Source organism: Saliphagus infecundisoli (assembly GCF_020177375.1).
Classification (GTDB): domain Archaea; phylum Halobacteriota; class Halobacteria; order Halobacteriales; family Natrialbaceae; genus Saliphagus; species Saliphagus infecundisoli.
In genome coordinates this window covers 57,672-114,511 of sequence record NZ_JAIWHV010000003.1, presented here as the reverse complement: position 1 = coordinate 114,511, position 56,840 = coordinate 57,672, and the positions used below count along the sequence as shown (strand labels likewise).

The 56,840-nt window shown below is 68.0% G+C and carries 49 protein-coding genes (2 of these 49 cut by a window edge); 25 read left to right on the top strand and 24 right to left on the bottom strand.

What is annotated here, in order from left to right; translation table 11 throughout:
• The 3 genes from LCF40_RS07695 to LCF40_RS07685 all read right to left on the bottom strand — a co-directional run.
• On the bottom strand, positions 1 to 63 hold the start of the coding sequence (locus tag LCF40_RS07695; RefSeq protein WP_224828010.1) for a hydroxypyruvate isomerase family protein. It extends 690 nt beyond the left edge of the window; 63 of the gene's 753 nt are visible here — the first part of the coding sequence; its start codon is at positions 61 to 63; its stop codon lies beyond the left edge, outside the window.
• Entirely contained in the window at positions 63 to 1,160 is a 1,098-nt protein-coding gene (locus LCF40_RS07690; protein WP_224828009.1) for a Gfo/Idh/MocA family protein, read from the bottom strand. Before LCF40_RS07690 ends, LCF40_RS07695 begins: the two co-directional genes overlap by 1 nt.
• Positions 1,161 to 1,278: 118 nt before the next feature.
• Complete coding sequence (locus LCF40_RS07685; protein ID WP_224828008.1) at positions 1,279 to 2,703, bottom strand: family 4 glycosyl hydrolase; 1,425 nt, start codon at positions 2,701 to 2,703, stop codon at positions 1,279 to 1,281.
• 96 nt (positions 2,704 to 2,799) lie between these two features.
• On the opposite strand from LCF40_RS07685, the gene LCF40_RS07680 reads away from it, so the two are divergent.
• Entirely contained in the window at positions 2,800 to 4,044 is a 1,245-nt protein-coding gene (locus LCF40_RS07680; RefSeq protein WP_224828007.1) for a mandelate racemase/muconate lactonizing enzyme family protein, read from the top strand.
• A 53-nt stretch (positions 4,045 to 4,097) separates the two neighbouring features.
• Complete coding sequence (locus tag LCF40_RS07675) at positions 4,098 to 7,325, top strand: family 78 glycoside hydrolase catalytic domain (protein ID WP_224828006.1); 3,228 nt, start codon at positions 4,098 to 4,100, stop codon at positions 7,323 to 7,325.
• Here the strand turns inward: LCF40_RS07675 and LCF40_RS07670 are convergent.
• Positions 7,322 to 9,313, bottom strand: a complete 1,992-nt coding sequence (locus LCF40_RS07670; protein ID WP_224828005.1) for a beta-galactosidase — start codon at positions 9,311 to 9,313, stop codon at positions 7,322 to 7,324. The genes LCF40_RS07675 and LCF40_RS07670 overlap by 4 nt on opposite strands.
• A gap of 85 nt (positions 9,314 to 9,398) precedes the next feature.
• On the opposite strand from LCF40_RS07670, the gene LCF40_RS07665 reads away from it, so the two are divergent.
• On the top strand, positions 9,399 to 9,971 hold the full coding sequence (locus tag LCF40_RS07665; RefSeq protein WP_224828004.1) for an LUD domain-containing protein: 573 nt from the start codon (positions 9,399 to 9,401) through the stop codon (positions 9,969 to 9,971).
• Positions 9,968 to 12,232 (top strand): LUD domain-containing protein, encoded by a 2,265-nt coding sequence (locus LCF40_RS07660; RefSeq protein WP_224828003.1) that lies wholly within the window; start codon positions 9,968 to 9,970, stop codon positions 12,230 to 12,232. Before LCF40_RS07665 ends, LCF40_RS07660 begins: the two co-directional genes overlap by 4 nt.
• Before the next feature lie 7 nt (positions 12,233 to 12,239).
• On the opposite strand, the gene LCF40_RS07655 is transcribed toward LCF40_RS07660, so the two are convergent.
• Positions 12,240 to 12,545, bottom strand: a complete 306-nt coding sequence (locus LCF40_RS07655; protein ID WP_224828002.1) for an L-rhamnose mutarotase — start codon at positions 12,543 to 12,545, stop codon at positions 12,240 to 12,242.
• A gap of 307 nt (positions 12,546 to 12,852) precedes the next feature.
• Here LCF40_RS07655 and LCF40_RS07650 point away from each other — a divergent pair, with 307 nt between their 5' ends.
• Both LCF40_RS07650 and LCF40_RS07645 read left to right on the top strand, forming a co-directional pair.
• Complete coding sequence (locus LCF40_RS07650) at positions 12,853 to 14,214, top strand: glycerate kinase type-2 family protein (RefSeq protein WP_224828001.1); 1,362 nt, start codon at positions 12,853 to 12,855, stop codon at positions 14,212 to 14,214.
• Between the two features lie 28 nt (positions 14,215 to 14,242).
• Entirely contained in the window at positions 14,243 to 15,019 is a 777-nt protein-coding gene (locus LCF40_RS07645; RefSeq protein WP_224828000.1) for an SDR family NAD(P)-dependent oxidoreductase, read from the top strand.
• On the opposite strand, the gene LCF40_RS07640 is transcribed toward LCF40_RS07645, so the two are convergent.
• A complete protein-coding gene (locus LCF40_RS07640) occupies positions 15,016 to 15,948 on the bottom strand; it encodes a nucleoside hydrolase (RefSeq protein ID WP_224827999.1) in 933 nt (310 codons plus the stop codon). The genes LCF40_RS07645 and LCF40_RS07640 overlap by 4 nt on opposite strands.
• Positions 15,949 to 16,360: 412 nt before the next feature.
• On the opposite strand from LCF40_RS07640, the gene LCF40_RS07635 reads away from it, so the two are divergent.
• A complete protein-coding gene (locus tag LCF40_RS07635; protein WP_224827998.1) occupies positions 16,361 to 17,128 on the top strand; it encodes a carboxypeptidase regulatory-like domain-containing protein in 768 nt (255 codons plus the stop codon).
• 121 nt (positions 17,129 to 17,249) lie between these two features.
• Positions 17,250 to 17,624: a RidA family protein gene (locus tag LCF40_RS07630; RefSeq protein WP_114576392.1), complete on the top strand. Its 375-nt coding sequence runs from the start codon at positions 17,250 to 17,252 to the stop codon at positions 17,622 to 17,624.
• Here LCF40_RS07630 and LCF40_RS07625 read toward each other — a convergent pair.
• Complete coding sequence (locus LCF40_RS07625) at positions 17,621 to 18,469, bottom strand: GNAT family N-acetyltransferase (RefSeq protein WP_224827997.1); 849 nt, start codon at positions 18,467 to 18,469, stop codon at positions 17,621 to 17,623. The two genes, LCF40_RS07630 and LCF40_RS07625, sit on opposite strands and share 4 nt — an antisense overlap.
• 80 nt (positions 18,470 to 18,549) lie before the next feature.
• Here LCF40_RS07625 and LCF40_RS07620 point away from each other — a divergent pair, with 80 nt between their 5' ends.
• A complete protein-coding gene (locus LCF40_RS07620) occupies positions 18,550 to 19,314 on the top strand; it encodes an AAC(3) family N-acetyltransferase (protein ID WP_224827996.1) in 765 nt (254 codons plus the stop codon).
• A 253-nt stretch (positions 19,315 to 19,567) separates the two neighbouring features.
• On the opposite strand, the gene LCF40_RS07615 is transcribed toward LCF40_RS07620, so the two are convergent.
• A complete protein-coding gene (locus LCF40_RS07615) occupies positions 19,568 to 20,329 on the bottom strand; it encodes an IclR family transcriptional regulator (RefSeq protein WP_224827995.1) in 762 nt (253 codons plus the stop codon).
• A gap of 118 nt (positions 20,330 to 20,447) precedes the next feature.
• Here LCF40_RS07615 and ilvA point away from each other — a divergent pair, with 118 nt between their 5' ends.
• Positions 20,448 to 21,662, top strand: a complete 1,215-nt coding sequence (gene ilvA / locus LCF40_RS07610; protein WP_224827994.1) for a threonine ammonia-lyase — start codon at positions 20,448 to 20,450, stop codon at positions 21,660 to 21,662.
• A 47-nt stretch (positions 21,663 to 21,709) separates the two neighbouring features.
• Positions 21,710 to 23,059 carry a hypothetical protein gene (locus LCF40_RS07605; protein WP_224827993.1) on the top strand — a complete coding sequence of 450 codons (1,350 nt, stop codon included), beginning with the start codon at positions 21,710 to 21,712 and terminating at the stop codon, positions 23,057 to 23,059.
• Here LCF40_RS07605 and LCF40_RS07600 read toward each other — a convergent pair.
• The gene (locus LCF40_RS07600) at positions 23,056 to 23,322 is read right to left on the bottom strand and encodes a hypothetical protein (RefSeq protein ID WP_224827992.1); all 267 of its coding nucleotides are present in this window, start codon (positions 23,320 to 23,322) and stop codon (positions 23,056 to 23,058) included. The genes LCF40_RS07605 and LCF40_RS07600 overlap by 4 nt on opposite strands.
• 82 nt (positions 23,323 to 23,404) lie before the next feature.
• On the opposite strand from LCF40_RS07600, the gene LCF40_RS07595 reads away from it, so the two are divergent.
• The 6 genes from LCF40_RS07595 (at position 23,405) to LCF40_RS23685 (ending at position 29,818) form a co-directional block, all read left to right on the top strand.
• Complete coding sequence (locus tag LCF40_RS07595; RefSeq protein WP_224827991.1) at positions 23,405 to 24,361, top strand: Gfo/Idh/MocA family protein; 957 nt, start codon at positions 23,405 to 23,407, stop codon at positions 24,359 to 24,361.
• Complete coding sequence (locus LCF40_RS07590; protein WP_224827990.1) at positions 24,358 to 25,332, top strand: Gfo/Idh/MocA family protein; 975 nt, start codon at positions 24,358 to 24,360, stop codon at positions 25,330 to 25,332. The genes LCF40_RS07595 and LCF40_RS07590 overlap by 4 nt, the downstream gene beginning before the upstream one ends.
• Positions 25,333 to 25,378: 46 nt before the next feature.
• A complete protein-coding gene (locus LCF40_RS07585) occupies positions 25,379 to 27,802 on the top strand; it encodes an alpha/beta fold hydrolase (protein ID WP_224827989.1) in 2,424 nt (807 codons plus the stop codon).
• Between the two features lie 59 nt (positions 27,803 to 27,861).
• Positions 27,862 to 28,584, top strand: coding sequence for a sugar phosphate isomerase/epimerase family protein (locus LCF40_RS07580; RefSeq protein ID WP_224827988.1), 723 nt, complete (start codon positions 27,862 to 27,864; stop codon positions 28,582 to 28,584).
• Positions 28,585 to 28,622: 38 nt separating this feature from the next.
• Entirely contained in the window at positions 28,623 to 29,453 is an 831-nt protein-coding gene (locus LCF40_RS07575; protein WP_224827987.1) for a PIG-L deacetylase family protein, read from the top strand.
• Between the two features lie 257 nt (positions 29,454 to 29,710).
• The gene (locus LCF40_RS23685; protein ID WP_380682422.1) at positions 29,711 to 29,818 is read left to right on the top strand and encodes a rubredoxin-like domain-containing protein; all 108 of its coding nucleotides are present in this window, start codon (positions 29,711 to 29,713) and stop codon (positions 29,816 to 29,818) included.
• 38 nt (positions 29,819 to 29,856) lie between these two features.
• Here the strand turns inward: LCF40_RS23685 and LCF40_RS07570 are convergent, their stop codons facing one another.
• The 3 genes from LCF40_RS07570 to LCF40_RS07560 all read right to left on the bottom strand — a co-directional run bounded on the left by LCF40_RS07570 (position 29,857) and on the right by LCF40_RS07560 (position 33,454).
• Positions 29,857 to 31,062 carry an aminotransferase class V-fold PLP-dependent enzyme gene (locus LCF40_RS07570; protein ID WP_224827986.1) on the bottom strand — a complete coding sequence of 402 codons (1,206 nt, stop codon included), beginning with the start codon at positions 31,060 to 31,062 and terminating at the stop codon, positions 29,857 to 29,859.
• A gap of 2 nt (positions 31,063 to 31,064) precedes the next feature.
• Positions 31,065 to 31,799: a fumarylacetoacetate hydrolase family protein gene (locus LCF40_RS07565; protein WP_224827985.1), complete on the bottom strand. Its 735-nt coding sequence runs from the start codon at positions 31,797 to 31,799 to the stop codon at positions 31,065 to 31,067.
• 62 nt (positions 31,800 to 31,861) lie between these two features.
• Positions 31,862 to 33,454 carry an N-acyl-D-amino-acid deacylase family protein gene (locus LCF40_RS07560; protein ID WP_224827984.1) on the bottom strand — a complete coding sequence of 531 codons (1,593 nt, stop codon included), beginning with the start codon at positions 33,452 to 33,454 and terminating at the stop codon, positions 31,862 to 31,864.
• Positions 33,455 to 33,547: 93 nt separating this feature from the next.
• On the opposite strand from LCF40_RS07560, the gene LCF40_RS07555 reads away from it, so the two are divergent.
• A complete protein-coding gene (locus tag LCF40_RS07555; protein WP_224827983.1) occupies positions 33,548 to 34,870 on the top strand; it encodes a CapA family protein in 1,323 nt (440 codons plus the stop codon).
• Here LCF40_RS07555 and LCF40_RS07550 read toward each other — a convergent pair.
• The 8 genes from LCF40_RS07550 to LCF40_RS07515 all read right to left on the bottom strand — a co-directional run bounded on the left by LCF40_RS07550 (position 34,852) and on the right by LCF40_RS07515 (position 44,273).
• Positions 34,852 to 35,616 carry a sugar phosphate isomerase/epimerase family protein gene (locus tag LCF40_RS07550; protein ID WP_224827982.1) on the bottom strand — a complete coding sequence of 255 codons (765 nt, stop codon included), beginning with the start codon at positions 35,614 to 35,616 and terminating at the stop codon, positions 34,852 to 34,854. The genes LCF40_RS07555 and LCF40_RS07550 overlap by 19 nt on opposite strands.
• Positions 35,613 to 36,617 carry a Gfo/Idh/MocA family protein gene (locus tag LCF40_RS07545; protein WP_224827981.1) on the bottom strand — a complete coding sequence of 335 codons (1,005 nt, stop codon included), beginning with the start codon at positions 36,615 to 36,617 and terminating at the stop codon, positions 35,613 to 35,615. The genes LCF40_RS07550 and LCF40_RS07545 overlap by 4 nt, the downstream gene beginning before the upstream one ends.
• 95 nt (positions 36,618 to 36,712) lie before the next feature.
• Positions 36,713 to 37,987: a DegT/DnrJ/EryC1/StrS family aminotransferase gene (locus LCF40_RS07540; protein ID WP_224827980.1), complete on the bottom strand. Its 1,275-nt coding sequence runs from the start codon at positions 37,985 to 37,987 to the stop codon at positions 36,713 to 36,715.
• Positions 37,988 to 38,107: 120 nt separating this feature from the next.
• Complete coding sequence (locus tag LCF40_RS07535; RefSeq protein ID WP_224827979.1) at positions 38,108 to 39,097, bottom strand: Gfo/Idh/MocA family protein; 990 nt, start codon at positions 39,095 to 39,097, stop codon at positions 38,108 to 38,110.
• Positions 39,094 to 40,080 carry a Gfo/Idh/MocA family protein gene (locus LCF40_RS07530; RefSeq protein WP_224827978.1) on the bottom strand — a complete coding sequence of 329 codons (987 nt, stop codon included), beginning with the start codon at positions 40,078 to 40,080 and terminating at the stop codon, positions 39,094 to 39,096. Before LCF40_RS07530 ends, LCF40_RS07535 begins: the two co-directional genes overlap by 4 nt.
• 39 nt (positions 40,081 to 40,119) lie before the next feature.
• On the bottom strand, positions 40,120 to 41,340 hold the full coding sequence (locus tag LCF40_RS07525) for an aminotransferase-like domain-containing protein (RefSeq protein WP_224827977.1): 1,221 nt from the start codon (positions 41,338 to 41,340) through the stop codon (positions 40,120 to 40,122).
• A 54-nt stretch (positions 41,341 to 41,394) separates the two neighbouring features.
• The gene (locus LCF40_RS07520) at positions 41,395 to 42,747 is read right to left on the bottom strand and encodes a neutral/alkaline non-lysosomal ceramidase N-terminal domain-containing protein (protein ID WP_224827976.1); all 1,353 of its coding nucleotides are present in this window, start codon (positions 42,745 to 42,747) and stop codon (positions 41,395 to 41,397) included.
• Between the two features lie 80 nt (positions 42,748 to 42,827).
• Positions 42,828 to 44,273 (bottom strand): amidase, encoded by a 1,446-nt coding sequence (locus tag LCF40_RS07515; RefSeq protein WP_224827975.1) that lies wholly within the window; start codon positions 44,271 to 44,273, stop codon positions 42,828 to 42,830.
• Positions 44,274 to 44,366: 93 nt separating this feature from the next.
• Here LCF40_RS07515 and LCF40_RS07510 point away from each other — a divergent pair, with 93 nt between their 5' ends.
• Positions 44,367 to 45,812, top strand: coding sequence for an enolase C-terminal domain-like protein (locus LCF40_RS07510; protein ID WP_224827974.1), 1,446 nt, complete (start codon positions 44,367 to 44,369; stop codon positions 45,810 to 45,812).
• 21 nt (positions 45,813 to 45,833) lie between these two features.
• On the opposite strand, the gene LCF40_RS07505 is transcribed toward LCF40_RS07510, so the two are convergent.
• The gene (locus LCF40_RS07505; RefSeq protein ID WP_224827973.1) at positions 45,834 to 47,291 is read right to left on the bottom strand and encodes an amidase; all 1,458 of its coding nucleotides are present in this window, start codon (positions 47,289 to 47,291) and stop codon (positions 45,834 to 45,836) included.
• A 541-nt stretch (positions 47,292 to 47,832) separates the two neighbouring features.
• Between LCF40_RS07505 and LCF40_RS07500 the strand changes: the two genes are divergently transcribed.
• Positions 47,833 to 48,726: a Gfo/Idh/MocA family oxidoreductase gene (locus LCF40_RS07500; protein WP_224827972.1), complete on the top strand. Its 894-nt coding sequence runs from the start codon at positions 47,833 to 47,835 to the stop codon at positions 48,724 to 48,726.
• On the opposite strand, the gene LCF40_RS07495 is transcribed toward LCF40_RS07500, so the two are convergent.
• A complete protein-coding gene (locus LCF40_RS07495; RefSeq protein ID WP_224827971.1) occupies positions 48,723 to 49,757 on the bottom strand; it encodes a Gfo/Idh/MocA family protein in 1,035 nt (344 codons plus the stop codon). The two genes, LCF40_RS07500 and LCF40_RS07495, sit on opposite strands and share 4 nt — an antisense overlap.
• A 44-nt stretch (positions 49,758 to 49,801) precedes the next feature.
• Complete coding sequence (locus tag LCF40_RS07490; protein WP_224827970.1) at positions 49,802 to 50,653, bottom strand: sugar phosphate isomerase/epimerase family protein; 852 nt, start codon at positions 50,651 to 50,653, stop codon at positions 49,802 to 49,804.
• Between the two features lie 177 nt (positions 50,654 to 50,830).
• Here LCF40_RS07490 and LCF40_RS07485 point away from each other — a divergent pair, with 177 nt between their 5' ends.
• The 3 genes from LCF40_RS07485 (at position 50,831) to LCF40_RS23390 (ending at position 55,253) form a co-directional block, all read left to right on the top strand.
• A complete protein-coding gene (locus LCF40_RS07485; RefSeq protein WP_224827969.1) occupies positions 50,831 to 52,843 on the top strand; it encodes an ABC transporter substrate-binding protein in 2,013 nt (670 codons plus the stop codon).
• A 261-nt stretch (positions 52,844 to 53,104) separates the two neighbouring features.
• Complete coding sequence (locus tag LCF40_RS23395; protein ID WP_318247893.1) at positions 53,105 to 54,187, top strand: ABC transporter ATP-binding protein; 1,083 nt, start codon at positions 53,105 to 53,107, stop codon at positions 54,185 to 54,187.
• Positions 54,174 to 55,253 carry an oligopeptide/dipeptide ABC transporter ATP-binding protein gene (locus tag LCF40_RS23390; RefSeq protein WP_114576422.1) on the top strand — a complete coding sequence of 360 codons (1,080 nt, stop codon included), beginning with the start codon at positions 54,174 to 54,176 and terminating at the stop codon, positions 55,251 to 55,253. Before LCF40_RS23395 ends, LCF40_RS23390 begins: the two co-directional genes overlap by 14 nt.
• 22 nt (positions 55,254 to 55,275) lie before the next feature.
• On the opposite strand, the gene LCF40_RS07475 is transcribed toward LCF40_RS23390, so the two are convergent.
• Positions 55,276 to 55,509 (bottom strand): hypothetical protein, encoded by a 234-nt coding sequence (locus LCF40_RS07475; RefSeq protein ID WP_224827968.1) that lies wholly within the window; start codon positions 55,507 to 55,509, stop codon positions 55,276 to 55,278.
• A 140-nt stretch (positions 55,510 to 55,649) separates the two neighbouring features.
• On the opposite strand from LCF40_RS07475, the gene LCF40_RS07470 reads away from it, so the two are divergent.
• A complete protein-coding gene (locus LCF40_RS07470) occupies positions 55,650 to 56,669 on the top strand; it encodes an ABC transporter permease (protein WP_114576424.1) in 1,020 nt (339 codons plus the stop codon).
• 9 nt (positions 56,670 to 56,678) lie between these two features.
• Positions 56,679 to 56,840, top strand: the 5' end (the start) of a protein-coding gene (locus LCF40_RS07465) for an ABC transporter permease (protein WP_224827966.1). 861 nt of this gene lie beyond the right edge of the window; only the first 162 of its 1,023 coding nucleotides appear in the window; it begins with the start codon at positions 56,679 to 56,681; its stop codon lies beyond the right edge, outside the window.

Here is a 56,840-nt window from a genome sequence, read left to right as displayed (position 1 = left end):
GATCCGTGCTTCGAATGGCTCGTCGTCGTACACCATCTCGACGCAGACCGACAGCGAGACCATTACTCGTCCTCCGCCATCGGCGCGGGGGTGAGGTCGCCGGACTCGACCATCGCCTCGAGGGGATGGTCGTCGATGTCGAGCGGAAGATCGACCCGGCCGCGCTGTCGCGCGGACTCGTAGGCCCCGAAGATGAGCTCGGTCGCGTTCAGGGCGTTTTCGGCGCCGAGTTCGGGCTCCTCTCCCGTCTCGAGACAGCGGACGTTCTCGGCGATCGAGCGGTCGACGAACTCCCAGCCGTGCATCCCGTCTTCCGTTTCCACCGCTTCCCACTCGGCGTCGCCGGCCCGGCGGATCCGGAGGGCGCTCTCGCCGTCCTCGGGGCCGACCTCGATCGTTCCCCGGGTTCCGATCAGACGGTTGTGGCACTCGACGGCGGCGTTGGGGCCGCCCTCGCCCGTGCTGTCGCTGGTTCCGAGGCCGTGGACGCCGTTCTCGTACTCCCAGAGGACGACCGCCTGGTTCTCGTTGTGGGTGCCAAAGAGGACGTTTTCCTCGCGGTAGTCCATCTGGGCCATGACCCACTCGCCGCCGACCTCGTCGTTGAAGTAGTTACAGAGGTCGAACGAGTGGCTGCCGTAGTCGAAGATGCCGACGGGCGCGGAGAACTCGATCCGCTCTAACTCGCCGATCTCGCCGGCGTCGAGAAGTTCTTTCGCGGTCCGGACCGCGTCGCTGAATCGGCGCTGGTGGTTGAAGGTGAGCTGGACGTCGTGACGGGCGGCCTCCTGGGTCATCATCCGGGCGCCGCCGTAGGTGTCGTCCATCGGCTTCTCGCAGTGGATTCCCTCGACCGACGGCGATCGAACGCAGTCGAGGACGATCCGGTCGTGGATCGCCGGCGGGACACAGACCGAGACGATATCGGGTTCGGCCTCGCTCAACATCTCGCCGTAGTCCTCGTAGATTCCCTCCTCGCGTATCTCGAACTCGTCGGCGAACGCCTCGGCGTTCTCCCGGACGATGTCCGCACACGCGACGAGTTCGCACTCCTCGTGGTTCTCGTAGCCCGCGGCGTGGTGGTAGGCCATCGCGTAGCCGTCCCTGCCGGGGTTTTCGGGTTCGGCTCCTGTCCCGATCACGGCGACCGTATATGCCATGAGAACGCCTTCCGAGGAAGGGACTATAATAGTTGTCAATCCTTCCCCGAACCACCGGTATCGGGTCCAGCGCGGTCCGGTGGCACCACGCCGTGGGCCGACCCGCCACCACTGGCTCTCACTCGGCGAGGACGCTCGCCCCCTCCAGGTCGTAGTCGGCGAAGTACTCACGTTCGGTCTCGATCAGCCGGGCGAACAGCTCTCGGGCCTCGTCGCGTTCGATCGTCACGAGCGCGTCGTTGAGAAACGCTCGGAACGCGAGATCGAGATCCCCCTCCATTCCCGCCTCGACGATCGTCTCCTGGTTCGTGACGTGGCGCTGTACCATGCTCCGGATCTGGGGCGGGAGCTGGCCGGCGGTGATCGGCGAGACGCCGCTCCCGGTGATCATCACGTTGGTTTCGACGACCGCGTCCTCCGGAAGGTCTGGACACTGGCCGACGTTGGGGTGGTTGACGTTCGTCTTGACGGGCTCGAGCCCGAGCAGCGCACGCATGATGTCCACTGCTTCCTCGCCCGACCGGGTGAACTCGAACTCGTCGTCGCCCGAGAGGTAGCGCTCCATCTTCGCGGGGCCCTCGTCGGCGTCGACGCGGGCCGAACTCGGCGTCAGCCGGACGCCCCACCGGTGGAACTCTTCGGGCTCTTCGACCGCGAGATACCAGGGGACGAACTCCGCGAGGTGGCGGTCGCCCGCCGCGGCGAGCAGCCCGAAGCGGTCGTAGAGGTCCAGTGCGATCCGGTGGTTGTTGATCCAGTAGCCCGCGTCGGAGAACTCGCCGGCCTCGAAACCCGCGAGCGGCCGGCGGGCCTCGACTTCCGCGTCCAGATACTGGAAGACGTCGTGGTCGCGCCAGTGGGCCTCGTCGATCCAGGTGAAGTGGTTGATCCCCGTGACGGTGATATCGATCTCGCTTCCCGAAACGTCCTCGGCGCCCTCGACGTGGTCCTCGGCGACCTCCGCGAGGAACTCCTGAACGTGAAACACCTCGTGGCAGAGCCCGACGGCGTTGATTTCGGGATACTCGGCGTACAGCGCGCGAGTACAGACCGTCATCGGATTGGTGTAGTTGATGACCCAGGCGTCGGGACACTCCTCCCGTACGGTGCGTGCGATCTCGCGGTACTGGGGCACGGCCCGCAGCGCGCGGACGGTGCCGCCCGGCCCGACGGTGTCGGCGACGGGCTGGTAGATACCGTACTCCTTCGGGAGGTCGATGTCGTGGACGAACGTCTCCTCGGGCGGATCCTGGATCGAACAGATCACGAAGTCCGCGTCCGCGAGCGCGTCCTCTATCTCGCGGTGAGCCTCGAACGTCCAGTCGCCGACGGCCTCCTTGCGGGTGCGGAGTTCGTTGCCCAGTTTCGCGTTTTTCGCCGCCCCCTCGTAGTCTATATCGTACAGTGCGACCCGGCCCGAGACCTCCGCACACTGGAGCAGGTCGTTGATGAGGGTGTGGGCCCAGCCGTCGCTGCCGCCGCCGACGTAGCCGATCTTCACGCCCGTAGCAGTCGCTTCCGCCCGCTCGCCCAGGGTATGCATACGGACAGCAACCCGCACCGGGAAAAAGGGCTGTCGAAGGGGGCGCGACTCGCCGGAACCCGCGCCCTATGTGTCCCTTCGGACTCGACGACCGGTATGCGACTCACCGACGTCACCGGCTACGCGCTCTCCTCGCCGATCGATCCCCCGCAGGAACGGGCGTTCCACGGCGGCACGCGGACGCTGCACAAGCGCGACGTCGTACTCGTCGTCGTCGAGACCGCGGACGGCCTCCGCGGGGCGGCGACCGCGGGCGCGACGAGTTCGGCGATGCGGGAGTACTTCGAGGGCGACTCCCAGGGCACCTTCGCGGACGTGATCGACGGCGCGGTCGCGGACGCGGTCGAAGGAAAACGGCTCGAGGAACCCCGAGAAGTCCACGACCTCGTCGCGGGCGCCGACCTCCCCGACCGACTCGAGACCCAGGCGATCTCGGCGCTCGACGTCGCCTGCTACGACGTCCTGGGGAAGGAACTGGGCGCGCCGGTGTACGAACTGCTCGCCGAGGAGTACGACGATGCCCCTGACCCCACTACGGACCTCCCCCTCTATGCGAGCGCGGGGATGTACATGGAGCCCGAGGCGTTCGCCGACCAGGCCGCCCTGATCGAGGAGGCCGGGTTCATGGGCTACAAGTACCGGCCCGGGATCGGCCCGGAGGGCGACCGACGGACGATCGAGCTGGTGAGCGACGCACTCGACGAGGCCGAGATGATGCTGGATTCTCACACCTGGTGGAAACTCGAGGAGCCCTACGGCGAGGAGACGGTCCGCGAGATCGTTTCCTACGCCGACGAGATGGGCGCCTACTGGGTCGAGGAACCCGTCGCGCCCGACGACCGCGAGGGGTATCAGCGACTCGCGGAAACCGGCGCCGACCTCGCGGGCGGCGAGAGCGAGGAATCCCCCGAGGGCCTGATCGAGTTGGCGGAAACGGGCGCCATCGCCTACCTCCAGGGCGACGTCCGCCACCACCGCGGCTTTACGGGCTGTCGGCGCGCGATCGAGCACTGTCGCGGGACCGACATCGAGTTCGTCCCCCACAACTTCGGGACCTGGCTCGGCCTGATGGCCAACGCCCACCTCGTCGCCGCCGCTCCGGAGGTGGGTCTCGTCGAGTACCCCGTCTTCGAGGACGACCCGCTCGTGGAGGCCTCGGGCGACCCCGGGATGTATCCCTTCGACCTCGCGTTCGACCTCGTGGAGGGCGAGCCGCCGGTCGCAAACGGCCGCCTGGAACTTCCCAACGACCCCGGACTGGGGATCGAGGTCGATCTCGACGTCGTCGAGGAGTATCCGTTCCGCGAGGGCGCCTGGACGGAGTTCGAGTACGACGAGTAGCCCACCTTCTCCGGGCCGAACCTATATGCGACCCCGCCGGGAACCGCCCGGGCATGGAGCAAGCCGACAGCGGAGTCGCGGCCACTGACCTCCGCGTCGAACACGAGGCCGAACCGATCGACGTCCCACCCGACGAGCCGCGCTTTTCGTGGCGCGGCGAGGAAGGGGGACGGGGTGCGGGCCAGACCGCGTATCGAGTTCTCGTCGCCCGTTCGGCGGCGGCCATCGAGGACAGGCGCGGCGAACTGTGGGACTCCGGAAAGCGCTCGACCCCGGACTCGACCGACGTCTTCTACGACGGCCTGCCCCTCGAGTCCGGCACCGACTACTACTGGTCGGTACGGCTCTGGGACGAGGAAGGTGAGCCCTCCGCGTGGGCCGACGTCGCCCGCTTTTCGACCGCCCTCGAGGCCGGCGAGTTCGACGGCGAGTGGATCGGCTACCGGCCGGAGGGCGGCGACAGCAACGGCTACCGGAGCCGGTGGCGACGACCCGAAGAGGAGTCGACCGAGCGGATCGAAATTGATCTGGGAGACGTCCACGGAGTCGAGCGGGTCGAACTCCATCCCGCGACCCCTATCGGCGCCGTCGAGACGCCCGACGGGGCGACGATCGCACCCGAGACGGGGTTCGGGTTTCCCGAAGGGGTCCGGCTCGAGGTCGCCGGCGAGGCAGGAGAGTGGGAGACGGTTGTCGACTGGGAGGTCGGAGACGGCGAGGACGACGACGGCGCCGTGACCATCGACGTGGGACGGGAGGCTCGCCAGGTCAGAGTCGTCGCGACCGCCCTCGATACGGTCGAGCCCGGCGCGGACGGCTCGAAACCGGAGTTCGTCCGCGAGGAGCGTGCGGTCTGGGGCGTCCTCGCGCTCGCGGCGATCGCGGTCCGCGACGGCGAAGGCCGGGACCTCGCGGTCGGCCGTCCGATCACTGCCTCCTCGAGCGTCGAATCCGAGAGCTGGAGTCAGGAGTCTCTGACCGATGGGAGCTACCGATCGACGACGGGGCCGGGATCGGCGCTGTTGCGGGCCGACCTCTCCCTTTCGGGCGAGATCGCTCGGGCGCGGGCCCACGTCTGCGGGCTCGGCTACGGCGAACTCTCGATCAACGGCGAGCGCGTCGGCGATCGGGTGCTCGATCCCGCCTGGACACAGTACGACGAGCGGGCGCTCTACAGCACGTACGACGTGACCGACGCCCTCCACGAGGGCGAGAACATTCTCGGGATTCAGGTCGGACGGGGCTGGTTCGGCAAGCGGGCCCAGGACTGGCCCGGATTCGGCTCGCCGCGGGCGATCTGCCAGGTGGAGATCGAGTACGAGGACGGGCGCAGCCGAACGCTCTCGACGGACGGCTCCTGGCGCGCAACCCGGGGTCCGATCGTCGAAAACGATATCTACGACGGCGAGGCCTACGACGCGCGCCGGGCGAGATCGGGATGGGACGAGCCGGGGTTCGACGACGGCGACTGGGACGACGCCCGGCTGGTCGAGGGACCGGGGGGCGACCTCCGGCCCCAGCGGACGCCGCCGATCCGGGTCACCGAGACTCTGGCTCCGACCGACGTCCGGGAGGGAGACGACGGTCCGATAATCGACTTCGGTCAGAACCTCGTTGGATGGGTCGAACTCGCCATCAAGGGACCCTGCCGGGGCGAGGAAGTCGAGATCCGCCATGCCGAGACCCTCCTCCCCTCCGGCGAGCTCGCACGCGAGGACCTCCGGAGCGCGGAAGCGACCGACCGCTACGTCTCCAATGGGAAGCCCGCGACCTACGAGCCCCGATTCACCTACCACGGCTTCCGGTACGCCCAGGTGGTCGGCTGTGAGGTTGATCCGGAGGATATCCGGGCGAAGGTCGTCCACACCGACGTCGATTCCGTGGGGAGCTTCGACTGCTCGAACGAGGACCTCGCGCAGGTCCAGGAAAACGCCCGGTGGGGCCTGCGCGGGAACCTCCATGGCGTGCTCACGGACTGCCCCCAGCGCGACGAGCGCTTCGGCTGGACCGGCGACAACCAGATCGCCTCCCGTGCGCTGTGTTACAACTTCGACTCGCGGGGCTTCTACGAAAAGTGGATGCGCGATCACGCCGACGCACGTTCGGAACACGGCTACGTTGCCGACACGATCCCCTACGGCTACGGCTCGATCCCGGAGGACCCGACGTGGGGAGTGACCCAGGTAACCGTCCCCTGGCACCTCTACTGTCTGTACGGCGACCGGGGGGTTCTCCGGGACCACTACGAGGGGATGCGCCGGTACGTGGACTACTGGCACTCGGTGAGCGAGGAGGGGATCGTCCCGGGCGAGTACGGCAACTACGGCGACTGGCTGGCCTTCGAGAACGCTGACGGCCGGCGCGGACTCCCCTTCGACCTGTTCAACACCGCCTTCCAGTACCACACGACCGATCTCTTCGCGAAGATCGCTGGCGTCGTCGGCAGCGACGCCGACGCCGACCGCTACCGCGAGCGTGCCGACGACGTCGCCCGCGCGTTCACCGACGAGTTCTTCGACCCCGACACGGGGACCTACGGCCCCGGAACCCAGTCGTCGTACGCCGTTCCGCTGTATTTCGGGCTGGTTCCCGACGAGCACGAGGAGAGCGTCGCCGCTGGCCTCGCCGAGAAGGTTCGGGAGGACGACGGAAAACTCCGAACCGGATTCCTGGGGACGCGCCCCCTCCTGGGCGCGCTGGTCGATCACGGCTACCCGGATTTCGCCTACGAGGTCGCGAGCCAGCCCGAGCGTCCGGGCTGGGTGTACATGATCCGCCAGGGCGCGACGACGATGTGGGAGCGCTGGGATTCCGACGACCGGATCGGCGACGGGATGAACTCCTTCAACCACTCCCCCTTCAACTTCGTCTCCGAGTGGTTCTACGAGTCGCTGGCGGGCCTTCGATTCGAGGGTGCGCCCCGGCGGCTCGCAATCGACCCCGCGATCCCTGAGGGGCTCGAGTGGGCCGACGGCGAGATCGAAACGCCCGACGGCCGCTTTGGCTCCCGATGGGAGAAAGTCGAGGGAGGAATCGACCTCGCGGTCGAGATCCCCTGGAACACGGAGGCAACGGTTCGATTGCCCTGCAAAACGGAGGCGGCCGTCAGCGAAACGGGCGACGGAGCCGGTGGCGGCGAGACGCTCCGCGAGAACGGGCAGTGGACCGACTCGCTTCCCGACGGGCTCGAGCCGGCCGAGGAAAGCGAGGGCGGGCAAAATCGAAACACTGGACTCGCCCTGGTCGCGAGCGCCGGAACGTACCGCTTAGAGATCCGCTAATCCAGCGAGAGACCGGAGAGCCGGTTGGTTTCCGCGACCGCGACGTCGAACGGCTCTACTCGAGGTTCGCCCAGCACCCACTCGCCGTCGTCCAGAACGACGTCGACCGGCTCGCTCGTGAAGTTACAGAGCCAGACGTGGCCGTCGCGGACCGAGACCCGAACCCCGTCGGGGAACCGTTCCGTGTGGTCGATTCCCGCGCGCTCGAGCATCGATCCGACGAGTTCGTCGGCCAGATCAGGCTCCGGCCAGAGGCCCGCGTAGGTCGCCTGGCCATCACCGACGGGATTCGAGACGACCGCAGGCCGGCCGCCGGTGACGTCCTCTCCCGTGTAGATATATTCGGCCGCCGCCTCATCGCGTGCGAGCCACTCGGCCCAGATCCGAATGGGGTAGCGGTCGCCGTCTTCGGACTCGACCGACCGCGGGAGTTCCGGGGGAACCGTCTCGAAGCCCTCGACGGTCGCGCCGACGAGGTCGGCGAGGGGACCGGGCTGGGCGCTGCGGAGCTTGTTGTACTCGTCGGCGACTCCCGATCGGGGGCCAAGGAGTAGCTGGCCGCCCTCCCTCACGAACTCCTCCAGCCGATCGGCAGTCTCCTCGCTCGCGGTGTACAGCGCGGGCGCGATCACGGCGTCGTACGCGAGGTCGTCCTCGGGGGAGACGACGTCGACGGCGACCCCGCGGGCCCGCAGGGCGTCGTAGAACGCCCCCAGAAGGGTCCAGTAGTCGAAGTCGGGGGCGTGTTCACGGCCGTCGAGCGCCCAGAGGGTCTCGTAGTCGTGGACGATCGCGACGGGGGCCTCGGGAAGGTCGAGATCGGGGAGAGTCTCGAACTCCTCGGCCGCCTCCGTAGCGTCGTCGTAGCCCCGGTCGGGCGACCCGTCGGCCTTCCGGAGGCCGGCGTGGTACTGTTCTTGCCCTTCGAGACACCGGCGCCACCGGAAGTAGACGACGCTGTCGGCGCCGTGGGCGACGGCCTGGTGGGCCCACAGCCGCATGGCGCCCTCCCCGGGCTGGGGCGAGTGGGGCGGCCAGTTGACGTCGCCCGGCTGTTGTTCCATTACCCAGAAGGGCGCACCGCCAACGCTCCGGTAGAGGTCGTGGTTGAGCGAGAGGAGGTCGGGATCACCGGCACGGAGTTCGTCGGCGCTCGCCTCTCCTTCGCCCTCCTGGACGTGGCCCGTCGGATACGAGTCCCACGAGAGGAAGTCGAGGTCCGCACTCGCCTCGTGGAGGTCGATGGCGGGATAGAGGTGCATGAAGTTGTGGGTGACGAACGGGGCGCCGTGTTCCCGGAGGATCTCGGTCTGGAGCCGGTTGTAGTCGAGGATGGCGTCGCTCGTGAACCGGGCGAACGCGAGCGTGAGCGCGGGGTGGTCCTGGGCGGGCGTGGGTCGGGGGACGTCCACGTCCGACAGCGAATCGTATTGCTGGCTCCAGAAGGTCGTTCCCCAGGCCTCGTTGAGGTCCGCCGCGTCCTCGAAGCGATCCGAAACCCACTCGCCGAAGGCGTCGGCGCAGTCGTCGCAGTAGCAGTAGGCGGTGCCGTGGCAGCCGTACTCGTTGTCCGTCTGCCAGCCCGCTACTCGCGAATCGTCGGCGTACCGTTCGGCCAGCTTTCGGACGACCCGCTCGGTCTCCTCGCGGTAGGCCGGCGAGCTGAAACAGTAGTGGCGGCGGCTGCCGGCCTCGCGGACGGTGCCGTCGCGCTCTTGCTGGAGGATCTCGGGGCGTTCGTCGACGAGCCACCGCGGCGGCGCGGCCGTCGGGGTACAGAGCACCGCCTGCATGCCCCGATCGTCGATCAGGTCGAGGGCGCGGTCGAGCCACTCGAACTCGAAGCTGCCGCGTTCGGGTTCGAGGACGCCCCACGAGAACTCGGCCATTCGGACGTAGTCGAGACCGGCGTCGGCCATCGCCACCACGTCGCGCTCCCAGTCCTCGTCGGGCCAGTGTTCGGGGAAGTAACAGACGCCGATCGGCATGGATCGACGTCGCTCGACGGAGCCGTAAACGTTGCCATCCCGGAGAGCGCAACGCCTAATCCGCTGGGGGCAAATCTTGGGATAGATGCACGCGGACCAGACAGCCGAAGCCGAGGGCGGGTCGGCGATCGAACGGTTCTGCGAGCGGAGCCGCGAGGTCGGCGTCCCCGTCGCGCGCGTTTCCCGCGAGGAGGCGACGGACGTCATCGGGGAGCTCGCCGATCCGCCGGTCGTCGCGACACCGCTGCCCTGGGAGGGAATCGACTCTCCCGAGGACGCGACGACCGAGCCGACGCCCGACGACCTCGAGCGGGCGACGACCGGCGTCACCCCCGCGGTCGGCGCCGTCGCCGACTACGGGAGCGTCCTCCTGCGCTCGGATCGAGCGGGCAGCGAGCCGACGAGCCTCTTCGTCGATCGCCATATCGCGGTCCTCGACGCCGCCGACGTTGTTCCCGACATGGGAACAGCCCTTGCCGACCACGGCGACGCGTTCCGCGAGGAGAGCGCGAGCATCGTCGTCGCGACGGGACCGAGCGCGACCGCCGACATGGGCGAACTCGTGGTCGGCGCCCACGGCCCGCGCGGGGTCGACGTGGTCCTGATCGACGACGACGCGGACGTCGGAGAGACGATCGACGGAGGTAGCGACGAATGAGTTCCAGGAGCGAGTCCCGACGGGTCAAGGCGGCGAAGATCCGCGCGCTGATGGAATCCGAGGGCGACGCCGTCCGGGCGAACACCGAGGGGTTCAATCAGGGGCGCTACGAGTCCGTCGCCCGTCTGGAGGACTACGAGGGGCTGAAAGACGAGGCGCGGGCGATCAAGGAAGAGGCCATCGAGCGCCTTCCCGAGCTGATCGACGCGGTTCGGGAGACCATCGAGGCCCGCGGCGGGACGGTCTACATCGCGGAGGACGCCGCCGACGCGAACCGCTACATCGCCGAGCTCTGTGCGGAGCAGGAGACCGAGACGGTCGTCAAATCCAAATCGATGACGACCGAGGAGATCGACGTCAACGACCACCTCGCCGAGCAGGGAGTGAACGCGGTCGAGACCGACCTCGGGGAGTGGGTTCTACAAGTTGCGGATGAAGCCCCGTCCCACCTCGTCGCGCCCGCACTCCACAAGTCGAAGGAGGGGATCGCCGAGCTCTTCAACGGCGTTTTCGATCCCGACGAGTCACTTGAGACGGCCCAGGAGCTCACCGCGTTCGCCCGCGATCGCCTGGGCGAGGAGATCGCCGACGCGGACGTGGGAATGACCGGCGCGAACTTCATCACCGCGGACTCGGGAACCCTCGCCTTGGTGACGAGCGAGGGCAACGCCCGGAAGTGCGTCGCCGCCACCGATACGCACGTCGCCGTCGCGGGCGTCGAGAAGATCGTTCCCTCCGTCGAGGACCTCCAGCCGTTCGTCGAACTCATCGGCCGGTCGGGCACCGGTCAGGACCTCACGAGCTACGTCTCCCTGCTGACGCCGCCCGTCGAGTCGCCGGTGGTCGATCACGCCTCGCCCGAAGAGCCGATCGACTCGGAGAGTGCCGACGACCGCGAGTTCCACCTCGTGCTCATCGACAACGGGCGGATGGCGATGCGGGAGGACCCCGAACTGAAGGAGACGCTGTACTGCATCCGGTGTTCGGCGTGTGCGAACACGTGTGCGAACTTCCAGCACGTCGGGGGCCACGCCTTCGGCGGCGAGACCTACACCGGCGGGATCGCCACTGGCTGGGAGGCCGGCGTCCACGGCCAGGAGTCCGCCGCGGAGTTCAACGACCTCTGTACGGGCTGCTCGCGCTGCGTCGAGGCCTGCCCCGTGAAGATCGACATCCCGTGGATCAATACGGTCGTCCGCGATCGGATCAACCGGGGCGACGACGGCGAGTTCGACTGGCTTGTCGAGGGGCTGACTCCCGACGCCGACCCCGGAGGGGTGTCCCTCCAGAAACGCCTGTTCGGAAACTTCGAGACCCTCGCGAGGCTCGGGAGCGCCACCGCGCCGGTCTCGAACTGGCTCGCCGGTCTCGGCCCGACTCGAGAGGCGATGGAGCGGCTCTTCGGCGTCGATAGCCGCCGGGAGCTGCCGGCGTTCCGGCGGGAGACGCTCGTGGACTGGTTCGAGAAGCGAGGTGGCGTGGCCACCTCGGAAAAACGAGCGCAACGAGGAAAATCCGGCGAGGTGGAGTCCACCAGAGAGGTCGTCCTCTACCCCGACCTCTACACGAACCACGTGCTCGTCGATCGGGGGAAGGCCGCCGTTCGGACGCTGGAGGCCCTCGGCGTTCCGGTCCGAATCCCCGAAATCCCGTCGTCCGGGCGAGCACCGCTCTCCCAGGGGATGATCGCCACCGCTCGAGAGAAAGCGGAGGCGGTCGCCGACGCGCTCGCGCCCCACCTGATCGAGGAGCGCGACGTCGTCATCATCGAGCCCAGCGACCTCGCGATGTTCCGCGGGGAGTACGAGAAGCTGCTTCCCGAGCGGACCGCCGACGCGATCTCGGCCGGGAGCTACGAACTCCTCGAGTACGTCTACGGACTGCTCGAGGAGGGAGTCGACGCGGGGGTTCTTTCGGGGCCGCGAGGCGATGGAGACGTCGCCTACCACAGCCACTGCCAGCAGCGGACGATGGGCCTGGAGGCTCACACCGTCGCCGTCCTCGATCGCGCGGGCTACGACGTGACGACCAGCGAGGCCGAGTGCTGTGGGATGGCCGGTTCGTTCGGCTACAAGTCCCAGTACTACGAGCTCGCGGTCGATATCGGCGAGGAGCTATCGGGCCAACTCGAGGGGAGCGGTCGGGTTCTCACCAGCGGCACCTCTTGTACCGAACAGCTCGGCTCGCTGGGCGACGAGCCGGTCCACCCGATCGAACTGCTCGCACCCGGACGGCCGGCCGGCGGCGACGACGGCTCCTAGACCCGCCTCAGCACATCCGGTAGACCTCGTCCATCCAGGAGTCGCCGTCGTCGGCCTCCAGAATTCCGTCCATCACGACCTCCCACTCCGCCTGGGCGTCGCTTTCGGCCATGACCTCCCGGATCCGCTCTTCGTCCTCGACCTCCATGAACCCGAAGACGTGGCCGTCGGCCTCGAACACCGAGTAGGTCTCGAGGCCGGCACCCGATTCGAGGTACGCCTCCTCCAGAGCGTCGGGAACGTCCTCGTGTTCCTCGCGGTAGGCGTCGCGTTCTCCGTCCTCGACCCGTCGGTGGAAGGCGATCCGTGCCATGGCGATGCGCTACGTCCGGGAGGGCATAACGCTTCGGGCGGCGAGGATCCCGGCGGGCTCGGCCCGCGTACAGACGGGAGGCCGGCCCGGCGTCCGATGATGTCGTACGGGTCTCCGGGGTCGGTCGGCTCGTCGGTCGGTCGCGGGCCGCATCGGTCGAATCCACGCGCCGGTCGGTCCGATTGGTGGCAGTTGTCCGGAATTACCGGATGAAATCCGCCGATTCCACCGATACCATTGAAGCCATCGACGCCGTGAGTTCCTCCATGACGGATCGGTCGAACCACGGGAGCGGAGGGGAAACGGCATGACGGCGCCCGACCGGGTATCGCACGTCGAAATCGAGAACCGGGAGCGTCTCGAGCGAACGCCCGCACACGAGGTTGCCCTCGACTGCCTCGCGGCCGGTATCGACGCCGCCCATCCGAGGAGGATCGTCGGCGACGCGCTCTCGCTTTCGGGAACCGAGTTGTGGGTCACCGACGTCGGTGGCGAGACGACTGCGTACGACCTTTCGGGGTTCGAGCGGGTCGTCGTCGCCGGCGGCGGCAACGCTGCGGGTCACCTCGCGGGCGCGCTCTCGGACCTGCTGGGCGACCGGATCGCGGGGGGCGCGGTCGTCACCGACGATCCCACGGACGCGGGTCCGATCGAGGTCCTGCCGGGGGATCATCCCTATCCCAGCGAGCGCGGCGTCGAAAGCACCCGACGGGTGCTCGAGGTCGCCGAGCGCGCGGGCCCCGAGGACCTTGTGATCGCGCCGATCACCGGCGGCGGGAGCGCACTGCTCGTCGCGCCCGCGGGCGCCCTTACGGTCGCGGACCTCCAGGAACTCACCGAAAAGCTGCTCGAAAGCGGCGCGGCGATCGACGAGATAAACGCCGTCCGGAAGCGGTGTTCGGCGGTCAAAGGCGGGGGACTCGCGGCGGCCGCGGCACCTGCCCGGGTCCTCGGAGTCGTGATGAGCGACGTCGTCGGCGACGATCCGGGCACCATCGCGAGCGGTCCGGTGTCGCCGGACGAGATATCCGATGACGAGGCTTTGGGAGTCCTCGATCGGTACGGTATCGAGGCGCCGGCCGTCCGGGAGCACTTGATCGAGAAACGGGGGGACCCTGGGGGAGCCGGCGCCGACGTTGAGCGGACCGACATGTGTCTGATCGCGAGTTCGCGGACCGCTCTCGACGCCGCCCGCTCGGCGGCCGGAAAGCGAGGATACGAACCTCTGGTACTCTCCTCGCGCGTTCGGGGGGAGGCGAGCGAGGCCGGACGCTTCCACGCCGCGATCGCAGAGGAGAGCCGGGAATCGGGCGACCCCGTCCCGACGCCCGCGGTCTTTCTCTCCGCCGGGGAGACGACCGTCACCGTCGCGGGCGAAGCCGGGATCGGGGGACCGAACGGAGAGTTCGCGCTCGCGGCGGCGATCGACCTCGCCGGCAGGGAGGGGGTGGTCGTCGGGAGCGTCGATACCGACGGGATCGACGGCGCGACCGACGCCGCGGGCGCGATCGTGGACGGGGAGACGGTCACCGACCGCGAGCGGGCGCGGGAGGCCCTCGAGCGAAACGACGTCCAGACACTTCTCGCGGAGGCCGGCGCAGTGATCCGGACGGGACCGACGGGGACGAACGTCAACGACCTGCGGGTGGTCGTGGTGGAGCCGAACTGATTTGGTTCGGGCCGGCTAACTACGGAGTATGCCAGCGTACGACTACGACGGCGCGACGGCGATCGTGACCGGGGCCTCCTCGGGGATCGGGCGGGCGGTCGCCCGCCGGTTCGGCGAGGCGGGCGCGACGGTGATCAACGGCGACATCGATCGCGAGCCCAAAGACGGCGACGTTCCGACCGACGCACTGATCCGCGAGGAGGGCGGCGAGGCCGAATACGTCGAGACCGACGTCGCCGACGCCGACGACCTCGCGACCCTCGTCGAGAGCGCCCACGAGTACGGCGGCGTCGACGTCATGGTCAACAACGCGGGCCTCCAGATCCCGAAGCCGATGCTCGAGACGACCCCCGAGGAGTTCGACCGGATCCACGCGGTCAACGCCCGGGGGGTCTTCTTCGGGACCAAGGTCGCGGCCGCCGACATGCTCGAGCGGGGCGAACCCGGCGCGATCGTCAACACGGCCTCGATCAGTTCGACCCTGGCCCAGCACGGCCAGGTCGGCTATGACTCGACGAAGGGCGCGGTCCGGATGATCACCCGCGGGGCGGCCCTCGAGCTCGCCGAGGAGGGGATCCGAGTCAACGGGATCGCACCCGGCCAGATCGCGACCGAGTTCACCGAGGGCTGGAGCGAGCAGGCCCGCGAGCGCGTCGCGAGCGACGAGCTACTCAAGCCGGTACCTCTGGGGCGGGCGGGAACGCCCGAGGACGTCGCCGGCGCCTACCTCTTTCTCGCGAGCGACGACGCACGGTACATCACGGGGGACCTGATCCACGTCGACGGCGGCTGGCAGATCTGTTAGATTAGCCCGTCGACGGTCTCCGTCATCAGTTCGCGGTAGCGGTCGATATCGGCGTCGACGGCGACGCGGCCATTCGGTCCCCCGCCGGTGACGCCGTAGGGATCACAGACGAGTGCGCCCCGGTCGAGTTCGGAGTCGGTTCCGACCTCCATGTGGTGGGGCTCGGTCTCAAGCACCCTCCCATCGACGAGGCCGGCGATCACGAGCGCGTCGTGGATCGCGGCGGTCTCCATTCCATACCGCTCGAGGACGTCCTCGTCGTAGTAGGTCAGCCATGCCCGAAGCGACCGAGCCAGCGGGATCTCCCGGGAAAGCGAGTTGATCCAGTCGGCGGGCAACGTCGCCCGACGGGTGACGTCGAGACCGACCACCGTCGGCTCCGCGTCCCGGACGACCCGTCGGGCGGCTTCGGGATCCGAATGGAAGTTCGCTTCCGCGAGCGGGGTGACGTTTCCGGGGACGAACGCCGCCCCGCCCATGACCAGCAGGTCGTCGAGCAGTTCGGGGAGGCGGGGCTCCAACGCGAGCGCGAGCGCGACGTTCGTCAGCGGCCCGATCGCGGCGAGCGCGAGCTCTCCCTCGTGGCGCCGTGCGGCCTCGACGATCCGCCGGGCGGCGTGGACTCCCTCGAGTTCGGTTTCGGACGTCGGCTCCGGCAACTCGCCCCGGATGCCGCCCTCGCCGTGGATGTGTTCTGCGGTCTCGAGGTCGGCGAGCAGCGGCCGGTCGGCACCCGCCGCGATCGGGACGTCGGTCCGCCCGAGCACCTCGAGGAGCGCGCGAGCGTTGTGGGTCGTCGCCTCGACGGTCGTGTTGCCGTGGACCGTCGTCAGCCCGACGACCTCCAGGGTCGGGTCCTCGAGAGCCAGCGCGAGCGCGAGCGCGTCGTCGCAGCCGGGGTCCGTATCGATCAGTAGCGGGCGGGTCATGCCCGGCTATCGACGCCGGGAGGGATAAAAACACGGAGTCCGGGCGCGATCCGAACGGCGTTACAGGCGTATCCGTGTAATCCAGCCGCCGAACTTCCTTGTTCGACGGAAATACATATATTTTCAGTTCATCTTCCCTGATTAGTATTATTTGACCATCGTAGGCCACGTTCATCACAACCGTTCGAATCCGTCCCACTATAAACCGTTACCTCGTCTTAGATCTCCGAGAGTATTATAGAATTAGTTGAAAGATACCAAAATAGACTAGTAACTATATCGTTTTCTCTCGTGATAGGAGATGGGGTGATTATTCCCGAACATCCGGAAAACACGATCGTTTTTCGTTTTATTTTCCAGATGTCATCGGTGTGTTTAAGAGAGGCGGGAGGCGAGGGCCGAACTGGAGACCATGACACGACACACGAAGCGGTTCGACCGACGGCAATTTCTCGGGATCGCCGGTACGGCGACGGCTCTCGGGATCGCGGGGTGTATGGGCGACGACGGCGACGGAAACGGCGATGACGGGGCCGACGACGAAAACGACACTGAAGCGGAAAACGGGACCAACGACACGGAAAGTACCGATACTGAAGCGGAAAACGATACCGAGGCGGAAAACGAAACCACCGAGGCTGGCAACGAAAGCGGGAACCAAACCGACGGCGAGGAAAACGAAACCGCAAACGAGAGCGAGGGCACGCCGGGGGAGTCGGGAACTACCGGGATCAGGCTGATCGTCGAGAACGAGAACGGCGATCCGGTCGCCCAGGGGGTGAGCATCACGATCGTTCCGGTCGAGGAGAGCGAAAACGGTGCGAGGCGATACACCGTCGAGAGCGAGGAGGCCCTCGAGGGCGGCGAGTACGAACTGCCGCTTACTGAGACCGGCGATTACAACATCACCGCCGAGGGCGACGCCTTCGAGACCGTCGAGGAGGAAGTAACCGTCGAGGAGGGGGAGATGACCGAGGTCACGCTGACCCTCGAGGGGGCGACCGCCGAAGGCGAGGAGTCCGGGAACGAAACCGAAGCGGAGGGCGACGGCGGTAACGAAACCGGGAACGCGACGGCAAACGACACCGAGGGCGCCGACAACGAGACGGCCAACGAGAGCACGGGGACCGAAAACGAGACGGCAAACGGGACCGAGGAAAACGACAGCGACGCCGCGTAGACGGCGAGAAGTTGTGGCCCACCGACTTCCTTTCGGCGGGTCGACCCGGTTCGGTCGAGCGTCGGATCCGACCGAGCGCGAAAGCGGATGGTTTTATGTTCCGGGTCGTCGACCCGCTCGCATGGAAGAGATCAGCACCGACGAGGCTCCCGAGAGCATCGGCCCCTACTCCCAGGCGATCCGCCACGGCGAGACGATCCACGTCTCCGGGCAGGGACCGGCGAACCCCGAGACCCGCGAGGTCGAGACCGACGACATCAGAGAGCAGACCGCCCGGACCCTGGAGAACGTCGCGGCGATCCTCGAGGCCGCCGACAGCTCTCTCGAAAACGTGCTCAAGGCGAACGTCTACGTCACGGACATGGACGACTACGAGGCCGTCAACGAGGTGTACGCCGAGTACATGTCCGAGCCGTTCCCCGCGCGGTGTGCCGTCGAGGTCTCCGAACTTCCGATCGACATCGGCGTCGAGATCGAGGTCGTCGCGGCAGTTTAGCCGAACGCGAAGCACGTAAACGCCCGAACCGACCCGCCAAGCAGGGCGGGTTCCGCCTCGGGATGGGTCATCCGGACGAGTTCGCGGTCGCGCTCGAGTCCCGTCGCCGCGAGATGGCCGGCGACGGGGTCGTCCGCGGGCGCATCGACTATGACCTGTTGGCTCCCCACGTCGACCCCGACCGCCGAGAGGAGCGGTGCGATCCCCTCGCGGTCGGCGACGAGCGGCCCGATCTGGCGGCTCGTTCGCCCTGGGCGAACGACCGCGTAGCCCGCGAGGGCCCCGTCGGGCCCGTCCAGGCCATACCCCCGAACGCCCTCCTCGCCGAGGAGTTCGCGGAGCAACTCGCTCCGGTCGACTCCGACCCGGTGCCGGTCGAAGGTCGCGAGGTCGTCGGCGTCCGTAGAGGAGAGTTGCCGGACCCGATCCGGGTCGACTCCCGTTCCGCCGGAAGCGAGCTCTCCCTGCCACCGGAAGACGGTCGCGACAGTCTCGAAGCCGTATTTCCCGTAGATCGGTTCGCCGAGATGGGTCGCGTCGAGGCCGATGATCCGGTCGCCCGCCTCGCGGGCGTACTCGAGCCCGCGTTCGAAGATCCGGCTCCCGTAGCCCCGGCTGCGGTGGTCCTCGTCGACGAGGACCATCCCGATCCAGGCCACGTCGCCGTAGGTGACGACCGTCGCGGTCGCGACGAGTTCTCCCTCGACTGTCCCCGCGAAACAGCCCTCGGGAGCGAGCGAGAGCAGGCGCTCCCAGTCTGCGGGAACCTGGTTCCAGCCGGCCTGCGTCGAGAGCGCCATCGCGTCGTCGACGTCCGCGGGGCGAAGCGAACGGAGTTCGAGCATCGACGTGGCGGTTTTGCGGGCGGAGTAATAGGTGTGCTGGTCACCCCAAGACCTATTCTCGGGCGCGACCGAACGCCGCCATGGCGCTTTCGCGCGCGGAGATCAGGGGCGGATTCAGGGGACTCGGCATCGAGGACGGCGACGCTCTCGTCGTCCACGGCTCGCTGTCGAGCCTCGGGCGCGTCGAGGACGGCGCGGAAGCAGTGGTCGACGCGCTGTTCGATGCCGTTGGCGAGCGGGGAACGGTCGCGATGCCGACGTTCACCCGGTACGACGAGCCCTACGACCACGAGGGCTCGCCCTCGACCGTCGGGGCGATCACCGAGGCGTTCCGGACCCGTCCCGACGTCGTCCGGAGTTCCCACCCGACGAAGTCGGTCGCCGTGCGGGGACCGGAGGCCGATCGTTACGTCGCCGGCCACGAGCCCGGCAACTCGCTGGGTCCGGGGAGCCCGATCCACCGCGTCGTCGCCGACGGCGCTTCGATCCTCCTCTGTGGCGTCGATCACACCGCGAACTCGACGCTCCACGTCGCCGAACGGCTCGCGGGGCTGCCCTACCGGGACCAGACCGCGGAGACGACCCACCGAACGGACGGCGCGACGGAGACCGTCGAGGTCAACCGGGTCCACTGCTCGCGGGGGTTCGAGAGCGCCGGCGCGGTCGCCTCCCGCCTCGGCCTCGAGTCGGTCGGCAGGGTCGGCGCGGGGACGGTTCGCCTCGTCGACGGCCCGGCACTGCTCTCGCTCGTCGCCGATCTCCTCGAGGCCGATCCCGGACTTCTGCTCTGTGACCTGCCCGACTGCGAGCGGTGTGCGTACGCCCGACGCCGCCTCGCCGAGTGATCAGTCCTCGCCGGAACCGCGTCGGGTCCGGGTCGGAGGTCGGCGGGCCGACCGTCGAATGTTTCGTTGCTTCAAACGAGCCGCAGGGTACCGTCGCCGTGCCCGCGTGGGCGGCCGTTTCGACCGGAGCTGGCGTCTCGAGACGAAGTCGATTACAGTCGTACGCTCGTAATCCGAACGCTCGATTTCCCCCGTTCGTGGCCGGGCCGGGCGAGCCCGTGTTTCCCGTTTCCAAACAGGAAGCCGGCCGCGGTCACAGCGAGGTAATGTTGATCTCGATGATGTTGACCGCCCGCCGGATCATCTCGGGGATCTCGCCCTCAAGGCGCTCCTCGCCCATCCGCCTGACGGGGCCGATGATGCTGACGGCGCCGTAGACCGTGCCGTCCTGGTCGCGGATCGGCGCGCCGGCGCCGACCAGTCCCTGGATCGTCTCGCCGTGGTTGTAGGCGATCCCCTCCTCGCGGATCGCCTCGAGTTCCTCGCGGAGGACGTACTCGTCGGTGATCGTCCGCGGGGTGAGTTGCTCGAACTCCATGTGGGCGATGAGCCGGTCGCGTTTCTCCTCGGCCATGTGGGCGAGCATCGCCTTCCCGACGGCGGTGTGATAGAGGTTGTTGCGGTAGCCGACGTAGATCTCCGTCCGGACCGCGTTCTCGCCCTCGGCGGTGTAGAGACAGATCCCCTCGCCTTCCTCCTCGACGGTGAAAAGCGCCAGCTCGCCCGACTCCTCGGCGAGGGTATCGACCTCCGAGGTCGTGACGTCGAAGATCCCGATCCGATCCTTCGCGTGGTGTGCGAGGTCGATAAAGCGTAGGCCGAGCTTGTACTCGTTGCCCTCCTTGATCACGTAGCCGTTCTCCTCTAAGGTCGCCAGGTGACAGTGGACCGTCCCCTTCGAGACGCCGACCTCCCTCGCGACCTCGGTGACGCGGGCGCCGCCCGTCGCCCGCAACACGTCGAGGACGTCGAGGGTCCGCTGGACCGCCTGAACCGGATTCTTTGCTTCGGTCATCCTTACCGGAGTATGGGACCACGACCCGGATAAATGTTTGGTAGGGCAAAACGATCGTGGGGTTCCGGCTCCGGAGTCGACGGATACTACTAAGTCGGTTCCGCCCCACTCGGATGGTATGCCGGCGATCAGTGGCAGGGACGTCGCCGCCGCGCGCGAACGGTTCGCGGACACCGACGTCGTCCAGCCGACCCCGATCGAGTACAGCCGATCGCTCTCGACGATGACCGGCGCCGAGGTCCACCTCAAGATGGAACACCTCCAGCGGACGGGCTCGTTCAAGACCCGCGGGGCCTACACCAAACTCGCCGACGTCGCCGACCGCGAGGGAGTCGAGCAGGTCGTCGCCGCCAGTGCGGGCAACCACGCACAAGGAGTGGCGCTGGCGGCGACCGAAACCGGCGTTCCCTCGACCATCGTGATGCCGACGACCGCCCCCCAGAGCAAGATCGACGCGACCCGCTCCTACGGCGCGGAGGTCGTCCTCGAGGGCGTGAACTTCGGGGCCGCCATGGATCACGCACGGACGCTCGCCGACCGGCCAGGAACCGAGTTCGTCCACGCCTTCGACGACCCCGCGATCGTCGCCGGTCAGGGCACGCTGGGGCTCGAGCTTCTCGAGAACGTTCCCGACGTCGATACCGTCGTCGTCCCGATCGGCGGCGGCGGACTGATCGGCGGGATCGGGGCCGCCCTCGCCGATCGGGACGTTCGGACCGTCGGCGTCCAGGCCGAAGCGGCCGCGACGGTCCCCGAGAGTCTGGCGAAGGGCGGGCCGGTGCCGACCGACGACGTGGGAACGATCGCCGACGGGATCGCCACGGGCGCCATCTCCGAACTCACCTTCTCGCTGATTGAGGAACACGTCGACTCCGTCGTGACGGTCTCGGAGGGCGAACTCGCGACCGGAATCGTCGTCCTCCTCGAGCGGGCGAAACAGTTGGTCGAGGGCGCGGGCGCGGCGCCGGTCGCCGCCCTGCTCTCGGATCGACTCGACGTGGCCGGCGAGACGGTCGTCCCGGTGCTCTCGGGAGGTAACATGGACATGTCGATGCTCCAGACGATGTTGACCCACGAGCTGACCGCGCGCCGACAGCTGATCCGCCTCCAGGTCCGGATCGACGACGGGCCCGGGAAGATGGCTGAGATATCCGAACGGATCGCCGACCTGGGCGCGAACATCCGGACGGTCCATCACTACCGGGCCGACGGCGAACTCTCGGTGGGCGAGGCGTTCCTGATCTTCCTGGTCGAGACCAGCGGCGAGGGCCACGCCGCCCGGATCGTCGCCGACGTCGAGGCCCAGGGGTACGAAGTGACCCAGATCAATTAGCGGGCGGGACAGACTTATCGGGATCGGCGCCGAACCCGTGGAAAACCATGACACGGGCAGCGAACGGTGGCGAGAAGTGGCACGTGGGAACCGCGACCCGGACGATCACCCCCGAAGAGCCGATGTGGATGGCGGGCTTCGCCAAACGCGACGAGCCAGCGGACGGGCAGGTCCACGACCTCTCTGCGCGGGCCGTGGCGATCGACGACGGCGAGCGGGTCGCGGTGGTCGCCAGCGTCGAACTCCTCTTCGTCACCCGGGAGATCCGTGAACGGGTCGCTCGGAGGTGTACGGAGGCGTACGGCCTCGAGCCTGACGCCTTACTGCTCGCGGCGACCCACACCCACTGCGGGCCCGAGTTCCGCGAGTTCAAACTCGACATGTACGCCGACGAGGGACCCTACCACGAGCGCGCGGCCGACTATCGCGAACGGCTGATCGACGACCTCGTGGGAGTCGTCGGCGAGGCCCTCGACGACCGGGAACCGGCGACGCTCTCCTACAGCCACGCTCGGTGTGGGTTCGGGACGAACAGGCGACTGCCCGTCCCCGAGGGAGTTGCCCACGTCCCGAACCCCGACGGACCGGTCGATACGGAGGTGCCGGTGCTGGTCGCCGAGAGCGAGGAGAGAGACGAAAACGAAGGAAGCGAGGAGGAGACGAGGATCCGGGCGATCCTCTTTGGCTACGCCTGTCACACCACCACGGTCATGATCGAGCGCTACTGTGGCGACTGGGCCGGCTTCGCCCGCCGGGAGATCGAATCCGAGTATCCGGAGGCGACCGCCCTCTTCCTCCAAGGTGCTGCCGGCGACCAGAACCCCTACCCGCGCCGGGAACTCGCCCTCGCGAGACGTCACGGCGAGACGGCGGCGACCGCGGTCCGGGCCGCCGTCGAGTCCCGTCGGAAGCCCGTCCGGGGACCCCTGCAGGCGCTGCTGGTCGAACGGCCGATCGCCTTCGAGGACCCTCCCGAGAGGGCCGAACTCGAGGAGATGGCCGAGAGCGACCGACGATACCTCCGGGTGCGCGCGGAGGCGCTGCTCGCCGAACTCGACGAGCACGGCGAGATCCGAACCGAACACCCCTACCCGATCCAGGGGCTCGGCTTCGACGACGACCTCACGCTCCTGGGACTGGGCGGCGAGGTCCTCGTCGGCTATTCCCTGAAGCTCAAAGAGCGGCTTCCGGGGCCGGTCTGGGTCGCGGGCTACACGAACGCGGAATTCACCTACGTGCCGACCGCACAGGCGATCCACGAAGGGGGGTACGAGGGCGGCGAGGTCGTTCGGCGAACGGCCTTCCCGGGCCCGCTCCGGCCCGACGTCGAGGAGCGAGTGCTGGGTGGAGCGACGGCGGTCGCCGACCGGGTTCGGTGCGACCGCCGGGAGTACTAATCCAAGACCGCGGCGAGCCCCTCGACGAAGCTCGCGCCCGCTCGGCGGTAGCGTTCCATCGGCGGCGAGCCGTGGGGCGTCGCCTCGACGGTGAGCCCGGTCGCGCCCAGGGTCTCGCGGGCCCACCGCGTCGAGGTCTTCCGGTCGGAGCCGGAGCCGCCGACACAGTCGGTGCCGACGAGCCCGCCGTCTCCCCGGTCGTCGGCCCCGGAGACGGCCTCGACGAGTTCGCGAACGGCGGGGTCGTCGTCGGCGTAGAACATGAACCGGTCGTACTCGGGCGAGCGTCACCGCAGGCTCGCCGGCCACCGAACCGTTCATAACCCCGCCGGCTGTGGGTCCGGTATGCGAGTCGGTATCGCGGGCGCCGGATTCATGGCCCGCACCCACGCGGAGGCGTACGACGGGATGGACTGTGAGATCGCTGGGGTCGCCTCGCCGAGCGGTTTCGAGGGTTTTCTCGACGACCTGGGCCTCGAGAGCGCGGCCTACACCGGCGTCGAGGCCCTCTGCGATCGGGAGGAGATCGACTACCTCGATATCTGCACCCCGACCCACACCCATCTCGAGATCGTTCGAACCGCGGCCGACCGCGGGCTCGACATCTTCCTCGAGAAGCCGATCGCGGGCTCGATCGAGGAGGCCCAGGAGATCCGGGCGGTCGCCGAGGCCGCGGGGGTGGCTCTCGGCGTCGGCCACGTCGTCCGCTTTCTGCCCGCATACCGGAAAGCGGCCGGACTCGAGATCGGAGAGCCGGGGGTCGCCCGCGCGCGGCGGCTCTCGCCGTTTCCCGACTGGGGCGAGTGGTTCGGAGACCGGGAGAAGAGCGGCGGGCTGTTCGTCGATCTGGCGATCCACGACCTGGACTACCTCCGGTGGGTGTGGGGCGAGGTCGAGCGGGTCTTCGCCCGCCGGACGCGAGCGGAGCACGCCGAACACGGGTTCGTGACCCTCCGTTTTGCGAACGGCGCGGTCGGCTACGTCGAAGGGTCGTGGGCCCAGCCCGAGAGCCGGACCCTCACGACGGAACTCGAGCTCGCCGGTTCGGACGGGATGGTCGAGTTCGCGAGCGACGAGGAGTCGCCGTACTGCGAGTGGACCGCCGACGGCGAGACCGTCGATCGGGCCTTCGAGCGGGACGGCTACCGGCGAGAACTCGAGGCGTTCGCGGATACGCTCCGGGCGGGCGAAGAACCTCCTGTCGGCCCCGACGAGGCGATCGAGGCGCTCCGACTGGCGCTGGCCGCCGAGCGCTCGGCCGACCTCGGAGAACCCGTCGCGCCCGAGGAGGTGGTCGCGTGATCCGCGTCGGGATCCTCTCGGCGGCGCACTCCCACACCGACGCCTACGCCGGCCTGCTCGCCGGCCGCGAGGACTGCGGACTCGTGGGCGTCGCCGACCGCGACGAGGAGCGAGGTCGAGAGGCCGCCGACCGTTACGGGACCGACTATCTCCCCGCGGACCGGCTCCTCAAGTCGATCGACGCGGGCGTGATCTGTGCGGCAAACGCCTCCCACCTCGAGTGGTTCGAGCGGGCCGCGATGGCGGGCGTGGACGTCCTCTGTGAGAAGCCGCTGGCGCCCACCGTTGCCGAGGCCCGCGCCATCGTCGACTGTTGGGAGGAGACGGAGATCGTCGCGGGCGTGGCGATGCCCCTGCGGTTCTGTGGCCCTGCCGTACGCGCCCGCGAACGCCTTGCCGAGGACCCGATCGGGTCGCTTCGGGCGCTGTCGGGGACCAACCGGGGGAAGATGCCCGGCGGCTGGTTCGCCGACCCCGACCGCGCGGGCGGGGGCGCCGTGATGGACCACTCGGTCCACATCGTCGATCTGGCGACCCACCTCACCGGCCGGCGGGTCGCGGAGGTCTACGCCGAGGTCGATACCCGATTCCACGACATCGCGGTCGACGACGTCAACGTGCTCTCGATGGAACTCGCAGACGGCACTCCCTTCCTCCTGGACGGCTCCTGGAGCAAGCCCGACGCCTGGCACACCTGGGGCGACGCGACCCTCGAACTCGTCGGCGAGGAGGGGACGGTCGCCATCGACTACACCGACCAGTCGGTCGTCCATACCACCGAGTCGGGCGTCGGAACGGCGTTCTACGGCCCCGACGCCGACGCCGGCCTGATCGCCGACTTCGTCGAGAGCGTTCGTGAGGGCCGCGACCCCGAGATCACGCCCGACGAGGGCCTCGCCGCGGTCGCGGTCGTCGAAGCCGCCTACGAGTCCGCCGAGACCGGAGAGGCCGTCGCCGTCGCCGAGCGCTGACGGCGACCGGCGAAACGACTTTACTCCTGCCCCCGAGCCTCCCCGTATGTATCCGACCCCCGAGGACTACCCGCTGCACCCCGATCGGGTCGCTGGCGAGCCCGATTCGCCCGACGAACGCGCCCGCCGGGAGGCGTATCTCGAGGAGCTCCGCCCGTTGCTCGCGCTTGAGGCCGACGAACACGGATCGGATCCCCGGGTTTCCCATCGGGACGCGAGTTGGCAGGAATGGCAGGCGCGTACCGGAGAGCTGCCGCCCGATTTCGAGGCCCTGCCCGCTACGGCCGCGCTTCCCGACCCCCTCGAGAACCTCGCCGACGGCTCGCGGATCACCTCCCGGGAAGAGTGGGCCGATCAGCGCGAACGGATCGGCCACCAGCTCCAGCACTGGCTCTACGGACGGATGCCCCCCGCTCCCGGCGAGGTCGAGGCGACCGAACTCGACCGCCGGAGGGCGGAAAGCGCAACCGTCCGGGACGTCCGTCTCTCCTTTGGTCCCGATGGGGAGGAACTCACGCTCGACCTCCGGCTCCTGGTGCCCGACGGCGAGGGCCCGTTTCCCGTCTTCATGACGCAGTGGACCCACCGCGACTGGGCCGCGATGGCCGTCCGCAGGGGGTTTCTCGCCGTCGTCTACGCCGCGGCCGACGGCCGCGACGACGCCGCCGACTACGGCGAGCAGTACGAGGAATACGACTTCCAACTGCTCGCCCGCCGCGCGTGGGCCGCGAGCCGCGCGGTGGACTATCTCGAGGACCTTCCCGACGCGGACGACGACCGGATCGCGCTCACCGGAGCGTCCCGAAACGGCAAGCAGTCGCTGCTCGCCGCCGCCTTCGACGAGCGGATCGATGCGGTCGCGCCCTGTTCGGCCGGCAGCGGCGCGACCGTCCCCGCCCGCTTCGACCGGGACGACTTCTACGCGGGCGACATGGCGCTTCACGCCCGCCTTCGGCGAAGCTGGTTTCATCCCCGGTGGCGCTTCTTCGTCGGCCGGGAGAACCGATTACTCGTGGACGCCAACTCCCTGGTCTCGCTCGTCGCTCCCAGAGCGTGCCTGCTCCAGACCGCGAAAAACGAGCGGACGACGAGCGGGTGGGCCGTCGAGAAGGTCTACGAGTCTGCGAAGACGGCGTACGACCTTTTCGGGGCCGGCGACGGCCTCGCGCTTCAGTACCGGGAGGGCAGACATGCGAGAACGACCCGCGACGTCCAGGCGATCCTCGACTTCTTCGATCGCGCGTTCGACCGCGGCGAGTACGACGACCCGACGCGGCTCTATCACGAGTTCTCCTTCGAGGAGTGGGCCGACTCCCATCCCCTTGACACCAGCGAGTTCCCCGAACGCGGACCCGAGGACCTCCTTCTCGCTGGATCGGACGAGGGTGGAGACGACGGCCCCATCGAGAGCGTCGCGGGGTGGGAGCGAAAAGAAGCGGCGGTCCGCGAGCGCCTCCAGTGGAGCCTCGGCGAGGCACCGCCGCGGGCGCCGATGGTGCCCGAAGACGACACCGGAACCGTCCTTCGGGGGTGGGGGAGTCCCGACTATCGCCACGACGTGATCGGTCGACCGGAATCCACGGACGAGATCGGCAAGTGCTGGCTGTCGCCGTCCCATACTTTTGGGGAACGGTTCTCGGCCGATCTCTACTACCCTCGAGACGGAGGCGACGAGGGCCCCGCGGAGAGCGGCCCCCACCCGGTCGTCGTCTGGCTCCATCCCTACTCGTACAACGTCGGCTACGGCGCCGCGGGGCGGGGACAGGTCCCGATCGAGGAGGCGATCGATCGCGGGTTCGCCCTGTGCTGTTTCGACCTGCCGGGATTCGGCACCCGGATCACGGAGGCCGAGGGGTTCTACGAGCGCCACCCCGACTGGTCGAAGATGGGTGCGTTCGTCGAGGACGCGCTCGCGGCCGTCGAGAGCCTCGCCGCCCTCGAGTTCGTCGACGCCGAACGGATCTCGCTTCTGGGTTACTCGCTCGGCGGGACGGTCTCCCTCTACGCCGCCGCCCTCGACGACCGGATCCGGAGCGTCGCCTCGGTCTGTGGGCTCCCCCACTTCCGGGGGAGCGACGCCGAGACCGAACGCGAGAACGCGGTCATCGGGAGGTTCTCGCACCTCCACGGGCTCCAGCCCCGCCTCGGCCACTTCCGGGACGCCCCCCGAAGAACCCCGATCGACTTCGATGAGGTCCTGGGTTCGATCGCACCCCGTCCCGCGCTCGCGGTCGCGCCCTCGATGGACTGGACCCACCCTCAAGCGGACGTCCTCCGGTGTACCGAAGCCGCACGGGAGGTGTACGACCTCTACGACGCCGGGGGGAATTTCGACGTGTGGGCGCCCGAGGACCTCCTCTCGTTCGACTACCACGAGGCACGCCTCCACAACGAGACTATCCCCGAACACGCCGCGATCGAACCCCAGCGACGGGCCCGGGTGTTCGACTGGCTCGCCCGAAACGGGTGATCGCGACTCGGTGGCGGATCGGGTGAACGCTTTAGACGGTTCCTCCCGTCGGCTCCGTCATGCACACGGCAGTCCAACTGTACACGCTGCGCGGGGAGGGGCTCGAGCCCGCCATCTCCCGGGTCGGCGGGGCCGGCTTCGACGGCGTCGAGTTCGCGGGACTCGATGGTCACGCGCCGGCCGAGGTCGCGAAACTGCTCGACCTCCACGACCTCGCGGTCGCCGGCGCCCACGTCTCCATCGACGACCTCGAGTCCGATCCCGAGGGCGTCCTCGAGAGCTACGGCGACCTCGGCTGTGACCGCTTCGTCGTTCCCTCCCACGACCCGGAGGCCTTCGAGAGCCGCGAGGGCGTCGAGGAGGTCGCGAATCGCCTCTCAGCGCTCGCCGACCGCCTCGAGAGCGAGGGCGCGACGGTCCACTACCACAACCACACCTTCGAGTTCGACCGTCTCGAGGGGAAGAGCGCGTTCGACCTGCTCGCGGAGGCGACCGACGACCGGGTCGGTCTCGAGATCGACACCGGGCTCGCGGCCCACGCGGGCGTCGATCCCCTCTCCCTGATCGAACGGTACGCCGACCGCCTCTCGCTCCTTCACCTCACCGACACCCGCGCGGGCTCGCCCGACACCCACCACGTCGAGTACGGCACCGGAGAGGTCGATCTCGACGCCTGCCTCGAGGCGGGCCGTGAAGCGGGTGCGGAGTGGGTCGTCGCCGAACACGGCACCAGCGCGGACCCGCCGGCGACCGTCGATCGGTTCGCCGAGGTGCTGGTCTAACCGCAAGGTTTTCGGTCGGGTCCCGCCACCGTTCGGGCATGAAGAGGACGGTACTCGTTATCGGAGCCCATCCCGACGACGCCGACATCCGCGCCGGCGGCTTCGCCTGTCGCTCGGCGGCGGCGGGCCACGACGTCACCTTCGTCTCGACGACCGACGGGCGCGCGGGCCACCACGAACAGGGCGGGATCGAACTCGTCGAACGCCGGAAAGCCGAGGCTGCCGCGGCGGCCGAGATCGCCGGCATCGACTATCAGGTGCTCGACGCGCCCGACGGTCGGCTCCGGCCGACCCTCGAGCGCCGCGAGCGGCTGATCCGGCTGATCCGCCGGCTGTCGCCCGACCTCGTTCTGACACACCGGCCCAACGACTACCACCCCGACCACCGCTACACCTCACAGCTCGTCCGGGACGCCGCCTACATGGTCACCGTCCCGAACGTCTGTCCGGGGACGCCCGCCCTCGACACCAATCCGGTGTTCGCGTACCTGCTCGACACCTTCGAGCGACCCTATCCCTTCGACCCGGACGTCGCAGTTCGGATCCCCTCCGAGATGGTCGACCGGAAGTACGCGATGCTCGACTGCCACGAGTCCCAGGTGTACGAGTGGCTCCCCTACAACACGGGTCGACTCGGCGAGGTCCCCGACGACCCCGACCGCCGGCGCGCGTGGCTCGAGACCGATCCCCTCGCCTCGCTCGCGGAGATGCGGGAGGCGGCCGATCGCTTCGGGGACCTGCTCTCCGGGGAGGTCGAGTACGCCGAGGCCTTCGAGGTCTCGGAGTACGGCGGCGCCCTCGACGACGACCTCGCTGGGGACCTGTTCGACGGCGCGAACGCCCGTCCGGGAACCGATCGCGACGGCTGACGACTCGGGTCGAATCTGGATCGAGAGATGTGGCAACATGCCCCGGTAAGGGGAGAGCTATTATTCGGTTCCTCGTAGGCTCCGCCGTCCTCAGGATACGTACCGCGGCTGGGGAGCCGTACACTGGGGACCGTATCGTGTGACGACCACCACCTGCCGTGACCGGGAACCTGTCGGCCGTACCGTCGCGGGGCCAAGGACCAGCAATAATCCCCGGCTCCCACACCGTCTTCAGGACGACCAGTGTACGCCATATCATGCCAGATTCTGACGATCGCACGGTCTGGAGGTGCTTTAACTGCGAATACACACACGTAACTGACGAAGAGCCGGACGTCTGTCTCATCTGTCGGGAGCCGATGTAGCCCCGGCAGCGTCCGTCGGGTCGACGACCGAGAGACCGTTAGCCCTCGAGACGGGCCACGATCCGGTCGACGACCGTCTCGACTTCGTCGTCGGCGAGACATCGGGGATTGACCGTGAATCCCCCGTCGTGGAGATCGTCGGCGCCGACGAAGATCCGGGGGTTCTCCCCGCGCAGTCCCGCGACCACGTCGGCAGCCGTGGTCGGCGCTCCCTCCTCGACGGTCGCGACGACCGTCGTCACCGCCTCGGTCTTCTCGCCGCCGGCGAGTTCGACCGAGAGTCCCGCGATCCCCGCAAGGCCGTCGGCGACCCGTTGGGCGCGGTCGTGCCATTCACCGAGGACCGCCTCGTCGTCCTCCGCCTGGAACGCCTCGAGGGCGGCGATCAGGCCGGCGATCTCTTCCTTGCCGACCTTCATCGACCGGCCGATCCCCTGGCGAGGGACGCCGGGGAGGTCGTCGGCTCCGACCAACTCCTCGGGCGGGTCGTATGCCGGGCCCGCGGCATGCATATCGAGGTGCTGGCGGGCGACCGATCGGATCAGATCCCCGCGACCGGCGAGGATGCCCGACGACTGGGGGCCCCGGATCGCCTTCCCGCCGCTGAAGGCGACGAGGTCGGCGCCCTCCTCGATAAACCGCGAGAGGTTCCTCGTGGGGGGCAGTTCGGCCGCGGCGTCGACGATCACCGGGACCCCCTCTTCGTTGGCCAGATCGACGACCTCCGGGAGCGGCGGGCGGGTGAACGGCTTCGCCATGTAGGCGACCGCGACGGTGTCCTCGCCGATCGCGTCTGCGATCTCCCAGAGTTCGGTGTTCTCCGAGCCGGTTCCCAGGTCGTAGTCGCTGCCCCCGACGTCGGTGATCTCGGCGCCCGCGAGACGGAGCGCGTGGTCGTAACCATTCCTATGGCTCCGGGGCATCACGATCTCGTCGGCGACGCCTTCCGTGTCGGGTAGCCGGGCCATCGTCCCGAGGTCGTCGCCCGCGATACAGGCCGCGGCGGCGAGCGTCAGGGCCGAGCTCGCGCCGTCGGTGACGTAACCCGCCTCGGCGCCGGTCGCGTCGGCGATCCGCTCGGAAGCGGCTTGCTGAAGGTCCGAAATGCGGACGAACGCCTCCGCCGCTCGGTTCATGGCTTCGAGGGACTCCTCCCTGATGAGGGTCCCGCCGATCCGGGTCTTCGTCCCGGTCGCGTTGATTACTGGGGGAACGCCCCACTCGTCGTAGATCGTCTCCGACATGGTTATCGTTCGATCACCGGGTTCTCCAGGGTTCCGACGCCCTCGAACTCGACTTCCACCGTGTCGCCGTCGCTGAGTTCGTCGGGTCCGTAGGGGGTACCCGTCGCGATGACGTCGCCCGGCTCCAGGGTGAGCAGCTCGGAGACATCGGCGACGAGTTCGGGGACCGAGAAGATCATGTGCTCGCGGGTGGTCTCCTGGCGGGTCTCGCCGTTGAGCCGGAGTGTGAGGGAGGCGTCTTCCGGAACTTCGTCGGGGGTCGCGACGACCGGCCCCATCGGGAGGGAGGCGTCGAAGGCCTTCCCGCGGACCCAGTTTCGCTCCTCGCCCTGGTCGTCGCGATTCGAGACGTCGTTGACGCAGGTGTAGCCCGCGACCACGTCCATCGCCGCCTCCTCGCTGACGCCCCGACACTGGGCGCCGATGACGATGCCGAACTCGGCCTCGAACTCCACGGAGTCGCGTCCGGGCGGCAACTCGATCGGGTCACCGGGGCCGAGGACGCAGTTGGGCGTCTTCAGGAACAGTTCCGGTCTCTCGGGGCGATCCTCGAAGCCGGACTCCTCGCGGTGGTCCATGTAGCCCCCGGCCTGGCAGATGATCTTCGTGGGCTCGGTCGGGGCGAGGAGGTCGACGTCCTCGCGGTCGTAGGTCCGACCGGTCGTCTCGATGCCGTCGTCGGTCAGGATGCCGGATCGGGTGTAGCCGGTCGGATCGGTGAATCGGGCCGTGCGCATGGGCCAGGATTCGCGCGGGCCGTTAACGTTCTTTCGGTCGGGACGGCCGACTTTCGCCCGTCTTACGCACGGATCGCGCTCCCCGGGAGCGCACTGGTGACCTCGCCGTCGCGGACGACCGCCTCGCCGTCCACGAAGACGTGTTCGATTCCGAGGGGATGGGTCGCGGGCTCCTCGAAGGTCGCCCGGTCGTCGACGACGGCGGGATCGAAGACGACGAGGTCGGCATCGAGTCCGGGCCGGATCAGGCCCTTCGATTCTAGCCCCATCGCGCGGGCCGGGAGGGCGGTCATCTTGAAAACCGCCTCCTCTAGCCCCAGCAGGTCATCCTCGCGGACGTACCGCGAGAGCACGCGGGGGAAAGTGCCATAGACCCGCGGGTGCGGGCGGGCGCCGAAGAGGCCGTCGGTGCCGACGGCGACCCGGTCGCTTCCCATGATCTCCCGGACGTCGTCCTCGGCCAGCCCGTGTGCGATCATCGCGGCCTCCCCCTCTTCGGCGAGGATCGCCTCGCAGAGGACGTCGACCGGGCGCTCACCCCGGTCGGTCGCGACCGCTTCGATCGACCGGCCCTCTTCCTCGGCGAACGCGACGGAGGCGAGGTTCGTCAGCTCGACCGCGTCCCAGCCGGTCTTCCCGGCGACGTTCTCCCAGCCGACGATCCGCCACTCCTCGATGTCCCGTCTGATCTCCTCCCGTTGGTCGGGATCCGAGAGGGTCTCGCGCAGGGCCTCGAAGTCGCTCGAGGGAACCCACGGCGGGAGCAGCGAGGTCAGCATGCTCGAACCCGCAGTATACGGATACTGGTCGGCAGTGATATCGACGCCGCGCTCGCGGGCGCTCTCGACGTGGCCGAGCAGCCGGTCGGCCTTCCCCTGCTGGGCCGCGCCGGTGAGTTTGAAATGCGAAACGTGGAGGGGAACGCCGAGGTCGGCGCCGATATCGACGAACTCGTCCATCGCCTCCCAGATCCACCGCCCTTCACTGCGGATGTGGGCGACGAACGGCCGACCGTAGGGTGCGAGTTCGCCCGCGAGCCGGGAGACTTCCTCGGTATCGGCGTGGACCTGCGGGGTGTAGACGAGTCCGGTCGAAAAGCCGACCGCGCCCGCCTCCAGGCCCTCGCGGACGAGGGAAGCCATCTCCTCGAGTTCGCCCTCGTCCGGCGCGCGGTCGTCCATTCCGAGCACATCGTAGCGGACGGTGCCGTGACCGACGAGGGTCGCGACGTCGGGCGCGAGCCCCGACTCTTCGATCGCCTCCAGGTACTCCCCCATCGACTCCCAGGACCACTCGCCGTCGAGGCGTCCCGCGAGCCCGCTCAGGTACTCCCGGAAGGGGGCCGTTTCGCCATACAGGGGCGCCATCGAGAATCCGTCCTGGCCCAGAATTTCGGTCGTGATCCCCTGGCGGGTCTTGGGCGCGAGCGTCGGATCGGAAAAGAGTTCGAGGTCCGAGTGGGAGTGGGCGTCGATGAACCCGGGCGCGAGGACGCTCCCGTCGGCGTCGATCCGGTTTCCGGCTTCCAGGTCGGGGTCGGGTTCGCGGACGATCCGGTCGATCCGGCCGTCGGCGACGCCGACGGCCCCGCGGAACCAGGGGGCGCCGGTACCGTCGACGATCCGTGCGTTCTCGACTGCGAGATCGAGGCTCATGACGGATGCTACGTTCCGGCCCTCCTAAATCCACCGTCCCCCGACCGAATCCGGGCACGAAGCTATATGTCGGGCGCCGAGCGAACGGGCAGTATGACTCGACACGGGAGTCGCGAGGAGACGGATCCGCCACGGATCGACCTGGGAACCGACGGCGAACTCGGAGACGACCCGGGAGCGAGCGACGAGTGGACGATGCTCGTCGCCGGCGACTACGCCCTCGCCCGCGAGAAGCCCCCGACGGCGGAGACAACGATCTCGCCCGCGATCCGCGGGCGGATCCGTGCGGCAGCGTACTCGATCGTCAACGTCGAGGCGCCGGTCGTCGGCGAGGACGGAGAGCCGGTCCCAAAGAGCGGCCCAACGAAGGAGAACCCGCCGGGAGCGCCCGCCGCGGTCGCCGAGGCGGGGTTCGACGCTGCGACCCTCGCGAACAACCACGTCGGCGACTTCGGTCCCGAGGGGGTCGAATCGACGGTCGAAGCGCTCGAGGCCGAGGGCCTGGAGACGGTCGGCGTCGGCCCCGACTTCGAGCGTGCGTACGAGCCACTCGAAGTCGTCCGCGGCGGGGGATCGGTCGCCGTCGTCAACGTCTGCGAGCGGGAGTTCAACGTCGCGGGGGAGGCGAGCGCGGGCGCGGCCTGGCTCGCCCACCGGCGGGCCCGCGAGGCGATCCGGGACGCGGATCGAGCGCACGAGTCGGTCATCGCGATGGTCCACGCCGGCGTCGAGTACGCTCCCTTCCCCGCGCCCGAACTGCAGGACCTCCTCCGGGAGTTCGTCGATATCGGTGCCGACGTGGTGATCGGCCACCACCCCCACGTCCCGCAGGGGTGGGAACGGTATGGCGGAGGCGCGATCTGTTATAGCCTCGGGAACTTCCTGTTCGACGGCATGGCCGACGCCGAGAACACCGCGTGGGGACTGGTGGCCGAACTCGAGTTCCGAGGGAGCGAGCCGGTCGGGATCGATCTGGTACCGATCGAGACCGTCGAGGGAGTCGTCCACCCCTTCGGCGAGGCCGAGCGACGGGAGTGGAGCCACGACCGGGCCGACCGTCTGGCCTACCTCCGCCGGATCGCCGAAATCGCTGCCGAGAACCCGAGACCGTACTGGCAGGAGGTCGCGATCCGGCTGTTCTACGAGCGGTACTCGAACTGGCTCCACACCGGCTGTGGGCTGAACGTCCCCCGGGCGCGGGCGAACCCCCACGATCCGGCGGCCCAGCGGCCGCTGTGGGACGTCGAGGCCCGCCGCCGGGAGGTCCTCACCCTGCTTACGGTCGTCAGGATGGAGTCCCACCGGTGGCTGATGACCGAGGCGCTAGCCGTGTTGACCGGCGAGACGGAGGACCTCCGGACGCCCGAGATCACCGAGGAAGCCCAGCTACTGCTCTCTCAGGCCGAACGCGAGTAGCTGACCAGCGACCGGACCGTCTCGAGGTCGGCGGCGATCGCCTCCCGGTACGAGCGGTCCTGGGTCACGAACTCGACGTTGGCGTACCCCTCGAAATCGCCGAAGGGATCGAGGACGGCCTCGAGGTCGTAGTACACCTCCGCGAGGGGCGCCCGCTCGCTTCCGCTTCGTTCGTAGGTTCCCTGGAGGTGAAGCTGGTTCGAGATCGATTCCAGAGCCCGGGCCTCCCGCTCGAGTTCGGCGGCGGGGATCGAAAAGCCGGGTTGATAGTTGAGCCCGCAGGACTCGTGGTCGACTGCCTCGATCAGCCGGCGGGCGCCTTCTAAATCGTTCGTCACCGTGTTCGCGTGTTTCTCGACGGTCACCGAGAGGCCGCGGTCGGATGCAGCCTCGGTGACCCGTTCGAGGTCGGCGACGACCTGCTTCCAATGACCCTCGTCGTGGTCGCCGTACTCCTGGCTGCCCGCCCAGACCCGGATCATGTCGGCACCCAACCCCTCGGCAATGGCGAGTTTCTCGCTCAGTTCGTCGTCGAATTCCTCGCTCCCACACCGGAGATAGGAGCCGTACGTCGGGATCTCGAGACCGGCGTCGGCTGCCCGCTCGGCGATCCGTTCGGGGTCGGTATCGGCGACGTGGTCTTTCCCCCAGATCTCGACGCCGTCGTAGCCGACGTCCGCGGCGAGGTCGATCACCTCTTCGACTCCCCGTTCCTTGCCGGAGATCGTACAGAGGCCGACGTTCATCGGTTTCCCCCCTCGACGACGACCGCGTTCCCTCGTTCGCTCGACTCGTAGATCGCCTCGATCACCCGCTGGACGGTCAGGGCCTCCTCGACGGTTTCGGCGGGCTCGCGTTCGCCCGCGACGCTCTCGAGGAAGGTCTGGTCCTCCGCGAGGTGCATGTCGCCGGTCTCGACGGCGATCGTCTCGCTTCCGGCGTCGGGGTCGGCATCGACGAGCGTCAGGTCGTCCTCGGTGACGGCGAAGGCCGTGCCGGCCTCGGTCCCCCGGATCACGCAGTCCTGGGACGGTTCCGACGTGCCGTGCCAGGAGGTATCGACGGAGACGGTCCGACCCCCCTCACAGCGCAACAGGGCCGTCGCCGAATCCTCGACGTCGTAGTCGCCGAACTCCGAACGGACCCGTCCACTCACTTCCTCGACTGCGGGGTAGCCCATGACGAAGAGTGCGAGATCGATGACGTGGACGCCGAGATCCATCAGGACGCCGCCGCCGGCGAGATCCGGATTCGTAAACCAGCCCCGTCCGCCGCCGGGGATGCCTCCGCGGCGGAGGTAGTCGACGCTCACGTGTGAGATCGAGCCGAACCGGCCCGACTCGCGGAGGTCGACGACCCGCTCGGTCAACCCCGAGTACCGCATCGTGAAGCCGACGGTACAAAACCCCTCGGAGCGGCGGGCGACCCGCGCGATCCGCTCGGCGCTCTCGACGGAGTGAGCGAGGGGCTTTTCGAGCAGGACGTCGCCGCCGGCCTCAAGGGCGTCGACGGCGACCTCCTCGTGGACCCGGTTCGGGACGCCGACCACGACCGCGTCGACACCCGCCTCGAGCAGCGCCTCGTGGTCCTCGTATGTCGGAGCCTCGAACTCGGCGGCGAAGGCCTCGCGGGCCTCCGGATCGAGGTCGGCGCCGGCGAGGTCGGCCCCCAGGTCGGCCAGGCGCTCGGCGTGGATCCGGCCGATCGTGCCCAGGCCGACGATTCCGATCGTCGTGTCTCCGGTCATCGCTCGCCGAATGTCGGGGCCGGCATAAAAACCTGCGCCATACGGCAGACGTCCGCACGCATCGAACCGACGACCACGACGAGCACCAGCGCCGATCAGGCCGTCTCGAGGAGCGCCTCGTGGTTCTCGGCGACCTTGCGAAACGCCGCGGCGTGCTGGTCGATGACCTCGGGACGGTACTGCTTGAACCAGGGAACGGCGAAACACCGCTCCTGGATCCCTTCGGCCGCGGGGAGGTCGGTGTCGGTCTCGCGGACGTCGCGGGCGGCGTTGGCGATCCGGGTCGGGGTGCCGTGGCCGTAGATATCGGCGTCATCGAGCAGTGGGTGTTCGTGGAGCGCCGAGTTACAGCCCTTCCGACACTGCGAGCCCTCGGCGACGACGGCCTCGGCGAACCGTTCGACCGGCAATCCGTCGAGTTCCTCGGGGACGTAGATCCCCTTCGGGGCGTACCAGCCGCCCATCGTGCTCCCCTCGCTCTCGATCCGGTGGGGTCTGAGTCCGGGGACGTCCTCGAGTCGGTCCCAGAAGCGATGCATCGCCTTCTGTATCTCGGCCATCCGTTCGTCGTAGTACTCTAACTGAACGCGACCGACGGCGGCACTGATCTGGTGCATTCGGTGTTTCTTCCCGCCGAAGGGAAGCCCCGCGTATTTGGCCAGGTCCTCGCTCTCCAGAACCTCGGAGTGTCTGGAGTAGTGGCTGTAGGCGACCGCGCGCTCGTATATCGAGTGGTCGTCGGTGACGAGCATCCCCGCCTCGCCGATGGCGAACGATTTCCGGGCCATCATCGACATCGCGCCGACGTCGCCGATCGTTCCCAGGGCCTCTCCGTTATACTGGCCGCCGTGGGCATGAGAGACGTCCTCGATCACGGGAATATCGTGGTCGCGGGAGATCTCCATGATCGCGTCCATGTCGGCGGGGTGGCCGTAGTTGTGGACGACCACGATCGCCGCGGTGTTTTCCGTGACTCGCTCGGCGACGCTCTCGGGATCGACACAGAGCGTCTCGGGATCGACGTCGGCGAAGACGGGCGTCGCGCCCAGCTCCAGACAGGGAAGCATCGCCGCCCAGTAGGTGATCGTGGGGCCGACGACCTCGTCGCCGACGCCGACGCCGACGCCGTACATCGCGCCCTGCAGCGAGGCGGTCCCGTTGTTGTAGCCCAGCGCGTACTCGGTGCCCTGCCAGTCTGCGTACTCGGCCTCGAATCGTTTGGTGATGTCGGTGTCCGACATCCGCCCCTCTCGGAGCACGGAGAGGGCGGTCTCCTCGTCTTCCTCGGTGATGATCGGCCAGTCGAATATCCCGTCGTCGGCCGCGGTGACCGCCGACGGTCCGTCGTGAATCGCGAGCGTATCGGTCATGTCTGGGTTCGCTGATCTGCCTCGACAACCGCTCTCGAACCGGATATAGGTACCGGTGGGCCCCACCAGTTACCGGTTCGGCCGACGAAGTCGATGCCGCCACGCGGTCGCTCGGGGGGTTCAGTAGTCGACCTCCACTGGCCCGCCGCGCTCGTCGGACTCGTAGGCCGCGAGCACGACCGCGGTCTCCCGCAGACCGTCTTCGGCACCGACCAGCGGCGGCCGGCCCTCCTCGCAGGCCGCGACGAAGTCGGCGAGCAGGGCGTCGTCGGGGATCGAGCCCCAGTAGACGCCGTCGATTCCCTCGCCAGCGCGGGTCCGTTTGATCGTCTGGTCGAAGACGTCCACCGCGATCTCTCCCTCCGTCCCCACGAGGGTCAGCGCCGCGTCGCCCCAGTAGTCCCAGTCGTCGGGCCGGTCCCAGGAGCCGTCGAGGGTGAAGATCCCGCCCCCCGAGAGCTCCATCGAGAGCACGTTGACGTCCTCGACTGCGATCCCCTCGTGCATCGTCCCGAACTCGGCGTGGACCTCCGTGACTTCCTCGCCGGTGATCCGCCGCAGCAGGTTCACGATGTGGACCGTGTGGTCCATCGCCGCGCCACCGCCTGCGTGTTCTTCGTCCGCGGACCACCCCGTCAGATGGCGGTCGCGAAACCATGCCCGGTTGGTGCCGACCGCCGCCTGGAGCTCGCCGATCTCTCCCCTCTCATACGCTTCCCGTGCCCGTCGCGCCGGGACGCTGTGGGCCAGCGGCATCGCGAGTCCGAGGCGGACGCCGGCCTCCTCGCAGGCCGCGACGATCGCGCGGGCGTCGGCCATCGTCGTCGCCAGGGGCTTCTCACAGAGGACGTCCACGCCGGCCGCGGCCGCCGGCTCGACCCACCGGCGGTGGGTCACGTTCGTCGAGGCGACGATCGCCGCGTCGATCCGCTCCAAGAGCGCGTCGGGTTCGTAGAACTCGACGCCGTGCTCGGCGGCGGTCTCTCTCCCCCGTTCTTCGTCGTCGTCGGTCATCCCGACGAACTCCACCTCGTCGCTCGCGGAAAGTCGAGAGGCGAACCCGCCAGTGTGGACGTGGGCCGTCGAGAGCAGCCCCATTCGGAGGGTCATGCGCCCACCTCCGCGGGCGCGACCGGCTCTCCGCGCTCTGCGGACTCGACGGCCGCGAGCGCGACCGCGAGCGAGGCCAGCCCCTCGTCGGCGGTGATCGGGGGCTCCCCGCCTCGCACCGAAGCGACGAACGCCTCGAGTTCGAGCCGGTAGGGATCCTTCTCGAGTGGCTCGTCGATCGGATCCCGGGAGGGCTCGCTCTCGGTCGTCGAACGGACCTCGATCGGCGCGACGTCCTCGCTGTCGAACTCGAGGAGCCCTTCGGGGCCGGCGATCTCGAAGGCGGTTTTGAACGGGAGGTCCGAACGGTTGGGCCAGCGGGCGTCGACGTGGCCGACGGCGCCGCTCTCGAATCGGAGGGTGGCGAGGGCGTACTCGTTCCCGTCCCACCGCTTGCGGCGGGCGAAAACGCGCTCGACCGGCCCGAGAGTCCACCGGAGGAAGTCGACGTCGTGGATCGCGAGATCGAGGAGCGCGCCGCCGCTCTTCTCGTCGTCGTCGAACCACGCCGGTCGCTCCTCGTATGGCGACTGCCGGAGCGTCCGGGCGTTGCCGGGATCGCCGACATCGCCCTCCCGTACTCGGTCGCGGACCGTCGCGTACTCCGGGAAAAAGCGGAGGGTGTGTCCGGGCACGAGGGTGACCCCCGCGTCCTCGGCGGCCTCGACCATCTCGCTTGCATCCCCCATCGTCCGCTCGAGTGGCTTCTCACAGAGGACGTCGATCCCGCGCTCTGCCGCGGGGACCACCAGATCGCGGTGGGTGTGCGTCGGCGTACAGACGTCGATGGCATCGAGATCCTCGGCGTCGTAGAGTGCGAGGGCGTCGTCGTAGGCGGCCGCGTTCTCGGTATAGTCGGTGGCGAACTCGCGGGGTTCGCTCGGCGAGGCGACCCCGACGACTTCGACGTCCTCCATCTCGGCGTAGCGAAGCGCGTGGACCGTCGCCATGAAGCCTCGGCCCAGCAGTCCGATCCGTAGCATCGTCCGGGCCGACGAAGGGCGGCGCGATAAGCGTTGTCTTCATGCACTCTCGATCGTCCGGGCCAGAGCCGCGACCGCCCGCTCGGTCTCCGCCGGCGAGCCCGTGCTAAAGGAGATCCGGAGCCGGTTCTCGCCGCCCTCGTTCGGATAGAACGCGGATCCGGGCATGTAGATCACGCCTGCCGCGGCCGCCGTCGGAAGCATCGCCTCCGCGTCTATCCCGTCGGGCAGGGTCACCCAGACGAAGAAGCCGCCGTCGGGCTCGGTCCATCCGATGTGAGAGGGCATCTCGCCTTCGAGCGCCTCGAGCATGTGGTCCCGGCGCGAGCGGTAGCTCTCACACAGTTTGGCGACGCGCTCCTCGAAGGACTCCTCGGCAAGATACCGCGCGACGGCGCTCCGGACGAAGCTGTTTGCCGCGCCGGCGTGTCTCCGCTCGATCTCCTCGCTCACTGCCTCGGGTGCGATCACCCAGCCGATCCGCACCCCCGGCGCGATCGTCTTCGCGGCGGTTCCGACGTGGATCACCCGGTCGGGACCCGGCCGCTCGCGGTCCATCGCCGCCAGCGGGGGAACGCTCTCGCCGTCGTAGCGCAGGGCGCCGTAGGCGTCGTCCTCGAGGATCGCGAAGTCGTACTCCGTGGCGAGGTCGAGCAGCGCCTCGCGGCGTTTCTCGGGGAGGGTCGTCCCCGTCGGGTTCTGGAACGTCGGGATCGTATAGAGCAGCGTCGGGAGATCCTCTCCCGTGCGTTCGCGCCGCGCGAGGTCGTCGCCGAGGGCCGCGACGTCGAGGCCCTCGCGGTCGAGCGCACAGCCGGCGACCGCGGCGCCGTGGTCGCGAAAGTACGTCACCGCGCTCGGGAACGTCGCCTCCTCGGTGAAAACGACTCGGCCGGGCTCGAGGAAGACGTCCGCGATCGTGTCGATCGCGCGGCTCGCGCCGCCGGTGACGATCAGATCGTCTGCCCCGACCGCGAGCCCCCGCCGGCCGACATGGTCGGCGATCGCTCCTGGGAGCGAGTCGGCGGCCTCGCTCCCGCCGTACTGGAGGGCTTCTGGCTCCTTGCGGAGGATTTCGTTGGTTGCCGCCGCCAGCTCCTCGGTCGGAAACGCGTCGGTAAAGGGGAAGCCGACGCCGAGTTGGACCGCCTCGGGGTGGGTAGCAGAGAGCTCGCGCCAGGCGTCGTAGGGCGAGGCGGGCGAGTCGCGGACGGCGTCGGTACAGAGGCGGTCGATCGCTCCGGGCGGGTCCTCCGGCATTGGCGGATGGTGGGCCGGTCGGTGCTTAAATCATCCGGGGCCGGTGACTACACACTACTCGCCGGGCGGCCCGACCCGCCGGGCGAGCGCGGTCGCCGTCGAGAGCACCCGGTCCTCGACGCTGTGATCGAACTTCGCGGGAAGTTCGGTGAGGTGGACGAACCGGTCGGCCTCGTAGCCTCCCGCGTAGAGGTCGTCGACGGTCGGGATGTACGTCATGTAGTTATTCGAGTAGCCCGCGACCCACAGCGGCCCCGGCAGGCGTTCCTTGAGTGCAAGCGAGTAGCCAACGAGCACCTCGCCGGTCAGCGCGACCATCGTGAGGTCGCCCCCGAAGCCGATCGCCTGGATCGGGTAGGGATGCGTTCGGGGGAGTTCGCCCTGTTCGTCGAGTTCGCCCAGCAGGTGCTCTGCGTGCCGGCGGACGTACCGATCGAGGTCGTCATCGGCGACCCGGGACTCGAGTTCCTCGCGACTCGGCGGGCGCTCGAACTCGAGATCGACTTCCTCCTTGACACACCGAAGCGGTCCGTTGACCGTCCGGCGTTTGGCGATGATGGCACCCCGGACCGCGGTCGCCAGCGACTTGCCGTAGTGTTTCGTCAGCTCGAGCTCGCGCTGGGGATAGGCCTTCTGGTCGCCGCCGGCTCCTTGAACGAAGACGGCGGTCGATTCGGGATACTCCTCTTCGAGTTCGTCCATCGCGTACCCCGCCCAGTCGCCGCTCCACTCCCGGCGAAAGAGCGAGGTCGGGTGGCAGGCGTAGCCGAAGAGGATCGCCCGGACGTCGCCGTCCCCGTTTCCATCGTCGTTCTCGCTTTCGCCCCCCTCGACGCTCTCGGCGACCAGCACCGGCACGTCGTGATCGACCGGCCCGTCGGGGTAGGGCTGGAAGCCGATCCCCTCCTCCAAGGGAATCCGGCGGTTCATCGCCATCCCGCACTTGGCGTGGCTGTACTCGAGGGTCGCCGGCTCGCGGTCCTCGAGGGCCTCGCCGACGACGCCGATCAGGTGCTCGATCAGGAACTTGCGGTACTCTTCGGCCTGGGCTCGCTCCTCCTCGTCGAGGGAGAACACCTCGGTCTTGCGCCGACGGTAGACCGGCCCGCAATGGGTGTGGGAGGCGTTCAGGAGGAGGTGGGTGGGGGGGAGATCGTACTCCTCCTCGCAGGCTGCGGTGACCTCCGCGTGGAGCGGCCGCGAGATCGCGAGCACCTCGCATCCGACCGCGACGAAACGGGTGCCCCGGTCGTCCTCGATCGCGACCGCCCGCGCGTGGAGATCGGAGAGCGTGCCCTCGGCCGGCTCCTCGCGGGCGCCGTAGCCCGCCATCCGCATCGGTTCCTCGGGGGTGATCGTCCGGGTCGCCGTCCCCACGCGCCACTCGCTGTCTTCGACGTCGGTCATGGCGCCACCTCCCCGCGCAGGGACAAAAACGGTCCGGTCGCGGCGGTCCGCGAGGTCGATCGTCCCGATGCACTCCCGAATCAGGGCGCGCCAGGGAGGTCCTTGAGCCAGGGCCGAGCCCGTTCGAGGGCCGCGCTGACGGCGAGGACGGTATCGTCGCCGAAGCGCGGCCCCGCGATCTGGAGGCCGACCGGGAGACCGTCGTCGGTCGTTCCGGCGGGCGCGGAGGCCGTGGGGTGGCCCGTGAAGTTGTAGGGAAGCGTCAGGTGCCAGCCGTTCCGGTGGCAGTTCTCGCCGTCGATCTGTCTAGGAGTATCGGCCCACTTCCCGAAGGGCGGGACCGAGACGGTCGCCGACAGCAGGGCATCGTATTTCCCAAATATCGACTGGAGGCCGTCGAAGACCGCCGTCCTGCACTCGTTCGCCCGGACGTAGTCGACGGCAGGGAGGTCGCGCCCGGCCTCGATCGTCTCGACGTCGTACTCGGTGAGGTGCTCGCGATGATCGGCGTAGAGGTCGAGGCCGCGCTCGTCGGCCAGCCGCTCGTTGGCGACGGCGTGGCCCGCGAGCGACCAGGTTCCGTACATCGTCTCTATGATCTCGCCGTGGCTCGCACCGAGATCGACGTCGATCCGGTCGATCGTCGCGTCGGTGGCAGCGGCGAGGTCCGAAACCGCCCGATCGACGACCGGACGGACCGCCACGCTTACGGGAAAGGTTCCCAGATCGGGGCTGTAGGCGATCCGGCAGTCGTCGATCGGCTCCTCGCAAGCCTCGCGGTAGCTCCCGCGTGGCGGGGGTAGACAGGTCGGATCCTCCGGGTGGGGGCCGGCGGTCGCGTCGAGGAAGAGCGCCGCGTCGGCGACGGTCCGGGAGAGGGGGCCGACGTCGCACATCGGGGTGAAATGAGAGAAGCCGTCGGGGCGCTTGACCATCGGGATCCGGCCGTAGGAGGGTTTGAGGCCATATATCCCGCAGAACGCCGCCGGAATACGGATCGAGCCACCCGCGTCCGATCCCTGGGCGATCGGGACTTGGAAGTCGGCGACCGCGGCCGCGGAGCCTCCCGAGGAGCCCCCGGCCGTGCGCTCGCGGTCGAACGGGGTCGCGGTCGCGCCGACGAGGTCGTTGTGGGTCGCGCCCGAGCGGCCGAACTGGGGGACGTTGGTTTTCCCGACGACGATCGCACCCGCTTCCTTCAGCCGGGCGACGACGAGCGAGTCAGATTCGGCGACGTTTCTCGCAAAGAGGGGGCTGCCCTGGGTCGTCGCCAGCCCTGCGACGTCGTAGAGGTCCTTTATCGCGACCGGGACGCCGTGGAGCGGCCCCCAGGACTCACCGTTCTCGAGAGCCCGCTCGGCCTCGCGAGCGCGCTCCCTGGCGCCCTCGCGATCGACGGTCACGAACGCGTTGTGGTCGTCGCCCGCGATCCGCTCTAGGTGGTCCTCGACGACGTCGACCGGCGAGAGCTTCCTCAAGCGGATCCCGTCGGCGAGGTCGCTCGCCGAGCTGAAGGCGTGTGCCATGCACGGGCCGAGGAGAGCGACCGACCTGTCGCTTTCGGTGGATCGCCCGGATCGACACGTACACTTATACGGACGGCGCCGATCGAATCGTACATGATCGAGGTCACTCGAACCGACCAGTACGTTCGGAACAACGAGAAACGAATGCCCTTCCACTTCGGGAACGTCGTCGCGAGCGAGGGCGCCCACCACTTCCTCGAGATCGAACTCGAGATCGACGGCGAGTGCGCGGATGGGATCTCGATGGTCGGGATCGCGCCGCTGTGGTTCCTCAAGGACCCCGACCGCTCGCTGCCCGAGCAAAACGAGTTGCTGATCGAGGTCTTCGAAGCGGCGTGCGAACACGCCCGCGCGGTGGAGGCCCAGCCGACGGCGTTCGATCTCTGGCACTCCCTCTACGAGCGCCAGGCCGAGTGGGCCGAGGGGAACGAACAGCCGCCCTTGCTGTGGAACTACGGCGTATCGATGGTCGAGCAGGCGATCGTCGACGCGGTCTGTCGCCACGAGGAAACTACGTTCGCCGAGGGGCTCCGATCGGACGCCCTCGGCGTCGAACCGGGCCGGATCTACGACGAACTCGCGGGCGAGGACGTCGCGGAGTACCTGCCCGACGAATCGACCAGGGAGGCCGCCGTCCGCCACACCGTCGGACTGGGCGACCCGCTTCGCGAGGGCGAGATCGCATCCGACGACCGCCTCGACGACGGCCTCCCCCAGTCCCTCGAGGCATACGTCGCCGAGGACGGCGTTGATCACTTCAAGATCAAGCTCTCGGCCGATCCCGACCGCGACGCCGAACGGCTGGCCCGGATCGAGGAGGTACTGGAGGAAAGCCCGCTCGAGTCGTGGTTCTGTACGGTCGACGCCAACGAGGGCTACGACAGCGTCGAGGCGTTCAGAGAGCAGTGGGAGCGCCACGCTTCCGACCCCGATCTCGCGCCCGTGATGGACGCCGTCGCCTACGTCGAACAACCCCTCCCCCGGAGCGAGGCGCTGACCGACGGGACCCGGGAGGTCCTGACCGATTGGGACGGCCGCCCGCCGATCATCATCGACGAGTCCGACGACCGCCTCACGAGTGCGGGCCGCGCGCTCGAGTGTGGCTACGCGGGCACGAGCCACAAGAACTGCAAGGGCGTGTTCAAGGGCGTGGTCAACGCCTGCCTGATCGAGAAGCGCCGGCGCGAGGGCGACCGGGAGTACGTCATGAGCGGCGAGGACCTCACGACGATCGGGCCGGTCGAACTCCTCCACGATCTCGCGGTAATGGGCTCGCTGGGAATGGACCACGTCGAGCGAAACGGCCATCACTACTACCGCGGCCTTTCGTTCCTCCCCGAGGACCTCCAGGAGACGCTGCGAGACGCCCACGGCGACCTCTACCGTCGCCACGAGGAGGGGTTCGCCACGCTGGATATCGACGACGGCCGGATGTCGTTCGGGAGCGCCGTCGACGCACCGTTCGGCCGCGACTTCGACCTCGATCCGTCCCGGTTTACCCCGCTCGCGGAGTGGTCGACCGATTCGATGTACGACTAGCGGGCGGTCACGAGGGGAACGTCAGGGAAGCCGATCGTAGGCGCCGTCCCAGGGGCGCTCGCGCTCGACGGCCCCGCTCGCGGCGAGCACGTCGCCGTCGCCGAACCGGGGGCCGACGACCTGCATGCCGACCGGGAGGCCGTCGATCGATCCAGCGGGGACTGAGGCCGCGGGGTGGCCCGTCATGTTGAACGGCCACGTGAGCAGCCAGTCCGCGCGGGAATCGACTTTTTCCCCATCCACTCGAACGTCGTCCAGCGAGTCATTTGAGATGGGAGGAACCGAGACGGTCGGCGTCACGAGCAGGTCGTACTCCGCGAACACGTCCTGAACGCCGTCGTAGATCCCCGTTCGAACCCCGTCCATCCGGCCGAGATCGACCGGCGACAGGTTTCGACCCGCCCGGATCCGCTCGCGGAACTCCCGGGGAACGTCCTCGGCGTCGTCGCCGAGGAAGTCCACGCCACGGCCCCGCTCGATCGAGTCGGCGATCTTCGCGCTGAAGGCCTGCATCAGCCCGTACCGGGTCCGGTCGCGCAGGGTCTCGAGGGGAGCACCGAGATCGACCTCCACGGGTTCGACGGTCGCGCCCGCCGCCTCGAACGCCGAGAGGGCGTCCTCGATCTCCTCACGGACGGCCTCGCTCACGGGAAAGATCCCGAGGTCGGGGCTGTAGGCGATCGACCAGCCGTCGATCGGGCGCTCGGGCGCGGCGAGATAGTCGACCCCGTCGTCGGGGAGCGAGAACGGGTCCCGAGGATCGGGAGCGGCCATCACCGACAGGGCGAGGGCGGCGTCGCCCACCGAGCGAGTCAGGACGCCCTTGTCGACGAACGGCGAGTGGTGGCGGAAGGCGTCGGGCCGGGCGGCGCCGGGGATCCGGCCGAAGGAGGGCTTGATCCCGTAGACGCCACAGAACGCCGCCGGGATGCGGACCGAGCCCGCCGCGTCGCCGCCCTGGCCGATCGGGACCATTCCGTCGGCGACCGCCGCGGCGCTACCTCCCGAGGACCCGCCCGCGTTCCGTGTGGGATCGAACGGGTTCGAAGCGGGGCCCACGAGGAGGTTGTCGGTCACCGGCTTGTGGCCGAACTCCGGGGTATTGGTCTTGCCGACGACGATCGCGCCCGCCTCCTCGAGTCGCTCGACGAATCCCGCCGTATGGGTCGCGACGTTGTCCGAGAACGCCCGACAGCCGAAGGTGTGGCGGATCCCCTCCCGGAAGCCTGTGAGGTCTTTGAGCGCGATCGGGACGCCCGCCAGCGGGCCGACGGACTCGCCGGCCTCGACGGTGGACTCGATCTCGCGGGCCCGCTCGCAGGCGTGGTCGCCGGCCACGGTGATGAACGCCGTCAGCTCGTCGTTTCGCGACCGGATCCGCTCGAGGTGGGCATCGACGACCGCCGTCGGGGCGAGTTCGCCGGCACGGACCAGATCCGCGAGGTCCGCGGCCGAGCGGGGTCGCAGCTCCGTTGTCATCGTCCCGCCGGAGAGCGCGCGCGGGCAAAAGCGTACTGGTGACCCCGGAGAACCGAGTGTTTTGATGGGCAAAACGACCTGTGTGAACCAACCCCGAGAAAGAGGATTACGGTCGTACGGTCGTAATCCCTGGAGGATCGGTCGGTCATTCAATGCGTTAATACTGGTATTATTGGCCGGCAACGCCGGAGGAGTCCGGATCCGGCGCGGATCGGGGCCCTCCTCGCCCGGACCGGGGCGGTCGGCTCGATGGCCCGACCGGCGGCGAACGATCGGTCGCCGACCGGTTCCGCCGTCGGTCCCGGCGGACTGCGATCGGTGAAAATCGTTTCACAGTCCAAAACAGTGTGTGGGTGTGGGACGGTACCACGGCCGTCGAATGGGCGTTCCGGGGATCACGCGGTCGTTCCCGCGTCGACCCGCTCGAGCCCGTTTGCCCTGGCGAAACCCATTCGTTGGGATGCCAACAGTTAAGACTAAGCCGGTCGGTACGGACGAACGGATAGATGTGCCGTGCTAGTTCGTCGGGAGGGGTCAGTGGATGATCGACGTCGGGATCCTCGGACTCGACACGAGCCACGCCGAGAAGTTCGCGGCGGCGATCGATAACCGGCCCGACGCGGCCGTCGCCGGCGTCTGGGACGACGGGGAGGTCCGCGAGGAGTCGTACGTCTCGGCGTTTCGCGAGAAGTACGGTGCCGCCCGCTACGACCGTCCGGAGGCGATGGTCGGGGAGGTCGACGCCGCGATGGTGCTCACGGCCGACTGGGACCGCCACCGCCCGATCGCCGAGGGTTTCCTCGAGGCGGGGGTTCCGACGTGTATCGACAAACCGATCGCGGGGCGCCTCGGCGACGTCGAGGAACTGCGAGCGACGGCCGAGCGGACCGGAACGCCGATCTGTGGGGGCTCCGCCGTCCCCCATCATCCCTCGATCGACGGGATGCGCGACGACGGCGGCAGCCACGATCTGTTCGCGGCCGGCTACAACGGCCCGTTCTACTACGGAGTCCACCTCACCGACACCGCTCGCCGGGTCTGTGGCGCCGACTGGACCGCCATCGAGCCGACGACCCACGGGTCGGCGACCGCGATCTCGTTCGCCGACGGCTCGACGGCGACCCTGCGCTTTGCCGGCCCGACGAACCCCTCGGCGTTCGGCTTTCTCGACGTCGGCGAGACGATCCGAACCGCACGAATCAACGGCGACGAGACCGAACTCGAGCGGATGTACGATCCCTTCATCGACGCGTTTCTCGCGACCGCCCGCGGCGAGCGCGACGACGCCGACTGGCTGTTCGACGCCGCGACGCTCCTGCTCGGCGTCCAGACCGCCCTCGAAAACGGGGTCGTCGTCGAGCCGGGGAGTTCGGAACTCGCCGCGGTCGACCGCGATGGTGCCGCGTTCGCCGAGGGCTACGAGCCCCTGTACTAGGGTGGCAGGTCGCCGGCATCGACCATCGCCTCCAGGGGATTGTCCTCGATTTCGAGGGGCGGTTCGACGCGCCCGCGCCGGCGTGCGGACTCCCAGATCCCGAAGACGATTTCCGTGGCCGCGAGCCCGCGCTCGCCGGCGATCGGCGGCTCCTCGCCGTCGAGGCCGGCGACGACGGCGGCCATGGTCGCCTCCTGGGCGGGCCGGGCGTCGACCGCGACGGTTTCCCACGCGCCGTCGGTCCGGATCCGGTACTCCTCGCCCAGCCGGAACTCGATCTCGCCGTCGGTCCCCAGGAAACGGTTCGTCCGGTTTCCGACCGCCTCCGCCCCGCCGCCCGTCGAGCACAGCGCGTGACCGCCCGACTCGTAGCGCCACATGCCGAGGGCCTGGGCCTCGGTGTGCATGTCGGTGTACCAGACGTGCTCCTCGGGATAGTCGATCTGACCCATGATCCACTCGACGCCGGGGTCGCCCGCGACGCAGTTCGCGACGTCGACGTGGTGGATCCCCGTCTGGAGGAGGTCCCGGCGCGCGAGTTCGATCCGGCGCAGGTTCCCGATCGCCCCCTCGGCAACCCGCTCTTTGATCTCCCGGGTGGCGCCGGCACATCGGTTCTGGAGGTTGACAGTGAACTGGACGCCCTCACGGTCACAGACCTCGACCATCCGGTGGCTCTCGCCGTAGGTCGGAGCCATCGGTTTCTCGCAGTGGACCGCCCGGACGGCGTCGTGGCCGGCACACTGCGCGACGAGGTCGGCGTGGGTCGCGGGCGGCGTACAGACGCTGACGACGTCCGGTTCGGCGGTCGCGAGCATCTCGCCGACGTCCGTGAAGACCCCCTCGTCGAGCCCGAACGCCTCGCCGAAGTCGCGGGCGTGGTCGGCGACGACATCCGCACAGGCGACGAGCCGACAGCCCTCGACGGCCTCGTAGGCCTCTGCGTGGCGATACCCCATCGAGTACCCCCCATGGTCCGATCGGTCGGGATCCGGGCCGGTCCCGACGATCCCGATCGTGTAGGCGCTCATCGGCCCGTAGTTGTCCGAACCCCGGGATAAACGTGGCGGTCGCTTCAATCCGCGATCAGCCGTTCCATCGCCTCGAGCTCCCGCCGGGCGACGGTCTCGCGGTCGACCCGCCGGACCGTCGACTCGTCGGTCACGGAGCCGTCGTACCCCCGCTCTGCGAGGGCCTCGACCAAGGGAGCGTGATCGACGTCGCCCTCACCCAGGAACTCCCGGCGGAAGACCTCCTCGCCCCGACCGGTCTCGAGGGCGAAGGCGTCCGCCCGGTCGGGGTCGTCGATCCGCGAGAGGTCCTTGACGTGGACGTGGGCGAGCCGGTCGCCGATCGCCTCGAGGCTCTCGGCCCCGTACGGGTCGTCGGCGATGAACATGTTGCCCGCGTCGTGGATGACGCCGACGTTCTCGCGGTCGATCCGCTCGATCAGATCCATGGTCGCCTCCGTGGTCTCGGTCAGCCGATGGGAGTGGATCTCGAGACCGACCGTCTTGCCGTACTCCGCCGCGAGGTCCGCGGCTCGTCGGAGCCAGGTCGCCGCCCGCTCGAGGTCTTCCTCGGTGGCCTCCCGAATCGAGGGGCGGCCGGCGCCGTGGCGCAACAGATTGACGTCGAGGATCTCCGCGCGCTCGAGGAACGCCTCGAAGGTCTCGAGTTCGGCGTCGCACTCGGCGTCGTCTTTTCGGGCATACCCACCGGTATAGGTCGCCAGACAGGGCAGTCCCATGTCGTGGTCGTCGAGTAGCTCCCGGAGCCCCTCGACGCGCTCGAGGGAGACGTCCGCGGGGAAGTGTGGCTCGCGGGCCATGATCTCGACGCCGTCGTACCCGATTTCGGCGGCCGTGGCGATGGCGTCCTCGAGCGATCGGTCGTCGAACGTCTTCGTAAAGAGGGCGGTGTGCATCAGCTGGGACAAGCAGTGATGGGCGAATAAAGGTTCGCGTGACGCCGCCCGTTCTCGTTCGGTTCGACGTTCGCGGCGGATTCGATCCGACGATCGTCGACGGATCGCTCCGATGGCCGAGGTTTTGTCGGACGTCACACAATATTTTTATATACCGTACGACCAATGAAACGGTGTATGTCAGGCAGAGACAGGCGTCGAACTCGAGCGAAGGATTTCTCCCGCCGGCGGTGGCTCCAGGCGATGGGGATCGGTAGTGCAGCGACTCTCGCGGGATGTCTCGGGGGGAATGACGACAGTGGTAACGGCAACGGAAACGAGAACGGCAATGGCAACGGAAACGACAGCGGAAACGGCAATGGCAACGGAAACGGCAACGGCAACGGCGGCGACGATGGCAACGGCGGAAACGGCGGTAACGGCAACGGGGAGGGATCCGACGGTGGAAACCGGACGCTGACCCGGATCGCGGGAAGCACGCTCCCCGAGGAGTACAACTGGAACCCTCTCGGGGAGCAGTTCCCCTCCCGGATGTCCGACTTCGCCAACGATCGCCAGACGATCGTCTACAACAACGGGGACGTCGAAACCCTCGCGATCGACGAGTGGAACTGGGACTCGGACAACCTGGTCCTGACGAAGACGCTCCGTGACGACCTCGTCTTCTGGAACGGGGACCAGTACACGGCCGAGGATCTCTACACCTGGGACGAGATGAACCGGCTGATGTCTCCCGACGGGAGCCAGTACGAGAGCATCGAGATGGCCGACGACCTCACGATCGAGTACACGTACAAACAACCCAAGAACCCGGCGCTCATCGAGACGACCGACCTCGGCGGAACCGACGGGAACATCGGCCCGCTCAACGCCGACATCTGGCGGCCCCACATGGAGGCGCTCCAGGACGCGACCTCGGACGAGGAACGCGACGCGGCCTCGACGGAGATCCTCGAGATGCAGATCGGCATCGACCAGTACATGAACGAGGGGCTCGGAACGGGATCGTTCCAGCTCGTCGACTGGTCGACCCAGGGCGTCACGTTCGAGCCCGCGGACGGCCACCGCTGGTCCGAGGACGTCCAGATCGAACAGTACGAGGAACTCGTCGCCGAGGGTGCCGCCCAAGACGAACTGATCTCGAACCAGGAGGTCGACTTCGCCTCCGTCGCGATGGAACAGAAGTACAGGGAGGTGTTGCCCGACCACTACCAGGACCTGGCGAAGTACGCCTCGAAGTTCATGTACTCGATGATCATGAACTGGAACCACACCGAGGCGTTACAGGACCTCGCCGTGCGACGGGCCATGGCTGCGGTCATCAACACCCAGGAGGTCGTCACCAATTTCGAAACCGGCCTCCCGATCGACGTCCACACCGGGATCGAACAGCAGTGGAACGAGACGTACATCGGCGACGATCTCGAGAACTTCATCGACTACGCGCCACAGTCCACGGACCACGAACTCGCCGACGAGTTCCTCGAGGCGGGCGGCTACAGCCGCGAGGACGGCACCGTCTACAACCCGGACGGGGAAGAGCTCGAGCCGATCTCGATGCCGATCGGCACCGATTACTTCTTCAACGTCCCCGGACAGACCGCCCACGGACAGCTCCAAGAGTACGGTTTCCCGATCGTCTTCGAGGGTCAACAGGAGACCCAGGTGACCGAGCGCAGGAACCAGACCATGGACTGGGGCCTCACGCTCTACAGCCACTACGCCGCAGACTACCAGCACCCGGTGGGCTTCTTCCGGTACAACCACCCCTTCGGGCTCCGTCTCGTCTCGCAGACGGCCCTCGGCGGTGAGGGTCCCGCCGACGACGCGATCGACGGCTGGCTCGAGGAGGGGCGAACTCACTCGCCGTACAACGGAAAACCCCTCGTCTGGGAGATCCCGACGGAGATCGGCCAGCGGGACCTCTCGGGCGAGACCGAGGAGATCAACTTAGCCGAGACGGTCCGGGAGATCATGGTCACCGACGACGTCGAGTGGACCAACGAACAGATCAAGAAGCTGTGCTGGATGTGGAACTTCCACATGCCGGAGATCGACCTCCTCTACCGCCAGTCGGGCCGGTGGGCGAACACGCGTGACTTCGACTGGTCCGTCGACGAGGAGTGGCGCCTCGAGACCAACAACGCGCTGTACCCCCTAATCAAGAACGGGACCGTCGGCTACCCCTGACGAGAGCAGGTACTCCGAGACGGTTCGACGCCGGCGTTTCTTCCCTTTTTCCTCGCGATGCGCGACGAAAGCCTCCGGAACCCCTCGAACAGTCGCGACGCCGTCGACGCGGTGATCCGGGGTTGGGCGTGGGGGTACACAAAGGCTTATATGAGAATGGGACGGTCATTCGGTCATGGTATGGGGAGGCAGCCGAACTCTCGCTACGCGCCAGTGCGAACGGTACCGTAAAGTCGATTCTTCACGTTCGGGTGACTATCCATGACTGCTCGCAACGAGACGTCGCTATCGCTCGACGCTGGAGGCACCGAGACGCTGATCGAAGTCCGAAACGCGTCGGTGACGTTCGACATGGATCGTGGCCGGTCGAAGGTGATGGACGACGTCACGATGGATATCCACCGCGAGGAGATCCTCGGGATCGTCGGCGAGAGCGGGAGCGGCAAGTCGATGTTCGCCTCCGCGCTCATGGACGCCGTCGTCGACCCGGGCGTCCTGACCGGCGACGTGATCTATCACCCGCCGGACGGCGACTCGTTCAGCGTCCTGGACCTCGACGACGAGGAACTCAAGGAGTTCCGCTGGGAGGAGATCTCGATGGTGTTCCAGGGGGCGATGGACTCGTTCAACCCGACGATGTCGATTGGCGGCCACTTCGAGGAGACCCTTCGCGCCCACGACTACAACGTCGCCGACGGAATGGACCACGGTCGCCAGCTTCTGGCGGATCTCTATCTCGACCCTGACCGCGTCCTCGACTCCTATCCACACGAGCTCTCGGGGGGGATGCAACAGCGGGCGCTGATCGCGCTCAGCCTCTTGCTCAAGCCGAACGTCCTCGTGATGGACGAGCCGACCGCTGCCCTCGACCTCCTGATGCAACGGTCGATCACGAGCCTGCTGGCGAACCTCCACGAGGAGTACGGGATCACGATGATCTTCATCACCCACGACCTCCCGCTGGTCGCGGATCTCGCCGACCGCTTGGCCGTGATGTACGCCTTCGAGTTCATCGAGGTCGGACCGTGTTACGACATCCTGAAGGACGCCGCCCACCCCTACACCCGGGCCCTGCTGAAGGCCGTGCCGAACCTCTCGTCGGCCCTCGAGGAGATGGAGCCGATCGAGGGCGACAGTCCCGATCCCGTCGACGTTCCCTCCGGCTGTTCGTACCACGTCCGCTGTCCGCTCGCGGACGAACAGTGTCGATCGACGGATCCGGGATTCGAACGCGTCTCGGACGGCCACGAAGCCGCCTGCTTCTACTGGGAGGACGCCCGAGAGGAGATCACGTACACGCTGAGCGATCGCGAACAGGAGGTGACGTTCGATGAGCGTCGATAAGGATCCGGTCGTCACGCTCGAGGACGTCGAGGTACAGTTCACGAACAAGTCGCTGATACAGACCCTTCGTCGGGAGAAGGATGTCGTCAGAGCGGTCGACGGCGTTTCCCTCGACATCCACGAGAACGAGGTGATCGTGCTGGTCGGAGAAAGCGGCTGTGGAAAGACCACGCTCGGAAAGACCGCCGTGGGTCTCCAGCGACCGACCGGTGGCTCGGTGAAGTACCGCGGCCAGGACGTCTGGGACGCGAAGGACGGCAACGGCGACGTGACGGTTCCGTTTACCGACATTCGGCGATCGCTCCAGATCATCCACCAAGACCCGGGGAGTTCGCTCAACCCCAATCGAACGATCCTCAACAGCCTCTCGGTGCCCCTGAAGCGGTGGTACCCGGACATGGGCGTCGACGAGCGGGAGGACCGGATCCACAGGCTCCTCGAGTACGTCGGGATGAAACCGGCGTCGTCGTACGCCTCGCGCTATCCACACCAGCTTTCCGGCGGCGAGCAACAACGGGTCGCGCTGGGTCGTGCCCTCCTGATGAACCCCGACGTGATCCTCGCCGACGAGGCGGTGAGCGCGCTCGACGTCTCCCTGCGGATCGAGATGATGGATCTCATGCACGACCTCCAGCGGGAGTTCAACACGTCGTATCTGTTCATCTCCCACGACCTCGCGAACGCCTACTACTTCGCCGAGAAGGTCGGCGGCCGGATCGGGATCATGTACCTCGGGAAACTCGTCGAGATCGGCGCGGCCGAGGAGATCATCCGGAACCCGAGACATCCCTACACCAAGATCCTCCGGTGGGCGACGCCGGTCATGGATCCCGATGCGGCACGGGAGGCGGCGACCGAGCCGCCGATGCGCAAGATCGACATTCCGGACCCGAAGAACCCACCCAGTGGCTGTCGGTTCCACACCCGGTGTCCGAAAGCCCGGGAGGCGTGTACCGAGGAGGTCCCACGGTTGTTGCCTGCCGACGGGAACGGTCGATCCGAGGTCGCCTGCTTTCGCTCGGAGAGCGACCACGCCTACTGGAACAGCGAACCGCTGCCGGAGTGAGCGGCTCCCACGGCCCGCCAGTCTAGTAGCTCCGTCTCGTACAGACGACGACGGCGACCGAGAAACAGACGAGGACCGCGAGGAGCGAAACGATGTTCACCACGACGATGACGAACGTCGGGCCGTCCGGTTCGACGACGGTGAGTGAAACAATCGAGAGCACGATCAGGACGAGTGCAAGCGAGATGCCGAATATCAACTGGGTCTTGTGTGTACAGATTTGCTCGCCCAACTCCCGTCCGAACGATTGACCCATCGTGTAGTGACCCATCGCAGACACCATCATAAGCGTTCGGAAAGGTGGCGTGAGAGACGTCCGGACGGTCGGCCGAAAGAGCGACGACGTGTGTGAGAGGGTGACGTAACCTTTAATAACGAGTGCTGAAATGAGATCCTATGAACTACTATGTGAGGCGCATAGGGCAAGCGATCGTCACGTTATTTTCTGTTATCACGATAACGTTCGTTCTGTATCGGCTCATGCCTGGGGGGCCACTGGACATCATGCGCCAGCAGATGATACAAGAGGCAGTCCAGCAGGGCCAGGACGTCAACGTCGAGCAGGTCAATCGGATGATCGAGTTGCGGACGAACGTCGACCCCCAACAGCCGGTCTACCAGGCGTACGCCGAGTACATGATCAACATCGTCGTCTATCAGGACTTCGGGGAGTCGATCTGGCGGGGCGAGCCGGTGTTCGACATCCTCTTTCGGGCCATGCCGTGGTCGATCTTCGTCAGCATTTACGGCCTCCTGATCGGGTTCACCCTGAACATCCTGCTCGGGGCCGTCATGGCGTACAAGGAGGGCTCGCGCTTCGACGCCGTCGCCTCGATCGGTGCGACGTTTCTCAACTCGGTTCCGTACTACGTCGGCGCCATCCTGATGCTCTCCTTTCTCGGGTTCCAGTTCGGCTGGTTTCCGACCAGAGGGCGGTACGATCCCGCCACGGTCGAGGGGTTCAACCTCCCGTTCATGCTGAGCGTCCTCCATCACTCGGCGTTGCCGATCGCCTCGACGATAATCGTCGGCTTCGGGGGAACCGCCCTCTCGATGCGCGGGAACTGTATCCGGGTCATGGGCCAGAACTACCTCCGGGTCGCGAGGCTCCGGGGGCTGAGCGACAACCGGATCGCCATCCGCTACGTCGGACGGAACGCGATCTTGCCCCTGTATACGAGCTTCATGATCGGGATCGCGGCGATCTTCAGCAGTTCGATCATCATGGAACAGATCTTCACGTATCCGGGCATCGGCTGGTACACGTTCGAGGCGCTCTCCCAGCGCGATTATCCCCTCCTGATGGGGCTGCTCATCTTCTTCTCGACGATCACCGTCATCGGGATCATGATCGCGGATCTGACCTACGGACTGATCGATCCACGAGCCGGAACGAGCGACCGGGAATCCTACTAGTGAACCACTATGGACAACGAAACCCAATCCGAGACGCGAACGGACGGCGGCGAGACCCCCGACTTCCTGACCGGAATGTCCGAGTCGTCGTCCGTCACGACGAAGCGCGAACGATTCGGCCGAACGATCGACCGGTACTTCCTGACCCAGGCTCGGATCGCCTGGACCGAC

Bases quoted from the DNA above. Each gene is read 5' to 3' on its own strand.
- LCF40_RS07570 (WP_224827986.1), bottom strand. From the start codon at position 31,062: ATGTCGGAGACGATCTACGACGAGTGGGGCGTTCCCCCAGTAATCAAC.
- LCF40_RS07685 (WP_224828008.1), bottom strand. From the start codon at position 2,703: ATGCATACCCTGGGCGAGCGGGCGGAAGCGACTGCTACGGGCGTGAAG.
- LCF40_RS07595 (WP_224827991.1), top strand. From the start codon at position 23,405: ATGCGAGTCGGTATCGCGGGCGCCGGATTCATGGCCCGCACCCACGCG.
- LCF40_RS07500 (WP_224827972.1), top strand. From the start codon at position 47,833: ATGATCGACGTCGGGATCCTCGGACTCGACACGAGCCACGCCGAGAAG.
- LCF40_RS07675 (WP_224828006.1), top strand. From the start codon at position 4,098: ATGGAGCAAGCCGACAGCGGAGTCGCGGCCACTGACCTCCGCGTCGAA.
- LCF40_RS07555 (WP_224827983.1), top strand. From the start codon at position 33,548: ATGACTCGACACGGGAGTCGCGAGGAGACGGATCCGCCACGGATCGAC.
- LCF40_RS07620 (WP_224827996.1), top strand. From the start codon at position 18,550: ATGGCGCTTTCGCGCGCGGAGATCAGGGGCGGATTCAGGGGACTCGGC.
- LCF40_RS07505 (WP_224827973.1), bottom strand. From the start codon at position 47,291: ATGACAACGGAGCTGCGACCCCGCTCGGCCGCGGACCTCGCGGATCTG.
- LCF40_RS07495 (WP_224827971.1), bottom strand. From the start codon at position 49,757: ATGAGCGCCTACACGATCGGGATCGTCGGGACCGGCCCGGATCCCGAC.
- LCF40_RS07520 (WP_224827976.1), bottom strand. From the start codon at position 42,747: ATGACCGACGTCGAAGACAGCGAGTGGCGCGTGGGGACGGCGACCCGG.
- LCF40_RS07565 (WP_224827985.1), bottom strand. From the start codon at position 31,799: ATGCGCACGGCCCGATTCACCGATCCGACCGGCTACACCCGATCCGGC.
- LCF40_RS07630 (WP_114576392.1), top strand. From the start codon at position 17,250: ATGGAAGAGATCAGCACCGACGAGGCTCCCGAGAGCATCGGCCCCTAC.
- LCF40_RS07660 (WP_224828003.1), top strand. From the start codon at position 9,968: ATGAGTTCCAGGAGCGAGTCCCGACGGGTCAAGGCGGCGAAGATCCGC.
- LCF40_RS23390 (WP_114576422.1), top strand. From the start codon at position 54,174: ATGAGCGTCGATAAGGATCCGGTCGTCACGCTCGAGGACGTCGAGGTA.
- LCF40_RS07650 (WP_224828001.1), top strand. From the start codon at position 12,853: ATGACGGCGCCCGACCGGGTATCGCACGTCGAAATCGAGAACCGGGAG.
- LCF40_RS07580 (WP_224827988.1), top strand. From the start codon at position 27,862: ATGCACACGGCAGTCCAACTGTACACGCTGCGCGGGGAGGGGCTCGAG.
- LCF40_RS07560 (WP_224827984.1), bottom strand. From the start codon at position 33,454: ATGAGCCTCGATCTCGCAGTCGAGAACGCACGGATCGTCGACGGTACC.
- LCF40_RS07525 (WP_224827977.1), bottom strand. From the start codon at position 41,340: ATGCCGGAGGACCCGCCCGGAGCGATCGACCGCCTCTGTACCGACGCC.
- LCF40_RS07635 (WP_224827998.1), top strand. From the start codon at position 16,361: ATGACACGACACACGAAGCGGTTCGACCGACGGCAATTTCTCGGGATC.
- LCF40_RS07535 (WP_224827979.1), bottom strand. From the start codon at position 39,097: ATGACCCTCCGAATGGGGCTGCTCTCGACGGCCCACGTCCACACTGGC.
- LCF40_RS07550 (WP_224827982.1), bottom strand. From the start codon at position 35,616: ATGAACGTCGGCCTCTGTACGATCTCCGGCAAGGAACGGGGAGTCGAA.
- LCF40_RS07575 (WP_224827987.1), top strand. From the start codon at position 28,623: ATGAAGAGGACGGTACTCGTTATCGGAGCCCATCCCGACGACGCCGAC.
- LCF40_RS07690 (WP_224828009.1), bottom strand. From the start codon at position 1,160: ATGGCATATACGGTCGCCGTGATCGGGACAGGAGCCGAACCCGAAAAC.
- LCF40_RS23685 (WP_380682422.1), top strand. From the start codon at position 29,711: ATGCCAGATTCTGACGATCGCACGGTCTGGAGGTGCTTTAACTGCGAA.
- LCF40_RS07670 (WP_224828005.1), bottom strand. From the start codon at position 9,313: ATGCCGATCGGCGTCTGTTACTTCCCCGAACACTGGCCCGACGAGGAC.
- LCF40_RS07585 (WP_224827989.1), top strand. From the start codon at position 25,379: ATGTATCCGACCCCCGAGGACTACCCGCTGCACCCCGATCGGGTCGCT.
- LCF40_RS07490 (WP_224827970.1), bottom strand. From the start codon at position 50,653: ATGCACACCGCCCTCTTTACGAAGACGTTCGACGACCGATCGCTCGAG.
- LCF40_RS07655 (WP_224828002.1), bottom strand. From the start codon at position 12,545: ATGGCACGGATCGCCTTCCACCGACGGGTCGAGGACGGAGAACGCGAC.
- LCF40_RS07645 (WP_224828000.1), top strand. From the start codon at position 14,243: ATGCCAGCGTACGACTACGACGGCGCGACGGCGATCGTGACCGGGGCC.
- LCF40_RS07605 (WP_224827993.1), top strand. From the start codon at position 21,710: ATGACACGGGCAGCGAACGGTGGCGAGAAGTGGCACGTGGGAACCGCG.
- LCF40_RS07545 (WP_224827981.1), bottom strand. From the start codon at position 36,617: ATGACCGGAGACACGACGATCGGAATCGTCGGCCTGGGCACGATCGGC.
- LCF40_RS07485 (WP_224827969.1), top strand. From the start codon at position 50,831: ATGTCAGGCAGAGACAGGCGTCGAACTCGAGCGAAGGATTTCTCCCGC.
- LCF40_RS07470 (WP_114576424.1), top strand. From the start codon at position 55,650: ATGAACTACTATGTGAGGCGCATAGGGCAAGCGATCGTCACGTTATTT.
- LCF40_RS07600 (WP_224827992.1), bottom strand. From the start codon at position 23,322: ATGTTCTACGCCGACGACGACCCCGCCGTTCGCGAACTCGTCGAGGCC.
- LCF40_RS07510 (WP_224827974.1), top strand. From the start codon at position 44,367: ATGATCGAGGTCACTCGAACCGACCAGTACGTTCGGAACAACGAGAAA.
- ilvA (WP_224827994.1), top strand. From the start codon at position 20,448: ATGCCGGCGATCAGTGGCAGGGACGTCGCCGCCGCGCGCGAACGGTTC.
- LCF40_RS07540 (WP_224827980.1), bottom strand. From the start codon at position 37,987: ATGACCGATACGCTCGCGATTCACGACGGACCGTCGGCGGTCACCGCG.
- LCF40_RS07530 (WP_224827978.1), bottom strand. From the start codon at position 40,080: ATGCTACGGATCGGACTGCTGGGCCGAGGCTTCATGGCGACGGTCCAC.
- LCF40_RS07515 (WP_224827975.1), bottom strand. From the start codon at position 44,273: ATGGCACACGCCTTCAGCTCGGCGAGCGACCTCGCCGACGGGATCCGC.
- LCF40_RS07475 (WP_224827968.1), bottom strand. From the start codon at position 55,509: ATGGGTCAATCGTTCGGACGGGAGTTGGGCGAGCAAATCTGTACACAC.
- LCF40_RS23395 (WP_318247893.1), top strand. From the start codon at position 53,105: ATGACTGCTCGCAACGAGACGTCGCTATCGCTCGACGCTGGAGGCACC.
- LCF40_RS07625 (WP_224827997.1), bottom strand. From the start codon at position 18,469: ATGCTCGAACTCCGTTCGCTTCGCCCCGCGGACGTCGACGACGCGATG.
- LCF40_RS07615 (WP_224827995.1), bottom strand. From the start codon at position 20,329: ATGACCGAAGCAAAGAATCCGGTTCAGGCGGTCCAGCGGACCCTCGAC.
- LCF40_RS07665 (WP_224828004.1), top strand. From the start codon at position 9,399: ATGCACGCGGACCAGACAGCCGAAGCCGAGGGCGGGTCGGCGATCGAA.
- LCF40_RS07640 (WP_224827999.1), bottom strand. From the start codon at position 15,948: ATGACCCGCCCGCTACTGATCGATACGGACCCCGGCTGCGACGACGCG.
- LCF40_RS07680 (WP_224828007.1), top strand. From the start codon at position 2,800: ATGCGACTCACCGACGTCACCGGCTACGCGCTCTCCTCGCCGATCGAT.